The following is a 57,671-nucleotide window of genomic DNA, read 5'->3' on the forward strand; positions in this document are numbered from 1 at the left end:
CCGATGGTACCGACGTTGACGTGTGGCTTGCTGCGTTCAAACTTGGCCTTTGCCATGGGTATTTCCTCTTTTTTTGGGGGCAGTGCTCAACTAGTATAAATACAATAATTGAGACAATCCTGACCACATTAAGATAATTGTTAAAAGGTCGCACATACTAATGTGCAGATATTATAAGAAAATCACGGCCAATAACAAGTCTTTTAACCAATTATTGACGTATTATTCAATGACAATATAGAGACCTGCCCTATATTGTCACCATTAAATAGACTTTACTTACTCGTCGCCATCTTTAGAGTTGAACTTAGAGATGATGTCAGCGGCTACTGATTTTGGAATCTCAGCGTACTTTTGGAATTCCATTGAGTACGTTGCACGGCCTTGAGACATTGAGCGCATTTGGGTAGCATAGCCAAACATTTCGGCTAATGGTACTTCTGCACGGATTTGCTTAGTGCCACCAGGCAGATCTTCCATACCTTGAACCATACCACGACGACGGTTTAAATCGCCCATGATGTCGCCCATGTAATCTTCAGGTGTCTCAACTTCAACTTTCATGACTGGCTCAAGTAGTGCAGGGTTTGCTGCCATGAAGCCTTTTTTGAAAGCGATAGAACCAGCCATTTTGAATGACAATTCATCAGAATCGACATCATGGTAAGAACCGTCATACAATGTCGCTTTTACGCCAACGATTGGATAGCCAGCAAGTACGCCATTTTTCATGCGCTCTTGAATACCTTTATCAACCGCACCGTGGAACTCTTTTGGTACCGTACCACCAACAACTTCTTCAGAGAATTCATAAAGAACGTCGCCAGCTGGATCCATAGGCTCAAGACGTAACCAAACGTGACCAAACTTACCACGACCACCCGTTTGACGTACGAATTTGCCTTCTTGTTCAACCGTCTCACGAATCGTCTCACGATAAGCAACCTGCGGCGCACCGATGTTGGCTTCAACGTTGAATTCACGCTTCATACGATCTACAAGAATCTCTAGATGCAGCTCACCCATACCACTGATGATAGTCTGACCAGATTCTTCGTCAGTGTGTACACGGAACGATGGATCTTCTTTAGCCAAACGGCCTAAAGCGATTGACATTCTTTCTTGATCAGCTTTGGTCTTAGGTTCAACTGCTAGGCTGATAACTGGATCTGGGAATTCCATGCGCTCAAGCGTGATAACATTGCTTTCGTCACATAGCGTATCACCAGTCGTTACATCTTTCATACCAACCAATGCAGCGATATCACCAGTACGGATTTCTTCAAGCTCTTCTTGCGTGTTTGCCATCATCTGTACGATACGGCCAACGCGCTCACGCTTCATTTTAACTGGGTTATAAACGCTTCCGCCCTGCTTGATAACACCTGAATAAACACGAACGAAGGTTAAGTTACCGACGAACTTATCATTCATGATTTTGAAAGCAAGTGCTGAGAATGGTGCGTCGTCTGATGCTTCACGAGTACCTTCGCTTTCTTCTTTGTCATCAAGAATACCGCGAATAGCTGGTACATCTATTGGTGCAGGCAGATACTGAATAACCGCATCCAACATCTTCTGTACACCTTTGTTTTTAAAGGCAGTACCACAAAGTAGTGGAATGATTTCGTTATCGATAGTCAATTGACGGATAGCAGCGTTGATTTGATCTACTGTCAATTCGCCATTCTCAAGATACTCATTCATGAGTTCTTCAGAAGCTTCAGCAGCGTTTTCTACCAAATACTCACGATATTCTTCTGCTTTTTCTTGAAGTTCTGTTGGGATTTCGCGCTCGTCATATTCCATACCTTGAGACGCTTCGTCCCAATAGATGGCTTTCATAGTCACAAGATCCACTACGCCTTCAAAAGCATCTTCTTTACCAATTGGAATAACCAATGGTACTGGCTTGCCGCCTAAGCGAGTTTTGATCTGATCGATAACACGGTAAAAATCAGCACCAACGCGATCCATTTTGTTTACAAATGCAAGACGTGGAACTTTATATTTGTTAGCCTGACGCCATACGGTCTCAGACTGTGGCTGAACGCCGCCTACTGCACAGTAAACCATGCAAGCGCCATCAAGTACACGCATAGAACGTTCAACTTCAATCGTGAAATCAACGTGACCTGGGGTGTCAATAATGTTGATACGATGTTCATCAAACTGCTTAGCCATACCTGACCAGAAGCAAGTCGTCGCCGCTGAAGTAATAGTAATACCGCGCTCTTGTTCTTGCTCCATCCAATCCATGGTGGCTGCGCCATCATGAACTTCACCAATTTTATGACTAACACCGGTATAGAATAAGACACGCTCTGTCGTGGTCGTCTTACCAGCATCAATGTGCGCAGAAATGCCAATATTGCGATAGCGTTTTAGGGGAGTTTTACGAGCCATAGTGTTTTCCTAGGGAAATTCGTGTATATATTAATGTGTTGTATCTCTACCTCATACTCTATGACAAAGCAGTCAGCTTCGTAATATTACTTACTGATTATTGGGCCTAATACGGACAAAAAAAGAGCAAATACTTAGAATATAGCGGCATCAAATTGGGGATGCTGTCTATGAAGAACAGTATCCTTTTCAGGACAGCATCTTGACAGATGTCCGCCATCCAGATTATGTGAGTATTTTATTATCTTACGATGAAAAAATGTCAATAACCTGATGAGGATGGCGGCAATCAATAGAATAAATAATTAACTAGCATAAACTATTGCTTTAAAACCACTCTTAACAAGTGGTATAAAAAATAGTCTAGAAACGGTAATGAGAGAACGCTTTGTTAGCATCTGCCATACGGTGAACTTCGTCACGCTTCTTCATAGCGTTGCCTTTGCCGTCAGCGGCATCATTCAATTCGCCAGCCAAACGCAAAGCCATTGATTTTTCAGAACGCTTAGCAGCAGCTTCAGCTAACCAACGCATAGCCAAGGCAGTACGACGGGAGGGGCGTACTTCCATTGGTACTTGATAGGTAGCACCACCAACACGGCGAGCTTTTACTTCTACCATTGGGCGTACATTCTCTAAAACTTCTTCAAAGAAAGATACTGGATCTTCGATTTTACGTTTTTCACTGACTGTCTCAAGTGCACCGTAAACGATACGCTCAGCAGTAGATTTTTTACCATGACTCATTACATGGTTGATGAATTTTGCAACAGTTTGGCTACCAAACTTAGGATCCGGTAGGATCTCACGGGTAGCAACGACGCGACGTCTTGGCATAATAAATTTCCTTGTCTTCAGGAGTGTCCAACATTCACAACATCATACTCGTCATCATAGGACATAGTAATGAGTTGTCAGTTAGCCTTACTGCATGGTGGTATGTTTAGGTGTAGCTAGCCAATATAAAGTAATTTATATTAACCAATACTACTGTTGACACCAAACCCATGCACAGTTATTGGGTGATGCAAATAAGCTAAGCTAATATTAAGCTTTAGGCTTCTTGGCACCATACTTAGAACGACCTTGTCTACGGTCTTTAACGCCTGCGCAATCTAGTGCACCGCGAACAGTGTGATAACGTACACCTGGTAGATCTTTTACACGACCACCGCGGATAAGAACAACACTGTGCTCTTGTAGGTTATGACCTTCGCCGCCGATGTAGCTTGATACTTCATAGCCTGAAGTCAAACGTACACGACATACTTTACGCATGGCTGAGTTAGGTTTTTTAGGCGTGGTAGTATATACACGAGTACATACACCGCGACGTTGTGGGCACGCTTGCAACGCAGGAACTTTTGACTTTTCCTTGATGGTTTTGCGACCCTTGCGAATCAATTGGTTAGTTGTTGCCATAAGGCATCCTTCTCCCGTTTGGTATAAAACAAAAAAATGGGGAAATGCACCATCGATCTGACGCAATTCGCAGATTTCGGCACACCCATTTTTAGGACAGTATATTATAAAGAGTTGTTGCTGCTAATTCAACCACTTATGAGTTGTTTTACTTTACAACATTCGATATATATGCATTAAGCCTACCACTATAACACTTTATCTGTTCTGCACTGAAAAATAGCTGAAAAACAAGACGTTAAATACGGTGGTGTTGGCAGACTTACATACTATGAACACAAGCATTATCAATAAAAGGTGTTTAGAGATAAATACCTGGCAGTTCGTGACGATTAAATGGCGATATTATCTTACTTTTCAAGACAGCTAAGACAATATCGCTACATTTAAATATGGACGGTTGTTTCAATTTACTTATTTTGCTTATCTGCTGCTTTGTCTGTGCTTTTTGATTTACTGTCTGACGATTTGTTTGAGTTGTCTTTTTTGCTCTCTTTGTCTTCTGGGTCTTTACGCTCATCGTTGCTCTTATCATCAGCATTTTTGCTATCAGTACTTTTATCAGCGCCTTTCTCATCATTGCTGGCGGTTTTGCTCACCTCTTCCTCGCTACCGCTATCATCGGTAATCGCACGATTGGCAAGTTTGGCTTCTGGGGCAAAAGTCGCTTGCGCCACACCGATCACTTCGTCAATGAGTTGGCTGTTATAACGCATGCCTACCACTACCGCAGTGCCTGGTAAAAAACGACGTATCCATGATAAATTAATCTGATCAAGATCGATACCTACCTGACTGGCAATATTGTCTACTTGTTCAGCATAGAAATTCACATTTTTGTTTTTAAGGCCTAGGTTTTTAAGCTCACTATGCAGACCATTACTTTGCGCGTTGTCCAGCAAGCCTTTACCGATGCCAATACCAGCAAGCAGCGCTTGTTTTTCTTGCATCTTACTTAGGTCAGCATTGGCAAGCAGCTCATACGCCATCTTGACGCCTTGCTTACCTGTCAACGGCTTATTATAAACCGCAGCCAATTGATAAACAGTACGCAAAGACACTAGCAATAACCATAAAGTATCAGCCAGCAAACCTGGTAATCCAGCCAAGCCCGTTAAGCCACCAATCGTAGCAAGCGCACGGTTTTGATTGGCAATATCAGTCGCCAGTGCATAACGCTCTTCATCGTCTAGACTTGCAACGCTAGCAAAACGATGCTCATTGGGCAGGTCAATTTGACTCCAAGTAGCGGCGAGCTTAGCAATTTGCGCAAAAGCGCCATCAACTGTCGATTGAAATAAGCTATTCGGCACTACTTTTTTGGCATACTTACCATAGGTAGCAAAACGAGTGCCTAATAATTGCTGAGTCGCCTTTAGGGTTTGTTCACGAAATAAATCTTGTTGATAGTCTTCATCACCTAGATCTACCGCTTTATAGTGACTCGGTTTACCCGTCTTTGCATTCATGCTATCAATCGCTGCACCCATACGTTCTAGGTTGTTGCGAGCAAAATAGCCAATAGTATTGATACCCTTAGAGAGAGTGCTACGCTTTGCCATCGTTATGTCCTTAATATGATGATTGGTCATTTTTATAGTAGTAATGAATGGGTCATTTTAGCCAATGAGGCAAACAGCTGTCAGTGCGAACAATGTTATCGCGCTCACAAATTTTGTATCTAAAAGTACAGCTTATTCGTAGTTATCGACCTTTTTCTGCGTCTCTGCTCTACTTTTATCTGTATAAAAATAGCGGTATCTTAACGGCTAAAACCACGATTATCATATCGCAAAAAAGTCTGTCATGGCTACTTTTAACCGCAATCAATGTTTTGTGGTTATTTTGCACTTATCCAAAGATTTTGAACCCTTGATACGTTATCATATGACATAGGCTAAGGCATTAGCTGGCGATCATGTATTTGGTTCTATGATGATAAAAACAATCACTTTAGAGAAACCTTTAGAAGTTAAGTAGCCTTTAAAAGTTAAAAAACTTCTTAGAGATGCCATTATTTAATTGTCTAGACTACCTTTAACCAGCTACTGCTATCACAAAACAGCCATACCAACCGCTACATAATAGAATGATGGACTCAAAAGCGATTATTAAAGGTAATTATCAAAAATCGTTATTAATAAGGAATAGAATATGCGCCGCGTTGTTATCACTGGAGCAGGGATTGTCTCTTGTATCGGACATGACTTAGCCACGGTTACTGCCGCTCTTAAGCAAGGGCAGTCTGGCATTACATTTAATGACTCTTATGCTGAACATGAATTTAAATCACACATTAGTGGCAGTATCGATAAAGCAGAACTCGACACCTCCGCTATAGATCGTAAGTTAAAGCGCTTTTTTAGTGATGCCAGCCTTTATGCATATGTCAGCGCCCTAAATGCGATTGAGCACGCTGGCTTATCGCTTGAGACTATCAATAGCAATCCACGAGTGGGCGTCGTAGCCAGCTCAGGTGGCGCATCGACAGAAAATATCGTCAATGCGATAGATGCGATGCGTGAAAAAGGTCTACGCGGTGTCGGTGCGATGGCAGTACCAAAAACCATGGGCAGCTCGGTATCCGCCGCATTAGCCACCGGTCTAAAAATTCAAGGAGTGTCCTACTCTCTTGCCTCTGCTTGTGCAACCTCAACACATTGTATCGGTCATGCCGCTGAGCTTATTCAATTAGGCAAAGCCGATATCGTCCTCGCTGGTGGTAGTGAAGCTGAACACTGGACGCAGTCTTGTATGTTTGATGCGATGGGCGCAGTGAGTACACAGTATAATGACACGCCAGAACTTGCCTCAAGAGCTTATGACAAAGACCGTGATGGTTTTGTGATTGCTGCTGGTGGCGCGATGGTTGTTGTAGAAAGCCTAGAACATGCTCAAGCACGCGGTGCCAATATATTGGCTGAAATCGTCGGCTACGGTGCCAGCTCTGATGGTGCAGAAATGGTCGCACCAAGCGGTGAAGGCGCAGTACGCTGTATGCAGCAAGCACTAGCCGAAGCTGGTCTAGAAAGCGTCGATTATATCAACAGCCATGGTACGAGTACGCCACTAGGTGATATCACTGAGCTTAAAGCGATTGCTAAAGTATTCGGTAATGATGTCAGCAAAGTACCGCCTATCAGCTCGACCAAATCGATGACCGGTCACAGCTTAGGTGCCGTTGGTGCTCAAGAATTAATCTATTGCCTATTGATGCTACAAGAAGGCTTTATCGCGCCAAGTATTAATGTTGAAAATTTAGACCCTGCGGCTGAAGGCTTTGATATCGTCACCGAAAAACGTGATGCCAATCTCAAAACCTTGATGAGTAATAGCTTTGGCTTTGGTGGTACGAATGCTACCTTAATTATCAAAAAGTTTGACGCGTAAACTATGCCCGTAGAAAATCATAAGAATACTGAGCAGACAGTTTCTGCCCTATCGCCAGCTACTCAACCTAGCTGGCGTTTTGGTGAGCTAACGGCTGCCGAATTAATACCACAACTGCAAAGTCATCTAATAGCAAAAGATACTGAAGCCAACTGGCAATTGGTTTGGTTAAGTAATGACGACCGACCAGTGATTGGTTTGCTCCCTAAAGTAAGCTGGTCCGTCCACTATGATGCTGCCAATAATAAGCCAACTGACGATCCGTCAGGCGCTTATAAAGTTATTAAAAATTGTCGTGGTTCTTGTCTTGATGATAGCCCTACGTCAACAACGACATATATGAGCTATGCTAAATGGCAGGATGAATTAATTGCTTATAGCCAAGCTTGTGAGGATGCTAATAAAGACTCAAAGCCAGCAAGCGATGTAAATGAGAAGCCAAGTTATCATCATGGTATGATAGGCTTTATCGGTTATGATATTGCTGCTCATGAGCTCAGCCCAGCTGCAAATATCAAGCTGGCAGCGCAGCCTTGTGCGGTATTAGGTCATTACGATATCTACCTAACCCCGTCTGATAAAGAAAATAGCTGGAGACTAAATACACTAGGTTTAAATACTGATAGCGAGGCAACAGACGCAACACTATCAGCGCTTATATCGTATTTAGACATGCTAGACCATGAATTATTCAATAGAAAAAAACCCTCTAATGACAGTGCATCATCGTTAGCGCCCTTAATATTGAACGAGCGCTGGCATAAAAATGATTATCAAAGGGCTTTTGCAAAAACCCAAGAGTATCTACAGCAGGGTGACTGCTATCAAATCAATCTGACCCAAGAGTGGAAAGGTTCTTTTTATAACAACCTCAACGATGATGGCATTTTACCGATGCTTATTGATTATTTACCTGCCCTACATCGGAATACAAAAGCTCCCTTTGCAGGGTATTTGGCCGCCAATCATTTTAACCATGAAATTAAAGACCTTACGTCACTGCATCCTTTCGAATTATTAAGCTGCTCACCTGAGTTATTTTTTACTTTTACAAAAGACACTAACACCGGCAAACATCATATTCGCACCAAACCGATCAAAGGAACGATGCCGCGCGGATTGAATACTGCACAAGATAATGCTTATAAACAGCAACTGATCGATAGTGAAAAAGATCGTGCCGAAAACGTCATGATCGTTGATTTACTGCGCAATGATTTGGGTAAATATGCCAAGACTGGTAGCGTAAAAGTGCCGCAGTTATTTGCGATTGAGACCTTTAGCAATGTGCATCATATGGTTAGTACCATCACGGCCGAGTTAAAGCCAGATACTCATCCATTAGCCGTATTATTTGGCAGTTTGCCTGCTGGCTCTATTACCGGCACACCAAAAAAGCGGGCGGTTGAGATTATATCTGAACTGGAAACTGCACCGCGTGGTGCTTATTGCGGCACCATGGGCTATATGAACTTTGATGGTAGTGGTCAATGGAATGTGCTCATTCGCACGTTGCAAGCAAATGAATCGTTGAGCGGCGCTAGAGAAGTCAGTTTATGGGCAGGTGGTGGTATCACTGTCGCTTCTGATTGTGATGCTGAATATCAAGAATGTCTCGATAAGGTAGGTAATCTGTTAAGTGTCTTAAGTCAAGAACATCTCTATAAACACACTTAAGCGTCACTCAAAAAGACGACTAAAAAAATCCTGCTAACGTCATGTTGAGCAGGATTTTTTATTAATACAATTTCAAACCATCAAAACCGTGAACGAGATATTAATCAGCAACGATTTCAGCCTTTTTCTGCAATGCTTGCAAAGCCTCGATTAAACGGTTGTTTTGCTCAGCTGTACCGGTCGTAATACGCAAGTACTCACTGATGCGCGGTTTGTCAAAATGACGGACGATGATGCCTTGCTCTCGTAACGCATTCGCTACCGCACTCGCATTACCCTCTTTTGGACGCACAAATACAAAGTTGGCATGTGACGGCAGCACTTGATAATCCAATGCCACTAAGTCCGCTGTTAGTGACTCACGCAGGTCAATAACCTGCTGACGCGTTTGCTCAAAATATTCAGTATCTAAGACACTGGCCGTCGCCCCAGCTTGCGCCAGTTTATCGAGTGGATAGCTATTAAAGCTATTCTTCATGCGTGTCAGTGCTTCGATTAATGAGATATTTCCAAAGGCCATACCGACGCGTAAACCAGCAAGTGAGCGTGATTTCGAAAAGGTTTGCGTCACAAGAATGTTGTCAAACTCATTGATTAAGCTCACTGCTGAAACTTCTGAATCTGAGCTGCCATCAGCTGCCCCAGCAAAATCAATATACGCCTCATCGATCACAATCACTGCATTAGTATGCTCGCCCGCCAGCTTACGAATGTCATCAAGCGATAATAATAAACCGGTTGGCGCATTAGGATTGGCAATGATGATACCACTGCAAGGCTGACGATATGCATCAGGGTCGATACTGAAATCCTCTTCTAGTGCAATTTGTATCAAATCGATACCAAAAGTCTGCGCATATACAGGGTAAAAACTATAGCTGATATCAGGGGCTAATACAGGGCGCTCTTTTAGGAAAAAACTGGCAAAAACGAGTGCCAACACTTCGTCTGAGCCATTACCGACAAAGACTTGGTTTGCTTCAATACTATAAAGCTGTGCCAATGCGGCACGCAAATCATCAGATTCGGGCGCAGGATACAAGCGTAAATCATCCGCTTGCTGCTCTAAAACTTTTGCGATTGCCTCCCCTACTTTCGGGGAAGGTGGGAATGGGTTTTCATTGGTATTTAATTTACATAAATTGTCGTGTTGCGGCTGCTCACCAGGGACATAAGGTGACAAGTTACGCGCTTTAGATGACCAAAGTCTGGTATCTATCTTTGACTCACTCATAAATTATCCTAAAATTAGCCACGAAGACTATTAAAAGTAAATGTCTAAAAAAATGTCTAAAACAACTCTTAAACCATCCAAGCTATCTTACTGATAACGATAACGAGCTGAACGTGCATGGGCTTCTAAGTCCTCACGCTGCGCTAAGATATCTGCCGTTTCAGCCAATGGCTTGCTGCCTGCTTCACTACAATAAATAATCGAAGACTTCTTTTGGAAATCATAAACGCCGAGTGGCGAAGAAAAACGTGCGGTGCCAGATGTTGGCAACACATGATTGGGCCCTGCGCAATAGTCACCAATCGCTTCAGGCGTGTGACGTCCCATGAAAATAGCACCAGCATGACGAATGTCACTTAATAGCGCATCAGGATTATCAACAGACAACTCTAAATGCTCAGGGGCAATACGATTAATGAGCGCCAACCCTTCAGCTCTATCTTTTACTAGTATCAACGCACCACGATTTTTTAGCGAATCACGAGCGATATCAGCCTTTGGTAATTCTGCCAGTGCTTTTTCAATTTCAGCGGCCACTTCTGCGAGCTGCTGTTCACTGGTCGTGACAAAGATGGCTTGGGCGATACGGTCATGCTCAGCTTGTGACAATAAATCCATCGCTAGCCAATCAGCGCGATCTTGCGCCTCACCTTCTGCATAGACCAATACTTCAGAAGGGCCAGCAATCATATCGATACCAACTTGCCCAAATACCGCACGCTTCGCCGCTGCCACGTACTTGTTACCAGGTCCAGTGATTTTATCTACCGCTGGAATCGTTTCAGTACCATAAGCCAGTGCCGCCACTGCTTGCGCACCGCCGATGGTAAAGACACGGTCAACTTGTGCCAAATGGGCTGCTGCCAATACCAATGGATTGAGTATGCCTTTAGGCGCTGGCACCACCATGATCACTTCATTAACACCAGCTACTTTGGCAGGAATAGCATTCATCAATACAGAGGATGGGTAAGACGCCAGACCACCGGGTACATAGATACCGACGCGATCAAGTGGCGTGACTTTTTGACCTAAACGATTGCCAAGCTCATCTTCGTATTGCCAAGTCTCTTGTACTTGGCGCTCATGGAAGGTCTGTACCCGTGTCGCTGCCGTCGTCAATGCTGTTTTTACTTTTTCGTCAAGGTTAGCAAACGCCTCAGCAAGTGATTCTTTAGAGAGCTCCAGCTCTTGCATTGTCGTCGCTGGATGCTGGTCAAACTGCTGGGTTAACGCCAATACGACGCTATCGCCATCGTGGCGCACTCGGGCGATGATATCATCAACGGTTTTTAGTAAATCGGCATCATTGACCGTTTCAAAAGCAAGCAACTGTGTCAATTCACTATCAAAACTGGCATCTTGGGTACTTAACTGGCGCATGACCTCATCCTATGTCTGGGCATAAAATACTGCTAAAAAATAAACGATGGAAAAATAAAGCCAATAGTATAAATGTGGCAAAAGCTTTCGTCAGCTTATCTATAATTATTTTATTCAGATTACACTGAACACTTACTATTTGACAAGCCAACACAATAAAACCAGTCTAGCATGCTATGTCTATCATAGAGCGCTAAACTGGTTTAAAAATCTGCATGACCATGCTTTATATTATCAATACATACTTCATATTATCGATGATAGGCATCTTTATACATTTCTGTTTTATGAGTTGCTAGCAACACTGTCTTTAAAGCTATCCAAGATCGGCTCAAGTAGTGCAAATTTGCGCTTGTAGCTAACCTGATTGACAATCAAACGTGATGACACATCACAAATATGATCGAGAGCTTCTAGACCATTGGCGCGCAACGTATTACCTGTATCAACCACATCGACAATCAAATCACCCAAACCGACTAATGGGGCAAGCTCCATCGAACCGTATAGCTTAATGACATCGACTTGCTGACCTTGACTGGCAAAGTAAGCACGGGCAACATTGACATACTTGGTGGCAATACGTAGGCGACGATTGGGCAGTGGCGCATCTTTTACGCCAGCGGTCATCAGCTTGCATTGAGCAATTTTCAAATCAAGCAACTCATAGACATGATTGGCACCATGCTCTAGCAACACATCCTTGCCCGCTACCCCAAAGTCAGCAGCGCCATGTTCAACGTAGGTTGGTACATCGCTGGCACGCAGAATCAAAACGCGCACATTAGGATTTGAGGTCGGGAAAATAAGTTTGCGTGAGGCTTCAGGATCTTCTAAAAGCTCAACACCAGCTGCGCGTAGCAATGGCATGGTTTCTTCTAGAATACGGCCTTTTGACAAGGCGAGTGTTAAGCCTGAAAACTCATCATTTACTTCGTTTAATAAACCATTACTCGGTAGATTGTTGCTTGCTTCAGTCATAATGACATCGTGTCCATGTACAGTGAGTATCCCCACTAAAGAGGATTTTTTAAATTTATAACGCCAAACGTTCAATTTTATAACGCCAATCCTAACAATAGTTGGCGCTACAAAATCTCATCAGCCAATCAAGCTTAATCGCTGATTTAATCGTTGGTATTGATACGTTCGATATTGACCCCAAGCGCACGCAGTTTTTCTTCAACATGCTCATAGCCACGATCGATATGATAAATACGGTCGATTAAGCTTTTGCCTTCAGCAGTCGCCGCCGCCATCACCAATGACATAGACGCACGTAAATCAGTCGCCATGACAGGGGCGGCTGTGAAGTTTTCGACGCCTTTAACCACAGCCGTATGACCATCTACTTGAATAGATGCGCCTAAACGATTGAGCTCAGGTACATGCATATAGCGGTTTTCAAAGATATTTTCGATAAAAGTACTGGTGCCATTCGCCAAGCAAGCAATCGCCATGACTTGCGCTTGCATGTCAGTGGGAAAGCCAGGGTGTGGCTGGGTACGGATATCAACAGGCAGTGGACGACCTTTCATTTGGGCGCGAATCCAATCATCGCCACTGGTAATCACGGCACCCATGTCTTCGAATTTTTCTAACACAGGCGTTAATAATAGTGCAGAAGTGTTTTTGGTCAATACATCGCCGCGAGTCATCAACGCGCCAGCAAGGTAAGAGCCAGTTTCGATACGATCTGGCACCACTGAATACTCACAACCGTGCAAGCGTTCAACGCCTTCGATAGTCATGATAGAAGTACCAATACCGCTTATTTTGGCACCCATCGCGACCAACATATTGGCCAAATCAACCACTTCTGGCTCAAGCGCACAGTTACCCAAAACAGTCGTGCCCTTGGCTAAAGCCGCTGCCATAATGACGTTTTCAGTACCGCCAACGGTCACCATGTCAAAAGAGTAGTTACAGCCAATCAGCTTGCCACCTTTTGGCGCTTGTGCTTTTACATAGCCATTCTCGACACTAATCTCAGCACCCATCGCCTCAAAGGCTTTTAGATGTTGGTCGACAGGGCGCGACCCAATCGCACAGCCACCGGGCAATGAGACTTCTGCCTCGCCAAAACGTGCCAGCAATGGCCCAAGGACTAAAATCGAGGCACGCATGGTCTTTACCAAATCATACGGTGCATAGAAGTTATCGATATTCTTGGTATCACAAGTGACAGTATCGTCCTGCTTTTGGATTTTGATACCCATGCCACCGATCAATTCAATCAACGTCCGCACATCTTGTAATGAGGGCACATTGTGCAATGTCGTTGGGGTCTCGGCCAATATCATAGCTGCCAATAATGGCAAAGCAGCATTTTTGGCGCCTGAGATAGTGACTTCCCCTGCGATACGACTACTACCAGTGATTAAAAATTGATCCATAGAAGTGACAACCTAGCGATGAGTATTAAAAATAGTGAAAATCAGACTTATCGAACCAATCATTGTAATAATTGTTAAAACAATCAGTTCTGTACAAGCCAATCGTATATAAAAAATTTAACCTTTTGACTGAACATACCATTCAGCAGGTGTCAGCGCTTGAATATTGAGTGCGTGAATATCACCACTGGCAATCTTGTCATTGACTAACGCATAGATCGCTTGCTGACGTTGCACGGCGCGTTTGCCCTCAAAACTGGCATCAACCACGCGTACATCAAACTTATTACCTTGATTGGCAGCTTGAATAAAAGCGTCTGGGAAGTGAGTCTGTAAAAATGCAATCAAATCGTCAGCGTTCATGCTCATAAAATATTCTGCCTTAAAGTTTCAGATAGGGTATAGAGGTAAAGTGACGACATTATAACAAGAGTTGAAGCATCTTACAGTACTGTCTTACGCAACTGCGCCTAAGCAATCCAGCCAGCACTAACAACACGGTTAAATGCCAAATATTTAAATAGGCGCAGTATGAGCAGACCTGACTATTTAAGCTTTTTATCCAAGTACGTTAATACTTGCGCACGCACATCATTGACCCACCGTAGCGGCGGTGCCATGGCACCGATACTGGTGGCATGGCTAGCCCCTTTGATTTCACCGTTTTCCACAGTAACACCCGCCTCTTGCAGCGCTTTGGTCATTTTAATCGTATTGGTTGCATACACCACTTTGTCTTTTTCGGCAGTCAGCAATAAATATGGCGGCTGCTCACCTTTGATTTGACGATCTGGCATTACCTCGTCTGGTGTGGCATCAGCAGCAAAGGCTGTTGCGCTGTCAAATTTACGAAAGTCATAACTATAAGGACCAGCAATACCGACAACCGCTTTAATGTCTTTTGGCTTAACACCATAAGGCGCTAAAAAATCCTCATTGGCAACAGCAGCAACCGCATTGAATGCACCTGCAGAGTGTCCAACCACCGCCAAGCGCTTTGGATCGGCATGCAGACTGGTTGCATTGTCGATGCTCCAAGCAATCGCTTGTGCCGCATCTTCGACATAATCAGGATAAACATGTTCAGGTGCTTTACGATAATTAATCACGGCGGTGACATAGCCTGCCTGCGCCAAGCTTTGACCGACAAAGGCATACTGTTCTTTATTACCACTCTCCCACGAACCACCATGGACGAAAACCACCATTGGATAACTGTCGTTGATAGCGCTTTGGGCTTTCATCGCTTGTGCCAATGGCTTGGGATAATAAATATCTAAGTCTTGCGATGGCTCATCACCATATAGAATGTTTTTACTGACCCCAACGCCGCCACTTGACGTAATACCATTGACCACAGCAAGTGGTGACAAAGCTTGTGCATTTTGGGCAGCGAGTACAATGCCGCCTATCGCCAATGCAGCAGTAACGCCTGCCCCTGAGAGTTTGAGCGTGCGGGCTTTAATATTTGGTTGTTCGGTATTGCATGAATCAATAGCTGGAGCGAGCGTGCTTGAATCCTTCATAGCCAGTATTCCTATTATATTTATTTTCAATCAACAGTGGATTGCCTTATAACAGCCGTATGGGTTCTGTACTTGATTCACCATAAAACATAATGACGTTTTATGATGAATGAGCCTCACGCTGTCACAGTTGTTTTTTACTTTTTATATCTTACTGGCTGGCCGAAGCATTATCGTGCTTTTACTGTTGCCACTGTTTAGGATTATTGTGATTACTTAACAGTGCGCTTATTGATTAAATACTTATTGACCCTGATAAAGATCAATATAAGGGCTGGATGACGGCTGATTAACCGACTCCCCTTCCTCTGTTATGACAATAGGTGTCGCAGTACTAGTAGCATTAGGCGTCACAGCGTTGTTTACATTAGGGTTAACGTTAGACGCTACATTAGAGTCAATAGCAGGCACCATCGTAGGATTGGCCAAATTATTTTCATACATAATATCGTCTTCAGCCAACTTCACCCCTCTATCATCGACGACGGTGGTCAGCAATACCAGCTCTGTAATACCGATTGTGTCGTTAGCGATATCAATCAGATGGCTTTGTTGGGTAGGCGTCATGCGCCCCATAATATAGACCACACCATTATCAGTCACCGCTTTGATTTGTGAGGCTTTTACGCCGTCATTCGCTGCGACTTTTGCCAATAGCTTTGAGGTGATATAACCATCGTGAACGGTTGAGCTATAACCCTTAGAGGCACTAACATTCAGCTCGTTGTAGACACGGCGCACATCTGGCATAGAGCTGACGACTTTTTCGACTTCTGCTTTGATTGCCTCAGTTGGTACTTCGCCTGTCAATAACACTTCACTGTTAAAGCTATCAATACCCATACGGCTGATTTGCTGTAGATCTTCTTTGAGCCCATAGACATTGATTTTGACCGTATGCTCAATACTGCGATCGAGCAGACGCTGTGGAATCGTACGCTCAGTCATTGGCACGCCATAGGTGCCCTCAGTACTATTGGTCAGATAATTGGTGCTACAACCTGTACTGACGAGAACGAGACCAGTCATTAGCATAACGCCTATCGCTGTGCGACGTGATGAACCAAAAATAGCAGTGCGCAAATGCATCCGTGTCATTATTTACCTCTTAAAGCATGATGGTGACGATTGTATGAGATCAATTGGTTTAGCCGTTTTAACTGAGTAACTATCAAATATCAAATATCAAATATCAAATATCAAATATCAAAATAAGAATTATCGACTGAGTAATCGCTAACGTCGTCGTTTCTACGACTAGCCATTTTCTTTCAATCACTTTACTTAATTTTTACGGCGGGCGGTTAGGTTTTTGGTAACGATAACATAGGGTCGTACTTTCTTTGCCTGTTTGGTAACACAGTCAAAACGCACTATTACCATGCGCTGGCTATAAAAGCGCCTTTTAACCATTCTGTCTGACTCTTCGATTTATTCGTAAAATCCCTGTTATTTTTATCCGTATTATTTGCAGCAATGCTGTGAGTATTAACCTTATTCGTATCATAAGCAATCACATCAAAGCGGCACTCATAATGACTATACTCAGGGTGCGCTTGTAAAAAATAACGAGCCGTCTTTATAATTTTACGTTGTTTGCTTGCCGTGACGCTAAGCGCAGCATCACCAAAACCTGAATGCTGGCGCTGACGTACTTCAATAAATACCAGCGTCGACCACGCCTGCCCCGTCTCTAGCATTATTAAATCTAACTCACCAACTTTAGGCTGCTGCCAGTTTTGTGCAATCAGCTGTAATCCTTGCGCTTGTAAAAACTCACACGCTCGTTGTTCAAAGCGGCTGCCTTGGCGCTGTTTTGGTGAAGTAAGGGTCAAAGGTTTATGATCTGCCATAGCATCCATGGGTCTGGTCAACATTTCATAATTATCATAGCACAACATGCTAAACTAACCACTTTTGCGCCCTTTTGTCATTATTGATTGTTCGCTATTTACCTGAACGATATATGATAAATGTCAGCGCCACCTTATTTTTTAATTCCAGTTTTTAATACTTCGAGGTTTTATGTCTACCCCTACTGCGATGCCAGCTTGCCTATATATCGTTGCCACGCCGATTGGCAATCTTACCGATATGACACCGCATGCGGTTGATATCTTAAAGCAAGTCGCTATCATTGCCTGCGAAGACACCCGCACTTCGGGTAAGCTGTTGTCGCATTTTGGCATCGACACTAAAGATAAAAAAAGCAGTAAAACGGACGATACCAAAGCGCCAGCCACTCATAATAACTTGGATGATTCTGAGGCTGTAGGTAAGCAAAAAGGACACAATAAGCTTTGGGCATACCATGAGCACAATAGCGCCATTCAAACGCCTAAAATTATTGAGATGATTCAGCAAGGTCATTCGGTCGCCTTAATCAGTGATGCCGGTACGCCGCTGGTCAGTGACCCTGGTTATCAATTGGTGCAAGCTGCCCATGCTGCTGGGGTTATTGTGTCGCCTATCGTTGGTGCTTCTGCGGCGATTGCGGCATTGTCTGTAGCGGGATTACCGTCAGACCGTTTTAGCTTTATTGGTTTTTTACCAGCGAAAACCCATGGTCGCCAAAAACAACTGAGTGCCCTCACCTCGCGTACCGAAACATTGATATTTTATGAAGCACCGCATCGTATTATTACCAGCTTAGAAGATATGGCGACGATATTTGGCGCAGATCGCGACGTGGCTTTTTGCCGCGAATTGACCAAAACCTTTGAGACCGTCCGTAAGAGTACGCTAGGCGATTTGGTTGAGTTTGTCAAAGCAGATGATAATCAGCAGCGTGGCGAAATAGTCGTGGTGGTCGCTGGCGTTGATGCGGCACAAGATACTGACGATATCAGCATCCATGACAAATTATTGCAAAGATTGTTAGAGGATTTATCGGTCAAAAAAGCCGCTGCATTGGCGTCCGATATTACGGGTGTCAAAAAGAATGCCCTCTATCAGCGTTTGCTTGATCTACAAGCTGAATGACTTTCGAATATAAAAGATAAGCGTTTATAATTTAATTGAGGAGAAGTGAGCAATGTACGATGTAATGGCGATAGGGAATGCCTTGGTTGACCACGAATATGTGCTATCTGATGCAGCGTTGGAAGAGACAGAGTTGACCAAAGGCAATATGACCTTGGCAGGTATCGAAGAGCAGCAGCAACTGTTGGCCTACTTCCAACTTGCACAAATTGCGCCATCAAAACAAGCGGGTGGTGGCTCAGCAGCCAATACCATGTATGCCTTTGCCAGTTTAGGTGGCAAGCCGTTTTATGCTTGCCGTGTGGGCGATGATGATCAAGGCGCCTTTTACCTCAGGGACTTGCACGAAGCAGGCGTCGCCACCTCAGACAAATCTATCCATGAAGGCGGTGTAACTGGATCTTGTGTGGTTGCTGTTACAGAAGATGGTGAACGCACCATGCAGACTTATCTAGGCACCTCAAGCGATATTGTCGCTGATAACGTCGATTTTGATGCGCTAACGCAAGCAGATTGGTTATACCTAGAAGGCTATTTAGCCATGTCCGAGGGCATCCAGCCAGCCATGACTCAGTTACGTCAGCAAGCTGGCATTCATAATGCAAAGATTGCGGTGAGCTTCGCCGATCCAGCGGTGGTTAAATTTGCCAAAGACGGTTTGCTCAATATGCTGGGCAACAAAGTAGCAGTGATATTTTGTAATAGTGAAGAAGCCAAGCTCTTTACGGATAAAAAACAAGTCAAAGCAGCCGCGCGTGCCTTACTTGAGCATTGCCAAATTGCGGTAGTGACGGATGGCGAAAAAGGGGCGGTTATCGCTCATAAACCTGATGCCGAGTCAGAGATTGTGGTATATGATATTGCTACGCCAGTCGTTGCCAATGTCATCGATACCAATGGGGCTGGCGACAACTATGCGGGGGCGTTCTTATACGCGTTATCGCAGCAGTACACCTTACCAGAATGTGGTCATCTTGCCAGCGAAGTGTCAGCACAAGTTATTCAACAATTTGGCCCACGACTCATGCCGCAGGATTATAAAGAGATTGCCAAACGGGTACTGTCCGCTTAATCTCTAAACATATTTTAGGACGGCACAGCCCTAATAAAAAAGCCCATATCAAATCGACATGGGCTTTTTCTTTTGCAAATTATTTTATTGTTAAGAAAATAATTAAGAAATAAGAAACTTGCAGATTAAGCCGAGGCTAATGCCTGTTCTAAATCGGCTTTGATATCGTCGATATGTTCAATACCAATCGACAATCGCACCATATCAGTACTCACACCAGCATTCTCTAACTCTTGCTCGTTCAACTGACGATGTGTGGTCGTCGCTGGATGACACGCCAATGATTTAGCATCACCGATGTTAACCAAACGCGTAATCAGCTGCAACGCATCAATAAAACGCGCCCCAGCTTCAAGGCCACCTTTTACCCCAAAAGTCAAAATAGCTGAGGGCGTACCCTTCATGTATTTCTTTGCAAGATCGTGCTCAGGATGATCTGGCAGACCCGCATACTTTACCCAAGCAACTTTATCATGGTCACGCAGATACTCAGCCACTGCTTGCGCGTTCTGTACATGACGCTCCATACGCAAGCTCAGCGTCTCCATACCCTGCAAGATACCAAAAGCATTTAATGGGCTAAGTGCCGCGCCAGTATTACGCAGCGGTGCCACGCGAGCACGAGCGATAAAGGCCGCTGCACCAACGTCCTTGACGAAGTTCACACCGTGATAACTGTGATCTGGCGTGTTCAGCAATGGGAAACGCTCAGGGTAATCACCCCAAGGGAACGTACCACTATCGACAATCGCACCACCAATAGAGGTGCCCGTACCACTCATATATTTGGTCAATGAATGAATGACAATATCCGCGCCAAACTCAAACGGACGGCAAATCGCTGGCGTGGCAACCGTACTATCAATCACCACCGGCACACCATATTCGTGCGCGATGTCACTGAGTGCTTGAATATCAATAATGTTACCCAGTGGATTACCGATACTTTCAGCAAAGACCATCTTGGTTTTATCATCGATTAAATCACGAATCGCCTCAGGATTTTTGTGGTCAAAGAAGCGGACTTCGATACCTTGACGCGGCAAAGCATGGGCAAATAAGTTGTAAGTACCACCATACAAGGTCGACACAGCAACGATGTTGTCACCCGCTTCACAGATGGTTTGAATCGCATAAGTGATGGCTGCCATACCAGATGCTACTGCAAGTGCGCCAATACCGCCTTCAAGCGCCGCAACGCGCTCTTCTAATACCGCATTGGTTGGGTTCATAATGCGCGTATAAATATTACCCGCGACTTTTAAATCAAACAAATCTGCGCCATGCTGGGTATTATCAAACGCATACGAGCTGGTGTGATAAATAGGCACAGCGACGGCTTTGGTCGTTGGCTCAACACTATAACCCGCATGAATCGCTAAGGTCTCTAAGCGCTGCATTGGTTTTGTGCCGTTCTCTGAATTGGTCTCTGGTTGTCCATCACTCATAACAAACTCCTTGGTAGTCACTAAAAAAAGCATCAATCAAAATAGATCATTTAAAGGTATCAATTGACCAATAATCTCTAAAAAAGCCATCTTATAAATGATAGCCATAAAAAAAAGCTGAGTTAATCATAACCCAGCTTCTTTATGAAAAGAATAGCCAATGTTGGGTTTATTAATAACCACCCAGCATAAGTAACCCTATTTCAATCTACTTCTGATTGTATTGATACTTACCACTTATTTGTAATAAGCATTTTCAGTACGAGTATGATCCGTCTCATCGATGACTTGTGTCAGCTCTGGTATTTGCTGCTTTAGCTGTACTTCAACGCCTTGACGCAAGGTCATATCAACGGCTGAACAGCCTTGGCAACCACCACCGAATTTCAATACAGCAGTGAGACCAACGCCTTCTTCATCAATCAACTCAAGCAACTGTACGTCACCACCATGCGCCGCTAAGCCTGGGTTAATCTCAGACTGTAATACGTAGTTGATACGCTCTTCTACGCTGGCATCAGCACCCACTTTTGGCATTTTAGAGTTTGGCGCGCGGAAAGTTAGCTGACCACCGAAACGATCTTTATTGTAGTCAATGACCGCATCTTCTAAATAAGGGACTGACGACGCTTCAATAAAAGCAGAGAAATCATCGTAGGTAAAACGTAGATCAGCACTGTCTTCTTCGCCCGGTTGGTTATAAGCCATACAGCACTCGGCACGCGGCGTACCAGGATGCTCGACGAAGATACGCACACCGATGCCGTCGGTATCTTGCTTGGACAGTAAATCGGCCAAATACCCTTGGGCTGACTCGGTAATGGTAATATTACTTTTCGTTTCTGTTTGCTCAGTATCTAGCGCTGATTCATAGTCTGCAGATTGATCTGATTGGCTGGCTTGATTGTGCTCACTCATAATTTTTCCTATGCGTTATGACACAAACGCGACTGCTGTCATAGCTGCTGTGTCGTGAATTTGGGCAATTTGGTTTAACAGTTATCAAGCATAACGGTTGATATTATAGTGCTCTAACGGCAATCTTGATAAAGGTTTGATGATTTTATAACCACTATTATAGCGCATTCAGTCGATAATTCCGACTGCGCTACTGCGAATTAAAGCGTGACCGTTATAAATAGTCACTATTGGTTTTTTTAATGGTGACATAAAAGATATAAAGAGGTGATGCTAAAAATGCGACGCAAAATTATTTAACTACCCACACCGCGTCTGCTATTGTTTATATTAAGGCTGCTTGATTGATTATCAAGGATGAAAGTGTATTAGGGATTGCCGAGTAGACATATCGTGCTACTCAGTATTAACCATACAATAAATGATGTCATAAACGATGCCATAACAAAACAATCTAGACGAGACCGCTTTATGATGACAGAAACCCTAAAACTGGTAAGCACCAAAGACGGCGAAAAAATAGCAATTTGGAAGATTGTGGATACTGCAAAAGATGAAAAGAAGACTGATATTCTTACCACCAATGCGCCTAGGGTAAAAGCACAAAATATTCTGTTGACCCACGGTACCTTTTCGGACAAACAGACTTGTTTAAGAATCGCCCACTATCTGGCGCAGCTTGGTCATCATTGCTACATTATGGAATGGCGCGGTCATGGTGCGAGCTCGATACCAACAGACAAATTCAACTTCGAAACCGTCGCAACTTATGATTTTGAGGCCACCTTTCGTTACTTATTTGCTGAGTTAAAACTGGATAATCTACACTGCGTCACCCACAGTGGCGGCGGTGCCTGCCTAACCATGTTTTTAATCCAAAACCCCCAGTATATTGACCACATCAACAGCATCAGTATGTTTGCCTGTCAAGTTTATGGCGCAGTATCGAACCCGATTAGCTACACTAAAATTCTCGCAGCCAAAGTATTTACGAGACTACTAGGCTTTATCCCAGCTAAGAAGCTTAAAATGGGTCCTTTTAACGAAAGCTATTATACGATGAACCAGTGGTACGACTGGAACCTGAACAAAGACTTTAAAAGCAGCTTTATACAACAAAGTAAATTTGAAACAACGACAATTGATGAAAATACGCCCTCTAACATCGCATCTGAAAACTCTGCATCTCATATTGCATCTCATAACAGCCACTTCGATTATCGTCAGCATATGCCAACTATTACCACGCCTATCTATGCGATCAGTGCCAAAGGTGACCATTTTATTTCGCCAACCCGTGGCTGTCAGTTGTTTTTTGACAAGTTCGCTAACCCCAACAACGTCTTTCGAGAGTATTCCCTTGACCATGGAGACTTGGATGATTACACACACAGCCGTGTCATGGTCAGCCGTAATGCTGCTACAGAGATTTGGCCAACGGTGACCGCATGGATAGAGAAGCATGCAAGGTAACGATGACACACCCCTACACATCTTTATACTTGTCAGAAAGTCATAGGCTGTGTCAGTATTAGCGTCATCAATTTTTAACCAATAAAAAATAAGTCGTAGGAAAGTGGCGTCTATGAGTGGATTATCAGAGCAAAATCTAGATACACAAAACCCAGATAAGCAGGACAAAAAACACTATCGTTATTTGGTGTTTATTGGGCGCTTTCAGCCGTTTCATTGCGGGCACAAAGCGGTCGTGGATGAAGCATTGAAGCGTACCGACAATGTCATCATGCTCATCGGCTCCGCAAACTTACCACGTAGCTTACGCAACCCCTTTAGCGTGGCTGAGCGCGCCGCGATGATTAAAGACGCGTATTCAACAGCAGATGCCGCGCGTATTCACTGCGTTGGACTCGATGATGCGCTTTACAATGACACACGCTGGCTGCAATACGTGCAAGCAGGTGTCAAATCTGTCACTGGCGACTTGCAGACCGATATTGGCCTGATTGGTCATTCAAAAGACAGCTCATCGTATTATTTATCGCTATTCCCCAACTGGGCGTCGGTCTCTGTACCCAATTATCATAATCTATCGGCGACCCCTATTCGGGACAGCTATCTCATGGGTGCCACACCAACCCCTGAGCGCACTCCTGAATCAACCCGCAACGTCCTAAATGACTTCAAAAAAACCGAGGATTATCAACAGTTACATGAAGAAGCTGACTTCGTTGATAAGTATAAAAGACAGTGGGAGTCTGCGCCTTACCCGCCTACCTTTATGACGGCAGATGCCTTGGTCGTCCAGTCGGGTCATATCCTACTGGTAGAACGTCGCAGCATGCCAGGGCGCGGGCTATGGGCGTTGCCGGGTGGGTTTTTGAATCCAAAAGAGACCCTATTTGATGCCTGTATCCGTGAGCTACGCGAAGAGACGCGCCTTAAAGTCCCAGAGCCAGTATTACGCGGCTCTTGTCATAGTCAGCATACCTTTGACGACCCTTACCGCTCAGCGCGTGGTCGCACGATTACCCAAGCCTTTTACTTTCAGCTAAAAAACGATCCAAAAGGTCTGCCCAAAGTAAAAGGCGGTGATGACGCGGCCAAAGCGTTTTGGTTACCGCTTGCCGAGTTGGATGCCACCATGATGTTCGAAGATCACTATGCGATTATTACTAAAATGGTAGGTTTGTAAGACGTTGTGTCATTGACTGTTTAGTGCATTAATGACTCATTTTCAATCAATGACACTCTATATAATTTATCTTATAAGTTTGGTTTTATCAGTGCCACTTATATTTTCACCGCCCAAGCCGATAGACGGTAAGGGTTACTAAGCAGCATTTAGTTATCCTCACTAGATGCTGTCAATGGATGAACCGTTAGACTGTTGAACAATAAATTGATGCTAATGTACATAAAATACTTTTAGTCCATTTAAGGCTCAACAATGATGCGAGTCGTCCATTTCACTCAAAGCAGAGGAGTTCTGTGATGTATACCAGTAATTTAAATAATTTAATCTTAAATAGCGACAGCTATAAAACCTCACATTGGGTGCAATATCCCAAAGGTAGTGAGTATCTATCCAGCTATATTGAAGCGCGTAAAGGCGATTACGATGTGGTGTTTTTTGGTCTGCAAGCCTTTATCAAAGAATACCTGAGTACCCCTATTACCCACCAAGATATTGATGAAGCCGAAATACTCATTCAAGCGCATGGCTTGACCTTTAATCGTGCAGGTTGGGAACGCTTAGTTGATAAACATGGTGGTTATTTGCCACTACGTATCGAAGCCATAGCAGAAGGCAGCATCGTTCCAGTATCCAATGTGGTCTGTCAGATTATCAATACTGATCCTGAGTTTTATTGGCTACCAAGCTATATCGAAACGGCATTACTCCGTGCTATCTGGTATCCGTCAACGGTCGCCAGCGTCTCGCACTATTGCAAAGGTATCATTCGTCAAGCGCTAGAAAAATCAGCGGATAATACTGAGTCATTAACCTTTCGCTTGCATGACTTTGGTTCGCGTGGTGCGTCTAGTCAGGAGTCCGTGGCACTTGGTAGTCTTGCTCATTTGGTAAATTTTGCCGGTACAGATTCCATGACCGCTTTGGTGGCTGCCAGTCGCTGGTATCAAATGGATAAAGACATGCCTGCCTTTTCTATCCCTGCCGCTGAGCATAGCACCATGACTGCATGGGGTCGTGATGGCGAAACTGCTGCTTTTGCCAATATGATTGAGCAGTTTGGTGGGGCGGGTAAGAGCTTTTCAGTGGTCTCTGACAGCTATGACTTATGGAACGCCATTGACAATATTTGGGGTGGCAGCTTGAAGGACGACGTAAAAAACATGGGCGGTACTTTAGTCATCAGACCTGATAGTGGTGAGCCTGCTAAAGTAGTCCGCGAGGCACTGGAGCGCTTGGCAGTGAAGTTTGGTACGACAATTAATAGCAAAGGCTACAAAGTTTTGCCAGATTATGTACGTGTTATCCAAGGGGATGGCATTAGTCCGCAAAGCTTGAGCAAAATTATCGACGTGGTCATGAAGGCAGGATTTAGCGCTGAAAACGTGACCTTTGGTATGGGTGGTGGATTACTCCAACAAGTCAATCGCGATACCATGAGCTGGGCGATGAAAGCCAGTGCCATCTCTATCGATGGCGCATGGAAAGACATTTACAAAGACCCTATCACTAGCCGCTCAAAACGCTCAAAAAAAGGTCGCTTGGCGTTGGTCGAAGACAGCAAAGGACAGCCAACAACCATCAAAGCAGATGATCTACCCGCTGATGCAGACAACCTATTACGTGACGTGTATGTCGATGGCAAATTACTCGTCGAAGACAGCCTCACTACAATTCGGGAGCGTGCAGGATGGTAGCAATATGATAAATAGCAATAAAATGGCGTCGGTTGCACGCGACGTCCTACTCGCCCCTGTTTATCTTTATCAAGGCCGCAAAATCAAGCGTGATACGGTGCGTTTGCCTGAGCCAAACGGAGAGCGACACGGACATATTCAATTAGGCAAATCGACTGATACCATTGCTAATACTGAAGATAAGACCAAGCACACGCTAAACCTCATGATCGTTGGCGATTCAGCAGCAGCGGGTGTTGGTAGTCAGACACAGCATGAGGCACTCGTCGGTAATTTGATGCCAATCTTAGCGCAGCAATCTGTGATTAATACTCAGTTTGCTAACTTGGTCTGGTCGTTGCAAGCGACCACCGGACATACCAGCTTTGATATCTTGCGCAGGCTGTATGTGCTGCCCGCGCCTAGCCACCCTATCGATGTAATGGTGCTGAGTGTTGGCGTCAATGACACCACCTCGAACGTTTCTGTAGGTAAATGGCAGCAGCAAATCGAAGATATTGTTGCGATCGCTCAGCGTAAATTTGGTGTACGGCAATTGATTTTTTTGAGTCTACCGCCTATGGCGAAAATGCCTGCGATACCGGCCCCTTTGAATAACTTCGTCGGTGCTAAAGCTTCAATGCTTGATAAAACATTACAACAAGTATGTGCAAGTAATGAAGGCGTGACTTATATGGCCACTGATTTTCCACGGATGATAGAAGAGCACTCTAAGGGTATGCCAATTGATATCAAGGTGATGTTTGCCAGTGATGGCTTCCACCCTAGTAGTTTAATGTATGGCTACTGGGCGCAGCAGTTGGCAGAGCTCATTGTCAAGTTGCTTAATTCATCAGCTGCCAAATTGAGCCGCCCTGCTTTCTAAAAGCTAATATCTCAAAAACTGACAGCTCAAGATTTAATAACCTAAAACTTACCGTTGAATTTTAAACAAAAAAAACCGCTGAATAATCAGCGGTTTTTTATGGCTTAGCAAAATAAATTGACGCGATAAGCGTAATTTATTCAGCAGAATCAGCAGCTTGTTCAGTAGAATCAGCAGCTTTCTTGTTACGGCCACCAAACGCACCAAAGCGTTTGTTAAAGCTAGCAACACGACCTTCGGTAGAAGTTTTACGTTGCTCACCAGTATAGAATGGATGCGACGCACTTGAGATATCAAGTGGGTAGTATGGGTATTCTTTACCTTCGTATTCACGAGTGGCTTTTGTTTTAGCAGTTGAACGAGTCAAAAAGAACACGTCAGCGTTAGTGTCGTGGAACAAAACTTCTTGGTAATCAGGATGGATATCTTTACGCATAATAAACTCTCTATGTCCGATGTATTTACAGTCTTATTGACAATGTGTCGAAGCTTTTATAAAGAAATTCTTATAAAAAAGCACTTATAAAACTGAGCATACGTAACTGAGGCACTAAGGACATTTGCAAGGCTGGCAGCTGCGTCACTGGCTTATTCCAGCACCCAACACCATACCTCTGCTTACCTAGCCTTCCCCAGCGGGAAAATTAAACCGCGATTTTAACGGTTTTTGGCGTTTGATGCAAGCAGCAGTTGCGATCATCATAGAGGATAAAGCACCAGCAAACCGACAATGTTATTGAGATAAGTATTTTATGCTATTATAATATTTGATTAGATAAACCACTTAATAAAGACGGAATTTGTAGATTATTTAAATAATACCTACTTTTTAGGGCGTGTCCTCATTTTAAAAATGGTGATAAAAATGAGATAAATTGCAGTCAAACGAGGAAAATAGCGCAGATAATATCAGGATATTAACCAGCTATTTAACGATGCTTGGCAAAATTTAGCCATTTTTAGCCCGTTTAGATATGATCAATTGAATTGAGGACACGCCCTAGTATTGAGTTTTTAGTATTAAGATTCATAAAATATTAGCCCTGTTGCTCATAGCCTGCTTTTATAAATACTTACTGCTATTATGACAAACGTCACCTCAGTGACCATTCAATACTCGTAAATTAATAATCGTTAAATTAATCATCGTTAAATTAACGGTTATTAAATGAAGTACTCCTCATTAACAGTCACTAAATAAGGATAATAAACAATGATAAATACTGCCCTAAAAACTACCACGAAAGCTCTACTCATCAGCTCAGCACTTGCGGTCACCACCATGGCAAGCGCGGCATTACCTAGCCAATGGCAATTAGATGACTCACATACCCGTGTTGGCTTTTCTGTCAATCACTTAGGGTTTTCAACGACCATGGGTCGCTTTAATGATGTGCAAGGTGTGGTCAATTACGATATCAAAGCCCCTAGCAAAACCAATATGAGTTTTACAATTGCAACCGATAGTATCGATACCAATTGGGATGCCCGTGATAAGCATCTAAAAACGGATGAGTTTTTTAATGTGGCTAAATACCCAGCGATGACTTTTAAATCTACCCAAGTCACTTTTAGCAACCCGCAACAAGCCAAAGTAACGGGTGATTTCACAATGCTTGGTCAAACCAAGCCCCTCACACTAGACGTAACGTTAAATAAAATCGCCAACAGCCCTCTTACGAAAGAGCCAGTCATCGGTTTTCGTGCTACCGGTATCATTGATCGCGCAGCCTATGGTATGACGGCGTTTGCTGCTGGCATTACTACCGATGTTCCCATTCAAATCGATGGTGAATTGGTACAGAAAACAACAAAATAGCGCTGAAATATTTTTTAAAAAACCTTTACCTAAAAAAGCAGCCACTATGATGGCTGCTTTTTTTAGACTTGAAACCTACTTGTTTTACTTAGTTTTAACGATATGCCAAACGCCAAGCTTGTTATCACCGTCGGTATCGCCAACTTTTGTATCATTGGCATAAAAGTACAAAGGCTTACCATTGACAGCCCATTGATACTTACCATCTTCCCGTTGGAAAGCGGCAAACTGACCAGAAGCTTGGGTATTGCTAGGAGCCATAAACGCCGGCCAAGCTAATAGACATGCCGAGCCACACTCTGATTTGTTCATGGAGTCTTTGTCAAAGGTATATAGCGTCATTTTGTTGGTGGCATCGACTAGCATCCCATTCATGCTGGCAACCGGCGCCTTATTGCTCATGGTAGCTTGTACATCATGCATGCCTGAATCGTCGTTGCCAAACACATTGTTTAGCGTCGAACAACCCGTTACGGTCAACACACTGGCTAAGGCAGATAACATCAGAATACGTTTCATAATCACTTCCTTGTATTTAAAAGTATTTAAAAAAACATCTCATTAATCTAAATTTTTATTGAACTAAATTTTTATTGAACATGGTGTTCATTAATTATCAATATTGCAATCTGCTGATTTGTGCGATAGTTAAGTCATACGCTCAGACAGTTGCTTTACTTTCATACGCTTTACTCTCACAGAGGATTTCAAGTCGTTTTACTATAGCATATGCTATAAAACGGTCGTTTTTGTCAGAATATAAACTTACAAAAACCTGCGAATATTACAAATTAATAAACCATCACATGAATCTTATGAGCAAAGGTATTTCATGTTGATGGACGTTTAAAGGATTGTTGATACTTAAATGATGCTAGGCGTCTCATTTCTATTTTTGTTTTTCATGGTCAAGACAGTCCATGGCAATTTGTTGACAAAACTAATGCATCTACTTACGTATTTGTCATCATATGCACAGTAGGTTTTCGTAAAATAGCGCTATAAATGATAAGCAGTATATGAGAAGAGCCATATAATCAAAAGTATGACTATAGCGGTCTCATATGAATGTTGAACTTGACTGTATCCGCACGCATATCAATAGCTACAACAAGATTCAAGACACTGACATGATCAGACACTTATATGCCCAAACAATTATATGAATAAGCAGAGCATGTCCCGACGCTGATGCTATCAAGGATATAACAACGACAATGACCGATAATTTTAGCAAAAACGCCTCTCAAGCCATCCTGCACGATGCTGAATCGCAGAATACTGATGCTCAAGATATTGATCTCAAAGATATCGAATTTTTAGAGACTAAACTTGATACAGCAGCGGCTGCCACAAAGGACGAGCTATCTAAAAAACGCGTCGGCATTCTAGGCGGCGGTACTGCAGGGGCAACGATTGCTATTCGCCTCGCTGCATTAGGGCTTGAGACCTACGTCTTTGAAAAAAAGAAGTCGCTTATCGATGGTCCACCAATGTGCCATTTGCACGCGGGTGGTAATCTATACCGTGAAATCCCTGACGAAGACTGCGTTGCTTTGCTTAAGCAGTGTATCGATATTCTGCGCCTTTATCCTTATACCATCGATGTACGTCCAACCGTATTTGCTGTCCCAACGCGCGACGAAGGCTTGCCCGAAGATTTGCTCCCGCGTCTCGATATCTTGACCGATGCTTATCGCGAGCTCATCGCACAAGACAGCAATAACAAAGTACTGGGCGAACCGGAAAACTACTATCAGCTCTATAGTCATGAGCAACTGATTGCGCTGTCTGAACGTGAGCAAGTTGCGATACCGAGCACGGTTGACGAATGGATGATACCGGTTGCCAAATATCTGGACTTGAACAAAGTGAAGTTTCCGCTTATCGTCGTGCAAGAGTACGGCTGGAATATTTTTCGTTTAGCCGCTTCTGCTCAACTCGCCTTAGAAGGCTATGAGCATGCGCACGTCTTTACCAATACGGAAATTAAGCAAGTCATGCCTGTGGATTGTGAGAACTGTACCAATGCTGATCACCATGTCACAAAATGGCGAGTCGATTACCAGCAAGCGAGCCAGTCTCAACCTGAGTCTATCGAAGTCGATTACTTGGTCAATGCTTGCGGTTTTCGCACTGGTGTTATCGACGATATGGTCGGTGTCAAAGTCGAACGTATGGTTGAGTTCAAATCTTCTTATATCACGCACTGGGGTGACGCTGGTGGACAAATACCCGAGATTATCGTGTATGGCAGTCGCGGTACGCCAGAAGGTATGGCGCAGCTAACCCCTTATCCAGGCGGTTACTTTCAAATCCACGGTATGAGTAAAGCCATCACCCTATTTACTGATGGCTTGGTCGCTTCTGATAAAGCCAGTGCACAACCTCAATTACCGCCTCAGTATGTACATTATATCGAAGATGGCTGGGACAAAGCACCGCTACAAGCCCGTAGCCAGCAAGCGATTGAGTACGTAGCAGAGTTTGTACCGACCTTTAACAGTGCACGCACCGTCGGTAATGCCTTATACGGCGGGCAGCAAATCCCGGGGCAGGACGATACCTTGCGGGTAGCAGATGTGAGTTTATACTCTAATATACGCTACGCCCGCGCAGAAAATGTCAAAGCGTCGTCCACCTTAATCGCTGCTGATCAAATCGTTAATGAATTGACGACTCTTGGCTTAATTGACAATGACACAGCAGAAAATCGTAGTCGCTATGCGCATGAATGGGCCTATCTAGCCAACAACGATAGCTTAACGATTGATAAAGTGGCACGCGTCTTGGCTGAAGATCGTGGTTTCCCAGCGGCGATGGCTGATGTCAATCATAGCATTCGCGAGATGGCGTTAGAGAATTTAACACCAGCTCAGCCTTAGGCGTTTGCCGTCTGTTAATACGTTCGATAAATCTGGTAGAAACCAACGCTAAAGAGTATAGAAAAAAGGAGGTCGTCGCTAGTGATTAGCGACGACCTCCTTTTTTCTTATATACAATGAGACCATTTAACAGCTTATATTCCGATAGACATATATTTAATTGCCTGCCATTTTTTCAGTATCGACCGCATCATCTATCGTCACGATTGTCCGTAACAAATCAATCGCTTCAGCGATGGTATTACAAACCACCAAACGCTCAAGATCTTGCTGCTTCATAAAGCCTTGTTCCGTGGTATATTTTAAGTGCTCAATCATGCGATCATAAAAGCCATTAATGTTCAGAATAATCATCGGCTTTTCATGTTGATACAGCTGACGCCATGTGGCGATTTCCATAATCTCTTCGAGTGTACCAAGGCCACCGGGTAAAGTAATAAAAGCATCCGCGTACTCTGCCATGACCGTCTTGCGCGTGTGCATGGTATCGGTCAGATGCAGACGAGTCAGACCCTCATGGGCGATTTCGTGTTTGAGCATAAAGGTGGGAATCACACCAACAGCTTGCGCGCCGCCTTTGATAACGTCGTCAGCCACTGCACCCATTAGACCAATACTGGCACCGCCATAAACCAAACCCAACCCATTTTCTGCTAGAGCACGACCAAGCTCACGGGCTGCTTGCTCATAAACCTCACTATTACCCAGTCGTGACCCACAATAAACAGCCACCAGCGGCATCGCTAATGTTGATTTATCCACGGCTTTTTCGATATGAGTGATATCTTGGCTGGTAATAACTTCATAATTTTCATTATTAATTTTCATTTGCATATAACGCTCCTAAGTTTGCTTAGATTATTGTATTGAATGGTTCTTTAAAGGGGTTTATCGTTTGTTAGAATGACACAATATGACGTTTATCACTAGGCTCTAAAGTGTTGTCAGCAGTCTATTAATTACGCATAATAAGCATCCGTCAAACTCACACCTATTTGTGATTTTTATATTTATTTTTATAAGTGGTCAGTAAAAATAGCATAAATCTGGTTGCTGACAGAGAAAATCAAATAACGCTCATTATCCTGCTATTTGCTAGCGTTTATCTTAACATAAGCCGTGCTATCACGCGGTAGCAACGATTTATCGCTACGCAATGACTACATTTTTTAGCACTGACCTGACATAAAACGTTGCAGGTCAATACTTATCATCCTTAATAAAAACGACAAAACTCATCAAGGTATTTTTATGCATAATAACCATGCGCCATCTTCTAGAACGCAACAAGGTGACACAATCGACGCTAATAATGACCATGAAAGCAACGACGATAACGGCAGCTACTCACTAAGTATCATGACTGAGCGTAATCAAGCGTTGGCAGCAACGGTTTATCGCCCTACAGAATCCGTCAAAGCCGTCGTCATGATAGCGCCTGCCACTGGTATCAAGCGTCAGTTTTATCATAACTTTGCGAGCCATCTAGCAGCGCAGGGCTTCGGTGTCCTGACCTTTGACAACGAAGGTATCGGCGAGTCACTAGCAACCGATTTGGCCAAATGTGATGCCTCACTGATAAGCTGGGGTCGTCATGACATGCCAGCCGTCCTGGATGCGTTGCAAGATGAGTTTCCTGATGCGTCTTACCATCTCATCGGTCATAGCGCAGGCGGTCAGCTGATTGGTCTGATGCGCAATTATAACGCTATCGCCTCGGTGTTCAATGTCGCTTGCTCGTCAGGTTGTATCAAGAACATGGACATGCCGTATAAAATTAAAGCGATGGGTTTTATGGATGCGTTCATTCCTGTCACGAATTTTGCATTAGGTTACACCCCATCAGATAAAATCGGCATGGGTGAGCCGCTACCACGCGGCGTGGCTCGTCAGTGGCGCGAATGGTGCAATGGCTCAGGTTATATAAAGACTGCCTTTGGCAAAAGTATTCACACGCATTTTTATGATGACATTCGCATGCCAGCACTGTGGTTAGGCTTTAGCGATGACGAAATTGCGAATAGCAAAAACATCGACGACATGATTCGCGTCTATACAAAGATGCCGGTCGAAAAACGCTTTTTTGAGCCGAAAGATTTTGGATTAAGCAGCATCGGTCATATGCGCTATTTTAGTGGTCGAACCAATGCCAAGGCACCTGAGTTATGGCAAATGGCGGTAGATTGGTTAAATCAGCAACAATAACTTCCAAAACTACAGCTTCGAGCATGAATAAAAATAGAACAGATGATAATGCGCTTTACTGTTTTGCATTTTCTACGTCTGCTGCCTTAATACGCTTCGTCAATGCTGAATAAAGCGACGGCTGCATATTATGGATGTTACCGAGCATCCATTTCACGTAGTTGATGGGCACGTCTTTAATCAGCTTACCTTTATACTTACCAAAGGGCATCTTGCTCACGGGATTGGCTTTGTTAGAGATAGCATGTGCCGCCGCAAAATCAGTCGGCGCAATCTCTAGACGCTCACAGCAAGCTTGATAAAGTAAGTAGCACATACGGGCGTCACCTAGCGCGTCATGAGCGGCTATCGTCATTCTGCTCGCCTCAGACTTGCCCAATAATTGCTCGATACACTTAGATTGACTGTAAGCGCTCCATTCTGGGAAGGCCACGCGCGCCAGCCTCACGGTACAAATCAGCTTGGAAGAAGGGCTACCAATTACCCGCCAATCAAAACGTACGTTGTGACCAATTAAGTACTTGGGCAATTCAAATTGATCCAAATCAAAGCGCTCAAGCCCAGCCACATCTTCATCCGTAATACCATGCACTTTGATAACAACGGGTGATATCGAGCGACCACTGTTGAAATATTTCATCCATTCAAATCCGCTGGCCACATTGATAGTCGCCACCTGAATCGGTCGTGGATCACGGCCTTGATCGGTTTCGGTATCGATAACCAGCGCCGTATCAGCCATGGTAGAAATGTCAGTAGGATTAAAAGTATCAGTCATAAAAATTTAACCATCAATAGCACCATCGTGGCTGAATAGGAACAATAAATAGATAAAACTCTATTTATTGTACTTGTATTTATGGGGGTAAAAACCATAGATAACAATGCTATACACACCTTGTAAGATAGGGGTTTTATAATACTAACTTAAACTACATCAGATATATAAGAGACATCAATGCTAGCAGATGGCAATAATCGACCACCAAAGCCAACACTATTCAGCCGTTTGCTAAGCCTAATAATAAGGGCTACGGTGTTACTAGCGCTGTTATTTGTATTTGATAAATTACTACCTAGCATTAGCCAACAGACACAGTCGTTTGTCGTGGCAAAATGGCAGCAACTGAGTTTATTGCAGCAAGCATTGCCCATAGAAAACAGCCTTCCCAGTCCACTACCAGAGCAGCATCTAACCGACACTTGGGGCGCAGCACGTAGCCAAGGGCGCTCCCATGAAGGCATCGATATTTTTGCAGCGCGGGGCACACCGATACAAGCTACGACGCAAGGCATCGTCAGCAAAGTTGGCGAAAATACATTAGGGGGACGCGTGGTAGTGGTGGTCGGACCGGGCGGCGCAGGACATTATTACGCCCATCTAGAGGATTATGCCGACATCGTGCCCAATGACTGGGTCAATGCTGGTGATATCATTGGCTATGTTGGCGACAGCGGTAATGCTAAAGGAACGCCAACCCATGTTCATTATGGTATTTATATCAATGGCAGCGCAGTGAACCCCTACCCACTTTTACAAAAAGATTAAGGGGCATGGGCAGAACGTACATAAGCGCTAGGAAATACTGCACTAAAGGTCGAGCCTTTGCCTTCTACCGACTCTATGGTTAGTTGCGCCTCATGTTGATATAAGACATGTTTTACAATTGCCAACCCTAAGCCCGTACCACCCGTAGCACGGCTGCGTCCGCTATCGATGCGATAGAAGCGTTCCGTCAAGCGCTCGATATGTTGGGGCGCGATACCTAGACCATCATCTTCGACGGCAAAGCGGCAGCCTTCCGATGTTTTTGTCCAGCTGATAGCGATGTTGCCACCCTTTGGCGTGTATTTGATAGCATTAATCACCAAATTGGATAAGGCGCTCGTTAAGTACATCTCTGAGCCATACAGTCCATCGTAAGTGTCTATCTGCAAATGAATAGTATGACCATATTCTTGGTTATACGCCTGCGCATCATCATAGATATGCGTCAGTAACTTGGTCATATCAATATCATTTAGCTCATGCGTCTCTTCTATTTCGATGCGAGACAACAGCAGTAAGTCATTCACAATCCTATTCATACGGGCAGTCTGCTGAGTCATTAGCTCAAAACCACGCCGCCACTGCGGGGGCATATCCTCTTGATCGGAGAAGTTTTCTAGATAGCCCATCAGTACGGTCAATGGCGTACGCAGCTCATGCGAGACATTGGCCACAAAGTCACGGCGCATTTGCTCCAAATGCTGCAAGCGTGTCACATCATAAATTATCAGTAGTTTTTCATCACCGAAAGGCGTCAGTTCACACTTTAGATAACGTTTAGGATCTCGCCATGACACCATGTGCACACCATCGCTCGGTGGCGTGATAGCCTGATAATACTGGCGAAATTCAGGCACGGTGATAAAGTCAAAAATGCTTTGACCTTTATTGCTTGACTGCAATAACAATAAATCTTCCGCTGCCTGATTCCACCATTCCAAACCATCATCATCATTGAGCAAAATGACCGCATCCCGTAGAGCTAGTAAGGCACTGCGGATTTTTTTGAGTTGATTTGTTGTATTGTGCTGGGCAACCTGCTCTTGCTCATTTTTTATCGGCATTATCGTCATCGTTATCCTTACTACTGTCTTCTACGTTGTTTTACGCTTGCCACAACTTGTTCTGTCTTGGTCTAATTGGATTCAATCAAGCTGGAAAACCGATACCCAGTACCGCGCACCGTTTGTATCAGCGTAGCACAGTCATAAGGCTGTAGTAATTTACGTAAACGCCGAATATGCACATCAATCGTTCGATCTTCAATATAGACATTGCCGCCCCAAACCTGATCTAGCAGCTGTGTCCTTGTATACGCACGCTCTGGATGACTCATAAAAAATGCCAACAACCGATACTCTGTCGGGCCGATATCAATGAGCTGACCTGCCGCCGTTACGCGCTGGCTTTTGGGATCTAAGCTAAGCTTGCCGATTTCGATAGGCTTATCGGCGCTCAATGTACTACTACGACGTAGCACTGCCTTGATTCTTGAGATCAATTCCCGTGTCGAAAAAGGCTTGGTCATATAGTCATCAGCACCTGCATCAAGACCATGAACCTTACTGTCTTCCTCACTTTTGGCGGTTAGCATAATAACCGGTATCTCAGCGAGCAAATCGTCGTTTTTGAGCATACGACAAAAATCAATACCACTTTTTTCGCCGGTCAGCATCCAATCCAATAATATGAGCGCCGGACGGTGATCAACCACTTGCTGATGCGCCTCTGATGCATCGGCAGCCTGCAAGCTATCAAATCCAGCCATCTCTAACGTCATCACAATCATTTCACGAATCGCAGGCTCATCCTCGACGATCAAAATTTGCTCATTGTACATACGGCAACCTTATTATTATAGTCAAAATATCAGCGTTCAAAAAGTTAGCATTCAAAAAATCAAGATACAGAAAGAGGCGATAAACACTCGCCCGTTTCTACTTATTAAACGGACTAATTATGACAGCTTGATGACAGATAATTTTTATACTTCTAATAAAAAGTTTAAGGGCCCATCATTGACGCTGGCAACTTGCATATCAGCGCCAAACTGACCAGTGGCAATATTGTGATGCTGAGTGTTGGCATAATCAACCAGTTGTGCAAACAGCACTTGAGCAGCATCAGGTGCCATCGCGCCACCAAAGTCAGGGCGACGACCCTTGTCTGTTTTTGCCATCAAAGTAAATTGCGACACCAACAACAGTCCGCCACAGACCTGTTGCACATTTTTATCCAGTTTACCGACCTTGGCAGGATCTTCATTGTTTTCAAAAATACGATAGGCCAAGATTTTGTCGATCATGCGTTGGGCAGTTTGCAGGCTATCTTCATGCCCCAAGCCAATATATGCCAATATCCCATGATCGATTTTGCCAATACAATGCTGATCGACGACGACGTTGGCATGGCTCACCCGTTGTATAAGTGCTTTCATTTACTGATTCCTTAACAGATTATGCTCAGACAATAATATGCTGTCCATGATAAAATACAGCTATTAACTTGCCTAATTTTTATTCTTATTTCCAATCCTATTTTGGTAGCCTTATTATGAATGTATTTACCACCTTACAACAGCTTGTCCCGCAGCAGCAGCTGAGTAAAGTCGCTGGGCGTCTAGCCGCCAGCCGTCATCCGTACGTCAAACGTGCCTTTATTCGTGGCTTTGCCAAAGCTTACGGCGTCAGCTTAGGTGAGTATGAGCGTCAGAGCTTTAATGCTTATGAGAGCTTTAATGACTTTTTTACCCGTGAGCTCAAAGAAAATGCACGTACTATCGACAGCAGCGCCAACGGTATTGTCAGTCCTGCTGACGGTATCATCTCGCAGCTAGGTCAAATTGAAGACCATAAACTACTACAGGCCAAAGGTCGTCATTATGATGTTGGCCAATTACTTGCTGACAGCGAAGATGGTAGCTACTTCGCTGATGGTAGCTTTGCGACTGTTTATCTCGCGCCTAGTAATTACCACCGTGTGCATATGCCATTTGCGGGTACATTAACTAAGACCCGCTATGTGCCAGGCACACTGTTCTCTGTCAATAATACCACGGCCGAGAACGTGCCTGATTTATTTGCTCGTAATGAGCGTTTGGTCTGTTTATTTGATACAGAATACGGCAAAGCTGCCGTGGTAATGGTCGGCGCTATGATCGTCGCTGGTATCGAAACCGTCGCCACTGGCAAAATCAGCCGCACTGAGGACATCCAAGAAGCAGATCACGACATGAGCTTTGAAAAAGGCGCTGAGCTTGGACGCTTTTATTTGGGTTCAACGGCGATTGTCGTTTTGCCAAAAGCCGCAAAAGCAGATTGGCAGGACAGCATGAAAGCCAATAGCGTGGTAAAAATGGGACAGTTATTGGGTCAAGCAAAAGCTCAGCAAGCTTAATTTGTAAGAAACTCATAATACTGAAAAGCCCAGTTAAACGTAGATAATGACGTTTGACTGGGCTTTTTATTCATTGCTTTCTACTGAAAATAACGACTCATAGTGAAAGCACTCTAATATCGAAAGTGCTTATGAATAGGATAAGCAAATAGGATGTTTTCCTCCTGCGCACCACTTCCGATATTATGAATAATCAGCGGCGTACCATCGGCGGATATTTTGTCCGAGACAATACCGATATGCGGCAAGTTACCCTTTGGCAAGCGCCACGTTACAATATCACCAGCTTGAAAACTGCCTTTATCGGTCGTAGATAACGTCTGTCCATGACGCGCAAAAAACGTTTCAAGGTTGGGCACGCGTCGATGATCGATATTTTTGTCCGTTGACTTTAAGCCCCAAATCTTTGGGTAGCCCGACCAATTTGATTTCATATCATGGTTGATCAATTGCTGCAAATCCACATTTTGCAAACGATAAGCACGGACAATCACATCGGTACAGACGCCAGTCTCTATTGGTACATCGCCACGCGGAAAGTCCAGCTTACGGTAAGTAGGATCATAACTCACCGTGACACCAATCTGTTTTTTAGCATCGTGCGCCAATTTATCGCCATCACTGATAGGAGCAAGCGCTTGCGCCATTTGCGCTAGTCCCAGCATGCTGACAAAGGCTAGCGATTTGCACCATGTTTTATAGTTTTTAAATAAGTGCATGGAACCTCTCTATTATTATTAACACTATTCAATATAAAGATTTTAAACAGCGTCAAACGTTGCGAGTCAGTAACAAGGTGACGCTATCAATTTACTTATCAACCAACCACCCTTGCTGGGTCGCGTATTCAATGTTTTGTGATAACCAATCATGGATGGGAGGAAAGCTGTCTTTGATAAATTCATGCGCCCCTGCCACTTGCGAGCGTGTAACACCAAGCTTAATCCACGTTTTGCCCTCAGTATTTAAATTAAGCAAAAATGGCAGCAAACGATCGACCACTCTAAGTAGATCAGCCTCTTTGCTATTACCTGTCTCCTGCTCCTCCCAGATCTCACTTAAATCAACAATCCCGTTACCGCGTTCGCGTTGTAATCGAGCAATACCCTCGCGCTCTTCGAAGTGCGCATCACGACGGGTATCAGCATATAAAAAAGTATCGCCCGCATCAATCTCACCCAAATCATGCACCAGTGCCATCTTAAGCAATTTTTCATGATTGACGTCTAACTCAAACAATTCAGCGATTGACCAGCATGCCATTGCTAAATGCCATGAGTGCTCAGCAGAGTTTTCCAAGCGAGTCGTCCCCGTCACATAGCTGCGTCGATTGACACGTTTTAGGGCATCAAGCTCTAATAAAAAATGCGTGACGTCATCTATCTTAATATTTGCATCGCGCGTTGGATCGGTCAATGTTATAGGTATGTTTGAGGACATATTTCTCTCTGATTAAATGCAATACAGCGCCTGTCTTATCAAGCGCTGTTTTCACGAAAATAATTTACAATGATTGAAACAACAACGCTAAGAGTTTGTCATTCTCGACCCTTTATCGCATCCGCTACTTAATCAAATTACTAATAGTCTTAAAGGCAGGGTCTTGGCTACTGCGGCATAATTCAAACAGAATGGATTCTACTGTTGTAATCACGCCGCCAGCGCGTCGAATACGGCGAATGGCTTGTTTTTTGTCATAAGGAAAGCGCGACCCAACGGCATCGCCAATAATAACTGGCTGCATCCCATTATCCAATAAATCCAGCGCCGTTTGCATGACGCAAACATGGGCTTCGACACCAAATAATAGGACAATGCTTCGATTTTGCTGCGCTAGATAATGCCATGAATCATTATTATCACAAGCGCTAAAGGTAACTTTTTCAAAGCTTTTGGCATTATCACCTTCTAATACTTCACGTATCTCAGGTAGCGTATCGCCCAAACCTTTTTTGTACTGCTCGTTGAGCATAATTGGGATGTTAAGGGCTTGTAGACCTTTGATCAAAGTGACTGTCTTTTTGACGATATTTTCATGGTCATAAATATGCGGCGTTAAGCGTTCTTGAACATCGATTATCATCGCTTGGGTATTTTCGCGAGCGATTCGATAGGTACGGTCGGTAATCATAGTAGACATGGCACACTCCTTGTACGGCTGACTTTATTGTTAAAGGCTATGTTAGTTTTATCATTGATATTGTCTTTATTAGCCTTATGCTCATTTAGTCATAGTTTGCTGAGTGCGTCAATGGAGATAATTTTTAATCACAATACACAATCTGTTTTACAACATCGAAATTCCTTAGTTTAGCCCATAAAAAAACCTCCAGCCATAATGACTAGAGGTTTTATTTATTGGCACGTCGTTACTATCTAAGTATTCGTATAATCTTATTCATATGATGCCACCATCAACGACTGATGCTGATACGATGGCATACCGTATAAGTCAGACTAAAATTACACACGCTCAATGATAGTAGCAATACCTTGGCCAAGACCGATACACATCGTCGCTAGACCGATTTCAGTATCTGACTGCTCCATCGCGTTTAGCAAGGTAACCGTGATACGAGCACCAGAACACCCTAGTGGATGACCTAGCGCAATCGCGCCACCGTTGATGTTGACGATGTCTTGCTTGTCGGTCAAGTTCAACGCTTTTAGTACTGACAAGCCTTGAGCAGCAAATGCTTCGTTTAGCTCGATGGTTTGCATATCGCTGATGCTCATGCCAGCACGCTTAAGTGCTTTTTGAGTCGCAGGAACAGGACCGTAACCCATGATAGCGGCATCACAACCGGCCACAGCCATGCTGCGAATACGAGCACGTGGCTTAAGACCTAGCTCTTTGGCTTTCTGTGCGCTCATCACTAGCATTGCAGACGCACCGTCAGATAATGCAGATGAGGTAGCAGCCGTTACCGTACCACCTTTAGGATCAAAGGCTGGACGTAGATTTTGCATTTGCTCCATCGTAGCATCAGGGCGAATCACTTCATCAACGGTACATAGTTGCAAGCGACCAGCAGCATCATGACCTTCGATACCGATGATTTCATTGTCAAAACGACCTTCAGTGGTCGCAGCCCATGCACGGCGATGTGACTCAAGACCAAAGGCATCTTGCTCTTCACGGGTGATGCCATTCATACGGCCCAGCATCTCAGCGGTCAAGCCCATCATGTTTGAAGCTTTTGCATAATGCTTTGATGCTTCAGGGTTGAGATCAACGCCATGCATCATGCCGACGTGACCCATGTGCTCTACACCACCGATGATGAACACATCACCTTGATTGGTCATTATTTGGGCAGCGGCAGTGTGTAGCGCCTGCATAGAAGAACCACATAGACGGTTAACGGTTTGACCGCCAGCAGTCTTTGGAATACCAGCCAGCAGACCGATGTTACGACCGATGTTTAGACCTTGCTCTAGCGTTTGGTTGACACAACCCCAGATGATGTCTTCAACGTCGCGTGGATCGAAATCGTTACGTTCAACCAATGCACGTACCAATTCAGCAGACATGCTATCAGCGCGAACGTGACGGAACATGCCGTTTTTGGTTTTACCCATCGCTGAGCGTACGCCATCTACGATGACCACGTCTTTTGGACTTAAAATTGTCATACTATCTTCCTTTTCAATTTTTATTGTCAGTGTAGTCAGTCCACTTTAGTGCTATTACCTCGTCAATCTCGCCTAAAGTACAATAGGTACATTAGCGATTGAGTTCCTTGTGCTAGCTCTAAATTGAATTAACTATAATCGTACGTTCACTATTGGAGACGATTCATGTCTCAATTGCTCTTAGCCTAAATAGCAAACGTACGGCACTTCATCCTAGTAGTGACTGCCTATTACGCTGTGGCGTAAAAGGTCTCGCCTGCTGCTGCCATGTCGCGAATCTTTTGCGGCGCTTCATAGGCTTTGCCAAGATGGGCGTATTTTTCACACAATGCCAAGTAGTTATCTAGACCCATTTGGTCGACATAACGGCAAGGACCACCGCGGAATGGCGGGAAACCAACGCCCATAATCATCGCCATATCAGCTTCAGATGGCGTGCTAACGATATTGTCTTCTAGGCAACGTACAGTCTCATTACAGAAAGCCAGCATAGTGCGGTCGATAATCGCTTGATCGTCAAAGGTTTGCTTGTCGCTATCTGTCGTGGTTTTGAGTAGCTCATAAGTGGCTTCGTCAGCAACTTTCTTTGGCTTGCCGCGCTTGTCCATTTCGTACTTATAGAAACCAACGCCGTTTTTCTGACCTAAGCGTTTGTTTTCATATAAAAGCTCAATCGCACCTTTATAATCAGGCTTCATACGGTCAGGGAAACCTTCTGCCATGACTTCTGCGCCATGTACACCCGTATCTAGACCAACGACGTCGATTAGGTAAGCAGGACCCATCGGCCAGCCGAATTTTTCCATGACTTTATCAACATGGACGAAATCAGCGCCTTGCTTAAGCAGCAAATCAAAGGCGCCAAAGTATGGGAACAATACGCGGTTCACAAGGAAACCTGGGCAATCGTTAACCACAACAGGCACTTTGCCCATTTTTGTGGCCAAAGCAACGGTCGTTGAAATCGCTTCTTCAGATGACTTCTCACCGCGAATAACTTCTACTAGCGGCATACGGTTTACTGGGTTAAAGAAGTGCATACCGACGAAGTTTTCTGGACGCTCAAGTGCTTCAGCTAAGAAAGTAATAGAAATCGTTGAGGTGTTTGACGCTAGGATGCAATCGTCTTTTACTAGACCTTCTACTTCTTTTAGTACCGCACGCTTCACGTTTGGATTTTCTACCACTGCTTCGATGACGATATCAGTCTCAGCAAAGTCACCATAATTAAGCGTTGGACGGATACGGCTTAAGGTTTCGCCCATTTTTGCTGGGGTCATTTTGCCGCGATCGACCATTTTGCCAAGTAGCTTGCTGGCTTCGCCCATACCAAGGTCTAATTGCTCAGACTTGATGTCTTTCATAATGATTGGCAAGCCTTTGCTGGCTGCTTGATAGGCAATACCGCCACCCATGATACCAGCGCCTAGTACAGCCGCTTCATTGATTTCATGTGCTTGCTTGCTGTGCTGTTTCGCTAATTTCTTAACCAATTGATCGTTTAAGAATAGACCAACCAAGCTTTCTGCTTGTGGGGTTTTCGCCGCTTTTGCAAAATAGGTCGCTTCAACGTCGATCGCTTTGTCACGTGATAAATTCACATGCTTTTCGATTGCTTCGATCGCTAGCGCTGGTGCTGGATATTGCTTAGGATTTGCTTTGGCAAAGATCATACCTTTGGCACTGTTGAATGCCATGGCTTGCTCAAGCTGATTTAGCTTAACAGGCACCAATTTCTCTTCACGTTTTGCTTTCCAATCAAGCTCACCTGAGATACATTTTTTGACCAAGTCAATCGCTGCATCTTGCAAGTCATCAGCAGGAACCGTCGCGTCAACCAAGCCTAGCTTTAGTGCTGCCAATGCTTTCTTTGGGCTACCAGTCGCGATAAGCTCAAGCGCATTGTCGATACCAATGATACGCGTACTACGAACCGTACCACCAAAACCTGGGAAGATACCTAGCTGAGTTTCTGGTAGACCGATAATCGCTTTGTCACTCATGACACGGTATTCACAAACCAATGTCATCTCACAACCGCCGCCCATTGCCGCACCATTAATGGCAGCAACTTTTGGAAACGGCAAGTCTTCAAAACGATTGAAAGCGTCATTAACATGAACGACCCAATCTTTGATCTCGCTTTCTGACTTTTTGAAAGAACCGACGAATTCTGTGATGTCAGCACCAGCGATAAATACGCCTTTCGCCGAAGTTACGATAAGACCTTTTACGTCATCAGCTTTTTCTAAAGCGGTAACGGCTTCACCAAACTGCTTGTTGGTTTCGGCATCAAACTTGTTCACGCTCTCATTTTCGGCGTTGTACTGCATATTGGCGATGCCATCCTCTAGCATTGTCACCGTGATGCGATTTCCTTGGTATACCATCTGAAACTCCTTTCTATATAACGAAAGCTACGTTTTGAATTAAAATAAATAGCCAGTTACTGTTAGTAAAATGGGTAATAGCACTGTGCGCCTGTTGTGTCATAAAAACCAACACAGAGTCTACGCACGAGTGAAGATGTCTTTATTATCTAGCGCTCATGATGATGCACTTATTTTGCGTTTCTTACATGACATCATATGACACTTCATTTATATAATTTCTTTCAAGGTGCTGCTGTTGCAAGTGTTGATGTTATAAATATTGACTGAGATATGGTGCGATATGAGGCATCGACGACCAAATAACCTGAGTAAAAACCTATTGCCATCGTCACCAGATCATTTTCACGTCAATTAGTGTAGGGGATTATGCCCCTCACTGTCACAAGCTAATGCCATACTCGCAAGTCACTCTTAAATCGCTTGCAGGCATTTACCTTACGCTAAAAGTTATTTAGTGAACAACTGTATACTTAGTTATCGAATTGAATCACTAACTTAGATAAACAATGAACCTAATCTTGAATGAGTACCATCTCAAAGATGGTAGACCGTTGGTGCTATCCGATTAATTGTACCTCGCTTAGCTTGCTCTTTTATCAGAACATATTCAACCAATGAGTGAAATCATCTATGCGTAACGAAATCTTGTTGTTATCTTTCGGCTTAAGTGAGCCTTGTCCCAAACAGACCGCAACAGAAAAATGTCAAAAACAATCGATTGATACTCTGTCTCACACAAGCAATATAATCGTTCATGCTACACTAACGATAATTTTATTACTCCTCTGATAAATGGTTGGATTATGACTGTTTCTTCTACGCCAAGCGTTATGCCTACTAGCTTTAAGTCTTTTAATCGCTCTGACAGCAGCACCGATAGCAATGCCAATAATAGCACCAAGCAATTCCATAGTGCTGTGCGCGAGCAATTGGCGCAAGACATCGACGTGCTGTTTGCTTATGCCCAGTTACCAAGCCCACTGTTGGATGCTTGCCGTTATGTGATGACGGGTCAAGGTAAATTGGTGCGTCCACTGCTGGTCGCCAGCGCCTTTGCCAACGTGAATGATCACAGTGATAAGAGTATTGATAAAGACAATGCAGTCAGCGATGAATTAGCCTCGTTATTAGAAAACGACTCAGATTATGATATGGCGCGCCGTGCAGCATTGGCGGTAGAGCTATTGCATACCTATTCGTTGGTGCATGATGACTTGCCCTGTATGGACGATGATGACCTGCGCCGCGGTCAGCCAACGGCTCATATCGTATTTGAAGAATCGACCGCCCTACTCGCCGGTGACGTATTACAGACGCTAGCTTTTGAAGTATTGACCGCAGAGCTGCCTACCTTTGCGCCTTATGACTCAGATATCGCCAGCCAGCTACTCGCTATATTTGCGCCGCGTGCCAGACGTATGGTCTCCGGTCAAATGCTAGATCTCAATGCAGAAGCCAGTGATAGCATTTCACAAAGCGACTTGGAAGCCATTCACCGTGATAAAACGGGCGCATTGATTGAAGCAGCCATGCTTATGGGTGGTATATGTGCTGGGGCGACGGCTCCGCAGCGTATGGCACTACAAGAGTGCGCCCAACACATTGGTCTGGCCTTTCAAGTTCAAGACGATATTTTAGATGTGACGACTAGCACCGATACGCTGGGCAAACCTGCCGGCAGCGATGAAAAACTGGACAAGTCTACCTATGTGAAATTCATGGGCGTGGATCAGGCGACCGACTATGCACAATCGCTATTTAATGATGGACGCGCAGCGATTATGCGTGAGCTAAGTAGTGATGATTTGAGCAGTTATGAGCAAACGAATAGCACAGACAATAATCCTAATACAGACAACGATGCCCTATTGGCATTGATTGAATGGCTATGGTCGCGTAAGAAATAGTTTAGCGAATTACAAACGATAAAAGATATCGTAGCAAATTTTATTACCCAAAACGGCAGTGAGTGGTCAACATGGACAGTTCCCCTACCCCGCGTATTTATCTTGGCACTGGTGGCTATAGCGATACTGACATGCTCGGTACGCTGTATCCAGCGGGCACCAAAAAAACCGACTTTTTATGTGAGTACGCCAAGCAATATGGCGCAGTTGAGATTAACAGCAGCTTCTATGCGCCTATTGGACAAAAAGCCTTTTCTGGGATGGTCAATAAAGCTTATGTACAAGCCGACAGTCAGTTAAAGTTTGCCGTCAAACTGCATCAAGATTTTACTCATGCCCGCAAAGGTACTGCCGAGCATGCACAGGCATTTTTAAACGCCTTATCGCCACTTATCGAAGCAAATGCTTTAGCCCCATTATTACTCCAGTTCCCGCACGGCTTTGATCGCACTCGCGAGCATCGCTTGTATCTAGCAGAGCTTGTCAGTTGGTTTCAAGATTATCCATTAACGATTGAGTTTCGTCATAACGCTTGGCATACGCCGCAAGTGGTCGATAGCTTTCGGCAGCAAGGTCTGATTTGGTGTAGCGTTGATTACCCAAAGGTGAGCGGATTGCCACCGTCACGGTTGATATTTACCGAACGCACTGGCTATCTGCGCATGCATGGCAATAACCTAAACTGGTGGGATGCGATGAGCGCAGCTGACCGTCATGATTATCGCTATAGCGAGGCGGAGATGCAGGACTGGGCGCAAGCGATTGCCAATCAGCGTCAGCACTTTGATACGCTCTATATCTTCTTTCAAAACACCACTAAAGCACATGCCTATTATAATATTACGATGTTACGTGAGGCATTATCCCCTCACCATTTTGAGGTTCTTTAAACCAAAAACTATCTTGTGTGACAGTCAATCATTGCTCACACTCACACAAGAAAGCAAATAAGACATCAAACAAGAAACCAAATAAAAAACCATACAAGTAGACAACCATGGATTCACTCAGTCAGATTGTCTTAGGCGCTAGTGTACAAGGTGCGATACTGGGTAAATACCAAGGACGCAAAGCCTATCTATACGGGGCAATGCTGGGCACTTTGCCCGATTTGGATGTCTTAATAAATTATCCTGATCCCATCAGTAATATGACGTATCACCGTGGTTTTAGTCATTCGCTAATTGTCCTGACGGCAGTCGGCATCGTAGGCGCTTTGCTGATTAGCCGCTATCATGCATGGCGCAACATGCCTCTGCCTTACTCTACGATGCGCTTGGCAACGGCCATGACGCTGGCGCTCACGACCCATCCAATTTTAGACAGCTTCACGGTCTATGGCACACAATTACTGTGGCCGCTACAAGAGTCTTTATCGCTCACGCCTTTTAGTATTGCGTCGATGTTTATCATCGATCCGCTATATACGTTGCCATTGCTCATCGCCATGATTATAGGGCTGATAAAAGGCAGCAAGCTTGGTATTTTTAAAACTGGTGTATTAGTCCACTGTCAACGGTTTGCCATTTGGATGTTGGTTATCAGTAGTGGTTATTTGATGCTTTCGTTAGGGCTAAAATATTACGCGCAAGACAAAGCTGAGCAAACCTTAGCAGCTGCCAAAATAGACAATATAGCCCGTATCAAGACCATGCCTGTCCTACCGACTATCCTAATGTGGCGTACGGTCGTTGAAGACGATCAAAATAGACTGATTGAAATACGCGGTAGCGTTTTAGACAGTCGCTTGCCTGAGTATCGCTATCTGACGCAGTATGACAACTCGCAGACGCTACGTGCAAATTTACCAATAGCGAGCCAGCCTTATGCACACAGGCTGGATTGGTTCTCTGGTGATTGGACAGGCTACCGAACTCAAACGATGCTTGATGACGCTGTTGAACCAAACAAACAAGATATCCAGTTGGTCGTTGATGACCTGCGCATGATGGCAGGCGACACGGCATTCTTTAGTTTTGTATTGGCTAATAAAACAGGACAAGAGTCGCCATGGCAATCTATTACACCTATAGACGCACCTATTATCAAAGTTGATGGTGAACCTGAGGTATCGCGTATTGAGTTGGTGAAACAGGGGTTTGTGAGAGTATTTGACGAGTCGGTTGTGGATAACGACTCTGGTTGGGTTTTGGTTGATGAGGATTAGTGCTTAATAAGGCTAAAAGGTGTCTATAGCGTGTAAGATGCAAGCAATTATCAATCAGCGTCAGCACTTTGATACGCTGTATATTTTCTTTCATCTATTGCAGTCGTTGTTCATAATTGCATTTATTTTTTAAAATCTAGCAGTCTTATTTAGGAAATTTTATATACTTATCTGGTTTGTAGTTGGAGCAATAGTCTTATCTGTAATAGCATTCAAATATTATGGAAGCAACAGAGGGTCTGATAGTTTTAAACTTATGAAAAGATTAGCTAGCCAAGGTGATGCGCGAGCTCAAATAAATCTTGCAATGATGTATTACGGTGGTACAGACGTACGTCAAGATCTTGCTAAAGCCATTGAATGGGCAGAAAAGCCAGCTCGACAAGGTAATGCTGAGGCTCTATTTGTTATGGGTGTAATGCATACTCAAAAAAATGATGCTAAGGCGTTTGAGTTTTACCTACAATCAGCTAATCAGAGCTATCCTAGCGCTCAGAACATGGTTGGCCTTGCATACAAGGAAGGAAGAGGTGTACAACAAGACTATGCCAAGGCACTTGAATGGGTACAAAAAGCAGCTAATCAGGGTTATCCTAGTGCTCAGTACGAACTTAGTCTGATGCATGCGAAAGGCATAGGCGTACAACAGGATAACGCTAAAGCATTTGAGTGGTATCTAAAATCAGCTAACCAAGGTAATGTGCAAGCTCAAAGCAACCTTGGTGCTATGTATGATCAAGGCATAGGCACACAACAAAACTATGCCAAGGCATTTGAATGGTACACAAGATCAGCTAACCAAGGTAATGCGCAAGCTCAATTTAATCTTGGTAGGATGTATCATTTTGGCAAAGGTGTGCAACAAGATGATACTAAGGCACGTGATTGGTTAGGCAAGTCTTGCAAAAATGGTTTTCAAGATGCTTGCACCGTTTATCGATTATTACCTAAAAAATAGTTCTCTGTATGCATAGTTAAATTGCATAAACTTAATCCCATGGCTGTTGTTCTTTATCATTAGCATACCTAGCCATAGCTATTAAAGAGTCTTTACCCTTATAAATACTGCTTTCAGAATAAAAACCCTCAAAATACAACCTACAAAAACAGTTATAAAAGTAAATTCTAGCCTGTTTTGATTCGTTCAAGGGAAACTCGCTAGACTCTGAGAAATGATCCTGAATATGAGTCGTGATCAAGGTTAGTATTATAACGTCTGAAGCATAAATACTAGAGCCTGAGAATATTTTCTCGAACTCTCTCTGTGAAATTATATTTGCTTTCTCTAACAAACTTCCAGTTTCAAGTAAGATGGTATGACTCATTACTTCTCGTTCTTTTTTATTTTTCCCTTTAGCTAGAGCTATCCATTCATTAAAAGGCCTAAGGGTTAACTGGGTAGCATTTTTAAAAGAAAAAAGCCCTTTCATAAAGAGAAACAAAACTACCGTTATCACAGCAACTATTAAGAACGTTTCCACTATTACCCCTGAAATCAATATATTAAAAAACATAAGTATAGCAGTTATCATTTCGACATTAGCATAACCTACCTATAGTTATAAAATCACAAAAAAAGGACGCTTCGATACTTAATAGCTAAAGAATACTTTTCAACGCCAACATCCTCATCTTTATACTTTACATCTGCGTAGACACAATGGATAAGCTTATCCTAAAATAATTATACGTAACCGCTCTACTCATTGTCTTTGCACACTGGTAATGTCTGTATCGTTAATTAAAAATCATCAGTCAAAACGCCATATAGGCGTGCTGATATCTATTTATAATATTGGGGAAAATATCGATGACAACACTAAAAAATAAAATCGCGATTGTAACCGGTTCATCAAAAGGTATCGGCGCACAGATAGCCCTATTACTCGCAGAATCAGGAGCTAAAACCGTCATTAATTATGCAAATGATGATTCAGCAGCGAATGATATCGTAAGCCAGATTAAATCAGCAGGTGGTGAAGCCATTGCCGTGCAAGCAGATGTCAGTAGTGCCAAACAAGTCGAAGCGATGTTTGATACCACTATTGATGCATTTGGTAAGCCAGATATCTTGGTAAACAGCGCAGGCGTGATTATCTGCAAACCCATCGCAGAGACCACCGATGAAGACTTTGACCGTATTTTCTCTATCAATGTAAAAGGCACGTTTAATACATTGCGTGAAGCAGCGACTAAACTTAATGATGGCGGTCGTATCGTCAACCTCTCAAGCACGACTACTCGCATGATGCTGCCCACTTATAGCACCTATTGCGCGACCAAAGGTGCAGTTGATCAGCTGACCAGAATCTTCTCTAAAGAAGTTGGCACGCGAGGAATTACGGTCAATGCAGTCTCTCCCGGCCCTACCGATACCGAGCTGTTCCACGAAGGCAAAGCAGATGATACGGTAGAAAGCCTCGCTAGCATGTCACCGTTTAATCGTATCGGTGAGCCAGTCGATATCGCCCGTGTGGTGGCGTTTTTGGTCAGTGAAGAAGCAGCTTGGGTTACTGGACAAAATATCGGCGCAAATGGCGGTATCGCCTAATAGCGCTACTCTATTAAAGATATATGTTGATCGGATATCGAAATAGAGAGCTATAATGCTATATAGAAAGCTAGCACATAAAAAAAGGACACCTCGCGGCGTCCTTTTTTATCAATCAAATACTTAGTCGTTAAAGCTTATGCCTCAACGCCAGCATCTTGACCTTTATATTTTGCATTTGCGTAGTCCCAGTTCACTAGCTTGTCTAGGAACGTATCTACGTAGTCAGGACGACGGTTACGATAGTCGATATAGTACGCATGTTCCCACACATCACAAGTCAATACAGCGATTTGGTCATGTGCAAGTGGGGTATCAGCATTAGCAGTTTTAGCGATAGACAGTTTGCCACCGACTTTATCAGCGACTAACCATGCCCAACCTGAACCGAATTGAGTCAATGCTGCGTTTTTGAACTCTTCACGGAACTTGTCGTAGCTACCGAAATCTTCTTCGATTTTCGCTTTTAGATCGCCAGTAGGTTCGCCACCACCGTTTGTAGGCGTCATGCAGTTCCAGTAGAACGTGTGGTTCCATACTTGGGCTGCTTGGTTGAACATACCTTGCTTGCTGTCATCTTTAGCAGTTGCTACGATGATTTCTGGCAATGTTTTGTCTTCTAGACCAGAACCTGGTAACAAGTCTTTTAGCTTGTTTACATAAGCGGCATGATGCTTGTCATGATGATACTCTAACGTCTCGGCACTGATATGTGGCTCTAGCGCGTCTTTTGCATATGGTAGGTCTGGCAATGTAATATTTGACATAATTATTTTATCCTTGCTGTTTAGCCGTTAGTTTATAAAAACGTATTATAGAGATTGAATTTTACGCTATTTTTACACCGCAAAAAACACTATAAAATAGCGGACTAAATTGGCTGAGTTTATTGTTAGAAATGAATGGTATTGCTTGATACAGGGTACTGCTCAATACAATATCACGTATTATTATGAATCCAAAATGAACCTAGCGGTTACTGCTTGCTATTATTCTTTGCTTAAAAGCCAAGTGTTTGACTTCATGAGCATTTATTAATTAAGTATTCAAAAGTTACAGGATATAACTCGCTGTAGCTTGGCGAGTATTATAGCAACAATGACCAAAAGTATCAGTTACCAAATGTTATAGACCGTACAATAAGTATAGCGATTGGCTATGTATCAGCAGATAGCCTAACCTATCTCAAAAAGATAAATGATAGGTCAAATATGACTATTGAACAGGTTTATAACAATACTAAAAGAACGCCAAAAGGCAAAATTCAGAGTAGTCAAACTTTATATCGACACTTAACGGAAAGACACTATGACCAACACGAGCACCATCGATACTCCCCTACAGACGACACAATCAGCACCAATTGCCCAATGGGTGCTCGCCAGTAATAACAAAGGCAAGTTGGCTGAGTTTAAACGGTTATTCGCTGAGGCCAATCTAGAGGTGACGATCATCCCGCAAGGTCAGCTCGATATCGAAGATGCCATCGAGGATGGCTTGAGCTTTGTAGAAAATGCCATTATTAAAGCCCGTCATGCTAGTCGTATCAGTGGATTGCCTGCTATCGCTGATGACTCAGGACTGTGTGTGCCTGCACTCGGTAACGCACCGGGGATTTACTCTGCTCGCTATGCTGGTGAGCATGGTAACGATAGTAAAAATAACGCTAAGCTCATTGCTGACTTGCAGCCTATTCGTACTGAGCACGCTAACGAGCCTATCAAAGGGTTATTTGTTTGCGTACTGGCGATGGTGCGCCATTCTGACGATCCATTGCCGATTATCGCCCAAGGATTATGGCATGGCGAGATTTCAGAGACAGCGCATGGTGACGGTGGCTTTGGCTATGATCCATTGTTTTGGTTACCTGACTTGCAAACCAGTGCAGCCAGTCTGAGCGCTGCTGATAAAAACAGTATCAGTCATCGCGGTCAGGCCATTCAGCAGCTATTGGCGCAACTGCCTTTATAAGTGTCCTTAATAAGTGCGCTTATAAAGGTGAGCAACATAAGGAAACATGACACCAAACAGATAATTTTTACTTTAATAAACAGATAGATTATACTGTTCTACTTTTAAAAATTTTGTCGAAAACCGTTATATGTCTGTATAATTCACCAAAAAGCGTTATTATGCGGTGCATTAACGGTTTATTATTGATATTTAATAGCATTTACAACCTCAGCAGTTTTATATTTTGTGCTGGCAGCGATTGCTACTGACACTGATATGGACGTTGCGGGCTATCATTGTCCCCTATTTATTCCAACGGCAATCCGTTGTACACGCCCGTATTTTGAGGCTCGGTTTGTCTATTACCATTTAATCCTAAGTACTGCTTAATTTTAAGTACTATCTAATCCTAAAGGTGTAATTAACATGGCTACAGATTTACAAGTCACAACCAACAAGCTATCTAACAAAGAAACCCAATTGACAGTTAAAGTACCTGTCGAAAAAATTCAAAACAAAGTTGAAGGCCGTATTCGCCAAGTTGCGAAAACTGCCAAGATTGACGGTTTCCGTAAAGGTAACGTCCCTATGTCACACATCCGCTCTCAGTACGGTGCTGGCATTCAACAAGAAGTTATCAACGATGTGATCCGTGATACTGTTTTTGAAGCGATCAAATCTGAAGACATCCGCGCTGTTGGCATGCCTAACATCGACGACGTAAAACTTGAAGATGATTTCTTGGTTTATCAAGCGACTGTTGAAATCTTCCCAGAAGTAGACGTACAAGGTATTGATGAGATCGAAGTTGAGCGTCATACTGCCAAGGTTGATGAAGCTGACGTTGACACCATGATCGAAAACCTACAAAAGCAACGTGAAGAATTCGTTGAGAAAAAAGGCATGGCTGCGAAAGACAACCAAGTGACTTTTGACTTTGAAGGTTCTATCGACGGCGAAAAATTCGAAGGCGGCTCTGCTGAAGACTTCAAATTGGTTATCGGTAGCAACCAAATGATTCCTGGCTTTGAAGCGGGTATCAAAGGCATGAAAGCTGGCGAAGAAAAAATCATCGAAGTGACTTTCCCAGAAGATTACCAAGCTGAAAACCTAGCGGGTAAAGAAGCTCAGTTCAAAATCAACGTAAAACTGGTTGAAAAATCTAAGCTACCTGAAATCGACGATGCGTTCCTAGAGCTATTCGGCGTAAAAGAAGGCGGCGTTGAAAAACTAAAAGACGACGTACGCAAAAATATGGAACGCGAAATCAAAAACGCTGCGCGTAGCCAAGTTAAGCAAGCGACTTTTGACGCATTGCTAGAAAAGAATGAGTTTGACGTACCAAACGCTATGCTAGAGCAAGAAATCGAGCGTCAACGCAACATGATGATGCAACGTTTTTCTCAGCAGTTCGGCTCTAATGCTGAAAGCTTCGATAAAGACATGCTACCAAATGAGCTATTTGAAGAGCAAGCGCTACGTGCTGCCCGTCTTGGCATCATCGTTGCTCGTGTTATCGATACCAAAGGCTTAGAAGTAGATCAAGCACGCGTTGAGACATTCATCAAAGAAGCGGCTGAAAACTACGAAGATCCAAGCGAGGTAATCGAGTATTACACCACTGATAAGCAGCAGCGCGCTAACATTGAGTCTGTGGTACTAGAAGACCAAGTGGTTGATTATCTAATCGAGCAAGGTAAAGTAACTGATAAAGAAGTGAGCTACCAAGACTTGCTAGCTGCTCAGCAACAACAGCAGCAAGCGATGTAAGATGATGCTCTGATTATTCATCAGTGTCGTCACATCAGCGCTAATCGGTAACCATGCTTGAACGATGCCCCAACACTTTGTTGGGGCATTTTTATTGGTGGCTTATATGCTATCTTTATCCATACTTTATAGCAGCTCCCCTTGATAAATCCATATAGACACCTTATTAATAGGGAGTCATTTATCGTTTGTCACATTAAAACGTTACTATTGCCCCCATAAAAAAGTTACCATTGGCTCAATTATTTTTAGCGACATCTGGCGCTTATTATTTTAGCCAGTTAGTATTATTAAAAGATGGCAACATTTACAATGATAAGCATTAATAAAAGCTTGGCTGTTCGCTAATCCATATTTCTTTATTCTCTTTATTTTATGTACTTATAAACAGGACATCTTTATGACAGATTATGATCGTATTACTGCTAACCCGCATTTTGATATGCTGATGAGTGCGCACAATACTGCCCAAAGCGCGCAACACACTCAAAGCGCCCCTCAGGCTGCATTAGTGCCTATGGTTGTAGAACAATCAGCGCGCGGTGAACGCTCGTTCGATATTTTCTCACGCCTATTACGTGAGCGCGTTATCTTTTTGACCGGTCAAGTCGAAGACCATATGGCCAACTTGATCGTCGCACAGCTATTGTTTTTAGAAGCTGAAAATCCTGATAAAGATATTCACTTGTATATCAACTCACCAGGCGGCTCAGTAAGTGCTGGTTTGGCTATTTTTGATACCATGAACTTTATCAAGCCTGAAGTATCGACCATTTGCATGGGCGGCGCGTATAGCATGGGTTCATTCCTATTGGCAGCTGGAGAGAAAGGCAAGCGTTATGCCCTAGCCAATGCTCGAGTGATGATTCACCAACCATCAGGTGGCGCACAAGGTCAAGCAACTGATATCGAAATTAATGCGCGCGAAATTCTAAAAACTCGTGCACGTTTGAATAAGATATTAGCTGAGCGTACGGGTCAGCCAGTAGAAAAAATTGAAAAAGACGTCGAGCGTGATTATTGGTTGGATGCCGAAGAAGCCAAAGAATACGGTTTGGTCGATGCAGTATTAGAGCGTCGCCCTGCTTCTTTATAATTACTGCATAAGAGCACAAGCTTTGATGAGCATCAAAAGCCTGAACGTTATGCGTTTTGGCTTTGATGTCAAAAATCAAAATATTTGTAAGTTTTAAATTTTAGGAGCGCCTTTATATGGCAAAAGATAAAACACCGCATTGCTCTTTTTGTGGCAAAGAAAAAAGCGAAGTAAAACAGCTGATCGCCGCTGATGATGCCAATATCTGTAATGAGTGCATCGAATTGTGTACCGATCTGATTGCAGATACCGACAATGACAATGACGATGCTGATAGCGAGATTGATACCTCTTGGGTCAATAAAAAGCTACCAACGCCAAAAGAGTTGCGTGCCAAGCTCGATGAATATGTCATCGGACAAGACGCTGCTAAGAAAGCACTGGCGGTCGCTGTTTATAACCATTATAAGCGTCTCAAAGTCAGCCAGACTTTAGCCAATGACAGCAAAAAATCTAAGATTGGCGCTGACGATGCTATGGTTGAATTGGCTAAGAGTAACATCTTGCTAATTGGTCCGACAGGCTCTGGTAAAACGCTACTGGCACAAACCTTGGCTCGTCTACTTGATGTACCTTTTGCAATGGCAGATGCGACTACCTTGACTGAAGCAGGTTATGTGGGTGAAGACGTTGAAAACATCGTACAAAAACTGCTACAAGCGTCAGATTACGATGTAGCTAAAGCTGAGCAAGGCATTATCTATATTGATGAGATTGATAAAATCAGTAAGAAAGGCGACAACCCTTCTATCACGCGTGATGTATCAGGTGAAGGCGTACAGCAAGCCTTGCTAAAGCTTATTGAAGGTACGGTTGCTGCTATCCCGCCGCACGGTGGTCGTAAGCATCCACAACAAGAGCTGATTCAAGTCGATACCAGTAACATCCTTATCATCGTTGGTGGTGCTTTTGCCGGTCTTGATGCGGTGATTCAGCAGCGTACAGAAAAAACCGGTATTGGCTTCAATGCTGATGTCAGCTCAAAAGACGATAGTAAACGTAGCTCAGATTTGCTACAGCAAGTCGAGCCAGAAGATTTAATCAAGTTCGGTTTGATTCCTGAGCTGATTGGTCGTTTGCCAGTGCTCGCTGCCCTAAAAGAGCTTGATGAAGAAGCGTTGGTGCAGATATTGACGGAGCCAAAGAACGCCTTGGTTAAGCAATATAAGTACTTGTTCGATATGGAAGGCGCTGATATTAGCTTTACCAAAGAAGCGCTTGATGCGATTGCCAAAAAAGCAATGGCGCGCAAAACGGGTGCTCGCGGTTTACGCT

At 43.7% G+C, this 57,671-nt stretch carries 50 protein-coding genes (1 of these 50 running past the window's edge); 22 read left to right on the forward strand and 28 right to left on the reverse strand.

Annotated features, from left to right (window positions below):
• Positions 1-279: 279 nt before the first annotated feature.
• The 4 genes from fusA to IOD06_RS12055 all read right to left on the reverse strand — a co-directional run bounded on the left by fusA (position 280) and on the right by IOD06_RS12055 (position 5,390).
• Positions 280-2,406 carry an elongation factor G gene (gene fusA, locus IOD06_RS12040; protein WP_010200606.1) on the reverse strand — a complete coding sequence of 709 codons (2,127 nt, stop codon included), beginning with the start codon at positions 2,404-2,406 and terminating at the stop codon, positions 280-282.
• A gap of 363 nt (positions 2,407-2,769) precedes the next feature.
• Complete coding sequence (gene rpsG / locus IOD06_RS12045; RefSeq protein ID WP_010200608.1) at positions 2,770-3,243, reverse strand: 30S ribosomal protein S7; 474 nt, start codon at positions 3,241-3,243, stop codon at positions 2,770-2,772.
• 210 nt (positions 3,244-3,453) lie between these two features.
• The gene (gene rpsL, locus IOD06_RS12050) at positions 3,454-3,828 is read right to left on the reverse strand and encodes a 30S ribosomal protein S12 (RefSeq protein ID WP_010200611.1); all 375 of its coding nucleotides are present in this window, start codon (positions 3,826-3,828) and stop codon (positions 3,454-3,456) included.
• Positions 3,829-4,238: 410 nt separating this feature from the next.
• A complete protein-coding gene (locus IOD06_RS12055; protein ID WP_194621059.1) occupies positions 4,239-5,390 on the reverse strand; it encodes an EcsC family protein in 1,152 nt (383 codons plus the stop codon).
• 592 nt (positions 5,391-5,982) lie between these two features.
• Here IOD06_RS12055 and IOD06_RS12060 point away from each other — a divergent pair.
• Positions 5,983-7,218, forward strand: coding sequence for a beta-ketoacyl-ACP synthase II (locus IOD06_RS12060; RefSeq protein WP_194621060.1), 1,236 nt, complete (start codon positions 5,983-5,985; stop codon positions 7,216-7,218).
• A 3-nt stretch (positions 7,219-7,221) separates the two neighbouring features.
• A complete protein-coding gene (locus IOD06_RS12065; RefSeq protein ID WP_194621061.1) occupies positions 7,222-8,895 on the forward strand; it encodes an anthranilate synthase component I family protein in 1,674 nt (557 codons plus the stop codon).
• Between the two features lie 100 nt (positions 8,896-8,995).
• Here IOD06_RS12065 and hisC read toward each other — a convergent pair whose 3' ends face one another.
• The 8 genes from hisC to IOD06_RS12105 form a co-directional block, all read right to left on the reverse strand.
• The gene (gene hisC, locus IOD06_RS12070) at positions 8,996-10,129 is read right to left on the reverse strand and encodes a histidinol-phosphate transaminase (protein WP_194621062.1); all 1,134 of its coding nucleotides are present in this window, start codon (positions 10,127-10,129) and stop codon (positions 8,996-8,998) included.
• An 87-nt stretch (positions 10,130-10,216) separates the two neighbouring features.
• Positions 10,217-11,512: a histidinol dehydrogenase gene (hisD, locus tag IOD06_RS12075; protein WP_189586770.1), complete on the reverse strand. Its 1,296-nt coding sequence runs from the start codon at positions 11,510-11,512 to the stop codon at positions 10,217-10,219.
• Between the two features lie 285 nt (positions 11,513-11,797).
• Positions 11,798-12,493, reverse strand: coding sequence for an ATP phosphoribosyltransferase (gene hisG / locus IOD06_RS12080; protein ID WP_189586767.1), 696 nt, complete (start codon positions 12,491-12,493; stop codon positions 11,798-11,800).
• Positions 12,494-12,639: 146 nt separating this feature from the next.
• Positions 12,640-13,908, reverse strand: a complete 1,269-nt coding sequence (gene murA, locus IOD06_RS12085) for a UDP-N-acetylglucosamine 1-carboxyvinyltransferase (RefSeq protein WP_194621063.1) — start codon at positions 13,906-13,908, stop codon at positions 12,640-12,642.
• 117 nt (positions 13,909-14,025) lie between these two features.
• A complete protein-coding gene (locus IOD06_RS12090; protein WP_320157439.1) occupies positions 14,026-14,277 on the reverse strand; it encodes a BolA/IbaG family iron-sulfur metabolism protein in 252 nt (83 codons plus the stop codon).
• Positions 14,278-14,453: 176 nt separating this feature from the next.
• Entirely contained in the window at positions 14,454-15,434 is a 981-nt protein-coding gene (locus tag IOD06_RS12095) for an alpha/beta hydrolase (RefSeq protein ID WP_194621064.1), read from the reverse strand.
• Between the two features lie 243 nt (positions 15,435-15,677).
• On the reverse strand, positions 15,678-16,532 hold the full coding sequence (locus tag IOD06_RS12100) for a BON domain-containing protein (RefSeq protein ID WP_194621065.1): 855 nt from the start codon (positions 16,530-16,532) through the stop codon (positions 15,678-15,680).
• 278 nt (positions 16,533-16,810) lie between these two features.
• Positions 16,811-17,335, reverse strand: coding sequence for a YraN family protein (locus IOD06_RS12105; RefSeq protein ID WP_194621066.1), 525 nt, complete (start codon positions 17,333-17,335; stop codon positions 16,811-16,813).
• A gap of 124 nt (positions 17,336-17,459) precedes the next feature.
• Between IOD06_RS12105 and rsmI the strand changes: the two genes are divergently transcribed.
• Together rsmI and IOD06_RS12115 are read left to right on the forward strand one after the other, a co-directional pair.
• Positions 17,460-18,416 (forward strand): 16S rRNA (cytidine(1402)-2'-O)-methyltransferase, encoded by a 957-nt coding sequence (rsmI, locus tag IOD06_RS12110; RefSeq protein ID WP_194621067.1) that lies wholly within the window; start codon positions 17,460-17,462, stop codon positions 18,414-18,416.
• 52 nt (positions 18,417-18,468) lie between these two features.
• Positions 18,469-19,488, forward strand: coding sequence for an adenosine kinase (locus tag IOD06_RS12115; protein ID WP_189586750.1), 1,020 nt, complete (start codon positions 18,469-18,471; stop codon positions 19,486-19,488).
• Positions 19,489-19,613: 125 nt separating this feature from the next.
• Here IOD06_RS12115 and IOD06_RS12120 read toward each other — a convergent pair whose 3' ends face one another.
• Both IOD06_RS12120 and nfuA read right to left on the reverse strand, forming a co-directional pair.
• Positions 19,614-20,888, reverse strand: a complete 1,275-nt coding sequence (locus tag IOD06_RS12120; RefSeq protein WP_194621111.1) for an O-acetylhomoserine aminocarboxypropyltransferase/cysteine synthase family protein — start codon at positions 20,886-20,888, stop codon at positions 19,614-19,616.
• A 285-nt stretch (positions 20,889-21,173) separates the two neighbouring features.
• Positions 21,174-21,854, reverse strand: coding sequence for a Fe-S biogenesis protein NfuA (gene nfuA, locus IOD06_RS12125; RefSeq protein WP_194621068.1), 681 nt, complete (start codon positions 21,852-21,854; stop codon positions 21,174-21,176).
• 471 nt (positions 21,855-22,325) lie between these two features.
• On the opposite strand from nfuA, the gene IOD06_RS12130 reads away from it, so the two are divergent.
• The 4 genes from IOD06_RS12130 to IOD06_RS12145 all read left to right on the forward strand — a co-directional run bounded on the left by IOD06_RS12130 (position 22,326) and on the right by IOD06_RS12145 (position 27,069).
• Positions 22,326-23,327, forward strand: coding sequence for an alpha/beta fold hydrolase (locus tag IOD06_RS12130; protein ID WP_194621069.1), 1,002 nt, complete (start codon positions 22,326-22,328; stop codon positions 23,325-23,327).
• A gap of 112 nt (positions 23,328-23,439) precedes the next feature.
• Positions 23,440-24,507 carry a bifunctional nicotinamide-nucleotide adenylyltransferase/Nudix hydroxylase gene (locus IOD06_RS12135; protein WP_194621070.1) on the forward strand — a complete coding sequence of 356 codons (1,068 nt, stop codon included), beginning with the start codon at positions 23,440-23,442 and terminating at the stop codon, positions 24,505-24,507.
• A gap of 299 nt (positions 24,508-24,806) precedes the next feature.
• The gene (locus IOD06_RS12140; RefSeq protein ID WP_194621071.1) at positions 24,807-26,204 is read left to right on the forward strand and encodes a nicotinate phosphoribosyltransferase; all 1,398 of its coding nucleotides are present in this window, start codon (positions 24,807-24,809) and stop codon (positions 26,202-26,204) included.
• A gap of 4 nt (positions 26,205-26,208) precedes the next feature.
• Positions 26,209-27,069, forward strand: a complete 861-nt coding sequence (locus IOD06_RS12145; protein ID WP_194621072.1) for an SGNH/GDSL hydrolase family protein — start codon at positions 26,209-26,211, stop codon at positions 27,067-27,069.
• A 136-nt stretch (positions 27,070-27,205) separates the two neighbouring features.
• On the opposite strand, the gene IOD06_RS12150 is transcribed toward IOD06_RS12145, so the two are convergent.
• Entirely contained in the window at positions 27,206-27,505 is a 300-nt protein-coding gene (locus tag IOD06_RS12150) for a type B 50S ribosomal protein L31 (protein ID WP_010200640.1), read from the reverse strand.
• Between the two features lie 777 nt (positions 27,506-28,282).
• On the opposite strand from IOD06_RS12150, the gene IOD06_RS12155 reads away from it, so the two are divergent.
• On the forward strand, positions 28,283-28,888 hold the full coding sequence (locus tag IOD06_RS12155; protein WP_194621073.1) for a YceI family protein: 606 nt from the start codon (positions 28,283-28,285) through the stop codon (positions 28,886-28,888).
• A gap of 84 nt (positions 28,889-28,972) precedes the next feature.
• Here the strand turns inward: IOD06_RS12155 and IOD06_RS12160 are convergent, their stop codons facing one another.
• Positions 28,973-29,407 carry a hypothetical protein gene (locus tag IOD06_RS12160; RefSeq protein ID WP_194621074.1) on the reverse strand — a complete coding sequence of 145 codons (435 nt, stop codon included), beginning with the start codon at positions 29,405-29,407 and terminating at the stop codon, positions 28,973-28,975.
• Between the two features lie 698 nt (positions 29,408-30,105).
• On the opposite strand from IOD06_RS12160, the gene IOD06_RS12165 reads away from it, so the two are divergent.
• On the forward strand, positions 30,106-31,773 hold the full coding sequence (locus tag IOD06_RS12165) for an FAD-dependent oxidoreductase (protein ID WP_227670045.1): 1,668 nt from the start codon (positions 30,106-30,108) through the stop codon (positions 31,771-31,773).
• Positions 31,774-31,929: 156 nt separating this feature from the next.
• On the opposite strand, the gene IOD06_RS12170 is transcribed toward IOD06_RS12165, so the two are convergent.
• On the reverse strand, positions 31,930-32,607 hold the full coding sequence (locus IOD06_RS12170) for a TIGR00730 family Rossman fold protein (RefSeq protein ID WP_010200649.1): 678 nt from the start codon (positions 32,605-32,607) through the stop codon (positions 31,930-31,932).
• Positions 32,608-33,024: 417 nt separating this feature from the next.
• On the opposite strand from IOD06_RS12170, the gene IOD06_RS12175 reads away from it, so the two are divergent.
• Positions 33,025-33,978: an alpha/beta fold hydrolase gene (locus IOD06_RS12175; protein ID WP_265087678.1), complete on the forward strand. Its 954-nt coding sequence runs from the start codon at positions 33,025-33,027 to the stop codon at positions 33,976-33,978.
• Between the two features lie 55 nt (positions 33,979-34,033).
• On the opposite strand, the gene IOD06_RS12180 is transcribed toward IOD06_RS12175, so the two are convergent.
• On the reverse strand, positions 34,034-34,756 hold the full coding sequence (locus IOD06_RS12180; protein WP_194621075.1) for a DUF3820 family protein: 723 nt from the start codon (positions 34,754-34,756) through the stop codon (positions 34,034-34,036).
• A gap of 180 nt (positions 34,757-34,936) precedes the next feature.
• On the opposite strand from IOD06_RS12180, the gene IOD06_RS12185 reads away from it, so the two are divergent.
• On the forward strand, positions 34,937-35,527 hold the full coding sequence (locus IOD06_RS12185; protein ID WP_194621076.1) for a M23 family metallopeptidase: 591 nt from the start codon (positions 34,937-34,939) through the stop codon (positions 35,525-35,527).
• Here IOD06_RS12185 and phoR read toward each other — a convergent pair.
• From phoR to dtd, 3 genes are all read right to left on the reverse strand, one after another.
• Positions 35,524-36,600 carry a phosphate regulon sensor histidine kinase PhoR gene (gene phoR / locus IOD06_RS12190; protein ID WP_227670046.1) on the reverse strand — a complete coding sequence of 359 codons (1,077 nt, stop codon included), beginning with the start codon at positions 36,598-36,600 and terminating at the stop codon, positions 35,524-35,526. The two genes, IOD06_RS12185 and phoR, sit on opposite strands and share 4 nt — an antisense overlap.
• A 62-nt stretch (positions 36,601-36,662) precedes the next feature.
• Positions 36,663-37,367 carry a phosphate regulon transcriptional regulator PhoB gene (gene phoB / locus IOD06_RS12195; RefSeq protein WP_010200659.1) on the reverse strand — a complete coding sequence of 235 codons (705 nt, stop codon included), beginning with the start codon at positions 37,365-37,367 and terminating at the stop codon, positions 36,663-36,665.
• A 144-nt stretch (positions 37,368-37,511) separates the two neighbouring features.
• Positions 37,512-37,964 (reverse strand): D-aminoacyl-tRNA deacylase, encoded by a 453-nt coding sequence (gene dtd / locus IOD06_RS12200; RefSeq protein WP_194621077.1) that lies wholly within the window; start codon positions 37,962-37,964, stop codon positions 37,512-37,514.
• 116 nt (positions 37,965-38,080) lie between these two features.
• Between dtd and asd the strand changes: the two genes are divergently transcribed.
• Positions 38,081-38,923 (forward strand): archaetidylserine decarboxylase, encoded by an 843-nt coding sequence (gene asd / locus IOD06_RS12205; protein WP_194621078.1) that lies wholly within the window; start codon positions 38,081-38,083, stop codon positions 38,921-38,923.
• A 113-nt stretch (positions 38,924-39,036) separates the two neighbouring features.
• On the opposite strand, the gene IOD06_RS12210 is transcribed toward asd, so the two are convergent.
• The 5 genes from IOD06_RS12210 to fadB all read right to left on the reverse strand — a co-directional run bounded on the left by IOD06_RS12210 (position 39,037) and on the right by fadB (position 44,949).
• Complete coding sequence (locus IOD06_RS12210; RefSeq protein ID WP_265087679.1) at positions 39,037-39,642, reverse strand: DUF1287 domain-containing protein; 606 nt, start codon at positions 39,640-39,642, stop codon at positions 39,037-39,039.
• A gap of 91 nt (positions 39,643-39,733) precedes the next feature.
• Entirely contained in the window at positions 39,734-40,363 is a 630-nt protein-coding gene (locus IOD06_RS12215; RefSeq protein ID WP_194621079.1) for an HD family hydrolase, read from the reverse strand.
• A 124-nt stretch (positions 40,364-40,487) separates the two neighbouring features.
• Positions 40,488-41,063, reverse strand: coding sequence for an isochorismatase family protein (locus IOD06_RS12220; RefSeq protein ID WP_189586717.1), 576 nt, complete (start codon positions 41,061-41,063; stop codon positions 40,488-40,490).
• A gap of 323 nt (positions 41,064-41,386) precedes the next feature.
• The gene (gene fadA, locus IOD06_RS12225; RefSeq protein WP_194621080.1) at positions 41,387-42,559 is read right to left on the reverse strand and encodes an acetyl-CoA C-acyltransferase FadA; all 1,173 of its coding nucleotides are present in this window, start codon (positions 42,557-42,559) and stop codon (positions 41,387-41,389) included.
• A gap of 230 nt (positions 42,560-42,789) precedes the next feature.
• The gene (fadB, locus tag IOD06_RS12230) at positions 42,790-44,949 is read right to left on the reverse strand and encodes a fatty acid oxidation complex subunit alpha FadB (RefSeq protein WP_194621081.1); all 2,160 of its coding nucleotides are present in this window, start codon (positions 44,947-44,949) and stop codon (positions 42,790-42,792) included.
• An 806-nt stretch (positions 44,950-45,755) separates the two neighbouring features.
• Here fadB and IOD06_RS12235 point away from each other — a divergent pair.
• The 4 genes from IOD06_RS12235 (at position 45,756) to IOD06_RS12250 (ending at position 49,984) form a co-directional block, all read left to right on the forward strand.
• Complete coding sequence (locus tag IOD06_RS12235; protein ID WP_194621082.1) at positions 45,756-46,859, forward strand: polyprenyl synthetase family protein; 1,104 nt, start codon at positions 45,756-45,758, stop codon at positions 46,857-46,859.
• Between the two features lie 71 nt (positions 46,860-46,930).
• Positions 46,931-47,749, forward strand: a complete 819-nt coding sequence (locus IOD06_RS12240; RefSeq protein ID WP_194621083.1) for a DUF72 domain-containing protein — start codon at positions 46,931-46,933, stop codon at positions 47,747-47,749.
• Positions 47,750-47,856: 107 nt separating this feature from the next.
• Complete coding sequence (locus IOD06_RS12245) at positions 47,857-49,026, forward strand: metal-dependent hydrolase (protein ID WP_194621084.1); 1,170 nt, start codon at positions 47,857-47,859, stop codon at positions 49,024-49,026.
• Between the two features lie 256 nt (positions 49,027-49,282).
• Positions 49,283-49,984 carry a tetratricopeptide repeat protein gene (locus tag IOD06_RS12250; RefSeq protein WP_227670047.1) on the forward strand — a complete coding sequence of 234 codons (702 nt, stop codon included), beginning with the start codon at positions 49,283-49,285 and terminating at the stop codon, positions 49,982-49,984.
• Between the two features lie 31 nt (positions 49,985-50,015).
• Here IOD06_RS12250 and IOD06_RS12255 read toward each other — a convergent pair whose 3' ends face one another.
• Positions 50,016-50,507 carry a hypothetical protein gene (locus tag IOD06_RS12255; protein ID WP_194621085.1) on the reverse strand — a complete coding sequence of 164 codons (492 nt, stop codon included), beginning with the start codon at positions 50,505-50,507 and terminating at the stop codon, positions 50,016-50,018.
• A gap of 329 nt (positions 50,508-50,836) precedes the next feature.
• Between IOD06_RS12255 and IOD06_RS12260 the strand changes: the two genes are divergently transcribed.
• The gene (locus IOD06_RS12260) at positions 50,837-51,577 is read left to right on the forward strand and encodes an SDR family oxidoreductase (protein ID WP_194621086.1); all 741 of its coding nucleotides are present in this window, start codon (positions 50,837-50,839) and stop codon (positions 51,575-51,577) included.
• 137 nt (positions 51,578-51,714) lie between these two features.
• On the opposite strand, the gene IOD06_RS12265 is transcribed toward IOD06_RS12260, so the two are convergent.
• Positions 51,715-52,344: a superoxide dismutase gene (locus IOD06_RS12265; RefSeq protein ID WP_194621087.1), complete on the reverse strand. Its 630-nt coding sequence runs from the start codon at positions 52,342-52,344 to the stop codon at positions 51,715-51,717.
• Between the two features lie 541 nt (positions 52,345-52,885).
• Between IOD06_RS12265 and rdgB the strand changes: the two genes are divergently transcribed.
• The 4 genes from rdgB to clpX all read left to right on the forward strand — a co-directional run.
• Positions 52,886-53,548 (forward strand): RdgB/HAM1 family non-canonical purine NTP pyrophosphatase, encoded by a 663-nt coding sequence (rdgB, locus tag IOD06_RS12270; protein ID WP_227670048.1) that lies wholly within the window; start codon positions 52,886-52,888, stop codon positions 53,546-53,548.
• 408 nt (positions 53,549-53,956) lie between these two features.
• Positions 53,957-55,300 carry a trigger factor gene (tig, locus tag IOD06_RS12275; protein ID WP_194621088.1) on the forward strand — a complete coding sequence of 448 codons (1,344 nt, stop codon included), beginning with the start codon at positions 53,957-53,959 and terminating at the stop codon, positions 55,298-55,300.
• A gap of 448 nt (positions 55,301-55,748) precedes the next feature.
• The gene (gene clpP / locus IOD06_RS12280; RefSeq protein WP_010200686.1) at positions 55,749-56,396 is read left to right on the forward strand and encodes an ATP-dependent Clp endopeptidase proteolytic subunit ClpP; all 648 of its coding nucleotides are present in this window, start codon (positions 55,749-55,751) and stop codon (positions 56,394-56,396) included.
• A gap of 116 nt (positions 56,397-56,512) precedes the next feature.
• A protein-coding gene (clpX, locus tag IOD06_RS12285; protein WP_189586686.1) for an ATP-dependent protease ATP-binding subunit ClpX crosses the window boundary here: on the forward strand, positions 56,513-57,671 show its 5' portion. Its footprint extends 119 nt past the window's final position; the window shows 1,159 of its 1,278 coding nt (coding positions 1-1,159); its start codon is at positions 56,513-56,515; its stop codon lies beyond the right edge, outside the window.

The organism is Psychrobacter sp. N25K4-3-2 (genome assembly GCF_015351755.1).
GTDB lineage: Bacteria > Pseudomonadota > Gammaproteobacteria > Pseudomonadales > Moraxellaceae > Psychrobacter > Psychrobacter glaciei.

What these genes read in the sequence shown, in the direction of transcription:
- fusA (WP_010200606.1), bottom strand. Translation starts at nt 2,406, where the DNA reads ATGGCTCGTAAAACTCCCCTAAAACGCTATCGCAATATTGGCATTTCT.
- rpsG (WP_010200608.1), bottom strand. Translation starts at nt 3,243, where the DNA reads ATGCCAAGACGTCGCGTCGTTGCTACCCGTGAGATCCTACCGGATCCT.
- rpsL (WP_010200611.1), bottom strand. Translation starts at nt 3,828, where the DNA reads ATGGCAACAACTAACCAATTGATTCGCAAGGGTCGCAAAACCATCAAG.
- IOD06_RS12055 (WP_194621059.1), bottom strand. Translation starts at nt 5,390, where the DNA reads ATGGCAAAGCGTAGCACTCTCTCTAAGGGTATCAATACTATTGGCTAT.
- IOD06_RS12060 (WP_194621060.1), top strand. Translation starts at nt 5,983, where the DNA reads ATGCGCCGCGTTGTTATCACTGGAGCAGGGATTGTCTCTTGTATCGGA.
- IOD06_RS12065 (WP_194621061.1), top strand. Translation starts at nt 7,222, where the DNA reads ATGCCCGTAGAAAATCATAAGAATACTGAGCAGACAGTTTCTGCCCTA.
- hisC (WP_194621062.1), bottom strand. Translation starts at nt 10,129, where the DNA reads ATGAGTGAGTCAAAGATAGATACCAGACTTTGGTCATCTAAAGCGCGT.
- hisD (WP_189586770.1), bottom strand. Translation starts at nt 11,512, where the DNA reads ATGCGCCAGTTAAGTACCCAAGATGCCAGTTTTGATAGTGAATTGACA.
- hisG (WP_189586767.1), bottom strand. Translation starts at nt 12,493, where the DNA reads ATGACTGAAGCAAGCAACAATCTACCGAGTAATGGTTTATTAAACGAA.
- murA (WP_194621063.1), bottom strand. Translation starts at nt 13,908, where the DNA reads ATGGATCAATTTTTAATCACTGGTAGTAGTCGTATCGCAGGGGAAGTC.
- IOD06_RS12090 (WP_320157439.1), bottom strand. Translation starts at nt 14,277, where the DNA reads ATGAGCATGAACGCTGACGATTTGATTGCATTTTTACAGACTCACTTC.
- IOD06_RS12095 (WP_194621064.1), bottom strand. Translation starts at nt 15,434, where the DNA reads ATGAAGGATTCAAGCACGCTCGCTCCAGCTATTGATTCATGCAATACC.
- IOD06_RS12100 (WP_194621065.1), bottom strand. Translation starts at nt 16,532, where the DNA reads ATGACACGGATGCATTTGCGCACTGCTATTTTTGGTTCATCACGTCGC.
- IOD06_RS12105 (WP_194621066.1), bottom strand. Translation starts at nt 17,335, where the DNA reads ATGTTGTGCTATGATAATTATGAAATGTTGACCAGACCCATGGATGCT.
- rsmI (WP_194621067.1), top strand. Translation starts at nt 17,460, where the DNA reads ATGTCTACCCCTACTGCGATGCCAGCTTGCCTATATATCGTTGCCACG.
- IOD06_RS12115 (WP_189586750.1), top strand. Translation starts at nt 18,469, where the DNA reads ATGTACGATGTAATGGCGATAGGGAATGCCTTGGTTGACCACGAATAT.
- IOD06_RS12120 (WP_194621111.1), bottom strand. Translation starts at nt 20,888, where the DNA reads ATGCAGCGCTTAGAGACCTTAGCGATTCATGCGGGTTATAGTGTTGAG.
- nfuA (WP_194621068.1), bottom strand. Translation starts at nt 21,854, where the DNA reads ATGAGTGAGCACAATCAAGCCAGCCAATCAGATCAATCTGCAGACTAT.
- IOD06_RS12130 (WP_194621069.1), top strand. Translation starts at nt 22,326, where the DNA reads ATGATGACAGAAACCCTAAAACTGGTAAGCACCAAAGACGGCGAAAAA.
- IOD06_RS12135 (WP_194621070.1), top strand. Translation starts at nt 23,440, where the DNA reads ATGAGTGGATTATCAGAGCAAAATCTAGATACACAAAACCCAGATAAG.
- IOD06_RS12140 (WP_194621071.1), top strand. Translation starts at nt 24,807, where the DNA reads ATGTATACCAGTAATTTAAATAATTTAATCTTAAATAGCGACAGCTAT.
- IOD06_RS12145 (WP_194621072.1), top strand. Translation starts at nt 26,209, where the DNA reads ATGATAAATAGCAATAAAATGGCGTCGGTTGCACGCGACGTCCTACTC.
- IOD06_RS12150 (WP_010200640.1), bottom strand. Translation starts at nt 27,505, where the DNA reads ATGCGTAAAGATATCCATCCTGATTACCAAGAAGTTTTGTTCCACGAC.
- IOD06_RS12155 (WP_194621073.1), top strand. Translation starts at nt 28,283, where the DNA reads ATGATAAATACTGCCCTAAAAACTACCACGAAAGCTCTACTCATCAGC.
- IOD06_RS12160 (WP_194621074.1), bottom strand. Translation starts at nt 29,407, where the DNA reads ATGAAACGTATTCTGATGTTATCTGCCTTAGCCAGTGTGTTGACCGTA.
- IOD06_RS12165 (WP_227670045.1), top strand. Translation starts at nt 30,106, where the DNA reads ATGACCGATAATTTTAGCAAAAACGCCTCTCAAGCCATCCTGCACGAT.
- IOD06_RS12170 (WP_010200649.1), bottom strand. Translation starts at nt 32,607, where the DNA reads ATGCAAATGAAAATTAATAATGAAAATTATGAAGTTATTACCAGCCAA.
- IOD06_RS12175 (WP_265087678.1), top strand. Translation starts at nt 33,025, where the DNA reads ATGCATAATAACCATGCGCCATCTTCTAGAACGCAACAAGGTGACACA.
- IOD06_RS12180 (WP_194621075.1), bottom strand. Translation starts at nt 34,756, where the DNA reads ATGACTGATACTTTTAATCCTACTGACATTTCTACCATGGCTGATACG.
- IOD06_RS12185 (WP_194621076.1), top strand. Translation starts at nt 34,937, where the DNA reads ATGCTAGCAGATGGCAATAATCGACCACCAAAGCCAACACTATTCAGC.
- phoR (WP_227670046.1), bottom strand. Translation starts at nt 36,600, where the DNA reads ATGACGATAATGCCGATAAAAAATGAGCAAGAGCAGGTTGCCCAGCAC.
- phoB (WP_010200659.1), bottom strand. Translation starts at nt 37,367, where the DNA reads ATGTACAATGAGCAAATTTTGATCGTCGAGGATGAGCCTGCGATTCGT.
- dtd (WP_194621077.1), bottom strand. Translation starts at nt 37,964, where the DNA reads ATGAAAGCACTTATACAACGGGTGAGCCATGCCAACGTCGTCGTCGAT.
- asd (WP_194621078.1), top strand. Translation starts at nt 38,081, where the DNA reads ATGAATGTATTTACCACCTTACAACAGCTTGTCCCGCAGCAGCAGCTG.
- IOD06_RS12210 (WP_265087679.1), bottom strand. Translation starts at nt 39,642, where the DNA reads ATGCACTTATTTAAAAACTATAAAACATGGTGCAAATCGCTAGCCTTT.
- IOD06_RS12215 (WP_194621079.1), bottom strand. Translation starts at nt 40,363, where the DNA reads ATGTCCTCAAACATACCTATAACATTGACCGATCCAACGCGCGATGCA.
- IOD06_RS12220 (WP_189586717.1), bottom strand. Translation starts at nt 41,063, where the DNA reads ATGTCTACTATGATTACCGACCGTACCTATCGAATCGCTCGCGAAAAT.
- fadA (WP_194621080.1), bottom strand. Translation starts at nt 42,559, where the DNA reads ATGACAATTTTAAGTCCAAAAGACGTGGTCATCGTAGATGGCGTACGC.
- fadB (WP_194621081.1), bottom strand. Translation starts at nt 44,949, where the DNA reads ATGGTATACCAAGGAAATCGCATCACGGTGACAATGCTAGAGGATGGC.
- IOD06_RS12235 (WP_194621082.1), top strand. Translation starts at nt 45,756, where the DNA reads ATGACTGTTTCTTCTACGCCAAGCGTTATGCCTACTAGCTTTAAGTCT.
- IOD06_RS12240 (WP_194621083.1), top strand. Translation starts at nt 46,931, where the DNA reads ATGGACAGTTCCCCTACCCCGCGTATTTATCTTGGCACTGGTGGCTAT.
- IOD06_RS12245 (WP_194621084.1), top strand. Translation starts at nt 47,857, where the DNA reads ATGGATTCACTCAGTCAGATTGTCTTAGGCGCTAGTGTACAAGGTGCG.
- IOD06_RS12250 (WP_227670047.1), top strand. Translation starts at nt 49,283, where the DNA reads ATGAAAAGATTAGCTAGCCAAGGTGATGCGCGAGCTCAAATAAATCTT.
- IOD06_RS12260 (WP_194621086.1), top strand. Translation starts at nt 50,837, where the DNA reads ATGACAACACTAAAAAATAAAATCGCGATTGTAACCGGTTCATCAAAA.
- IOD06_RS12265 (WP_194621087.1), bottom strand. Translation starts at nt 52,344, where the DNA reads ATGTCAAATATTACATTGCCAGACCTACCATATGCAAAAGACGCGCTA.
- rdgB (WP_227670048.1), top strand. Translation starts at nt 52,886, where the DNA reads ATGACCAACACGAGCACCATCGATACTCCCCTACAGACGACACAATCA.
- tig (WP_194621088.1), top strand. Translation starts at nt 53,957, where the DNA reads ATGGCTACAGATTTACAAGTCACAACCAACAAGCTATCTAACAAAGAA.
- clpP (WP_010200686.1), top strand. Translation starts at nt 55,749, where the DNA reads ATGAGTGCGCACAATACTGCCCAAAGCGCGCAACACACTCAAAGCGCC.